This window comes from Kribbella sp. DT2 (assembly GCF_049844575.1).
Taxonomy (GTDB): Bacteria; Actinomycetota; Actinomycetes; order Propionibacteriales; family Kribbellaceae; genus Kribbella.
Map to the genome: position 1 here is coordinate 108,083 of NZ_JBNCLH010000005.1, position 54,106 is coordinate 162,188.

The window sequence follows — 54,106 nt, forward strand, 5'->3', positions numbered from 1 at the left end:
CGATGGGGATCGGGACCGAGTCGTTCATCCACCCCGAGCCGTTCCGCGGCGAGGCCGTGCTGCCGATCGCGGAGGCCGCCGTACAGGCTGTGCGGCGGGCCGGTACGGAGGTCGCCGCGACCGAGGTCGCCGGACGCGAGCGGGGTCCTCGAGGTCGTTGGGCCCAGCTCCGGCACCGGCGCCGGCACCCGAAGGCCGACATCGAACGCGTCGACGAGGACGGCACCGAGGAGCTCGGCCCGGAGGCCGGCAAGTCGATGGCCGGTTCGCCTTCCTGAGCTCGGCGCCCTGGAGGCCGAAAGCCCGGATCGGACCGCCTGGAAGGGCTGTCGCGCGATCGTGTGTCCGCTGAGCGGCGACATTCATCAAGAAACTCTTGCCTGCGCAGGCTTGGTGATGCACAGTCGATAACACGCACGACCCCGACGACGGGAGGCGAAGATGGGCCTGAACCACTCCGAGGAGACCCACAAACGTCTGGTGGAGAAGGTGCCCCAGTGCACCGGACGCGAGATGACCGAGTGGTTCGGCCTGATGAACGACGGACCGTCGTTCTCACGCTTCGACGACAGGGTGAGATGGCTTTCCAGCGAGTACGCCCTCGCGCACGGGCACGCCACAGCCATCGTTCACGAGTACGACCTGGTCAAAGCGCACCGGCGGATGGGCTGACGAGCCGAACAGGAGCCGTTTTCGCCGCGGGCCTGCCCTTTCAGGTGGAGGGGCAGGCCCGTCGCGCGTCCGGGGCCGGCCCGCTCAGGCCCGGAGCCGGGCGTTGTCGGCGGTGCCCTCGACCTCGACGATGAGACCGTCGACGATCCGGTACAGGTCGAACTCGTCGGTCTCCACCCGCGAACCGTCGCCGTCGGCCCCGAGGAACTCCCAGTGCCGCGTCCCGGTGTCGTACAGGTGGACCGCCAGCCACTCCCCTTCGTGGACCGCCCGGCGCAGCTCCCACCGGAAGTCGGGAAAGATCATCGTCGTCCGCCGTACGTCGGCGACGTACTCGGCGCGCGACCGGTCGACCCCGTTGACCAGTACCTGGTCCGCCACGAACGACCCCAACTCGTTCCAGTTCCGCCGGTTGCAGGCGTCCAGGTAGGCCTCGTACCGACGAACGATCTCGTCTCGACTCGTCATACCTCGATTGTGACTGCTGGAGGCGCAGAAGTCGTTGCCCTTCAGGGTCGAGGTCGAGCGTGATCGTCCGCCTGGTCGTCCTACGGGCAGTCCGACCGCCGCACCGGCGGTCCGGGAACACCAGAAGGGCCGACCCCCACCTGAGGGTCGGCCCTTCTGTAGTCAGTCACTCAGCCCGAGCGGGCTGAGCTGGTGCTAGTCGCCACCACGCAGGATCGCGAGGATGCGCAGCAGGTTCCAGTACAGCCAGACCAGGGTGACGGTCAGGCCGAACGCGGCCCGCCAGGCCTCGTTCTGCGGGGCGCCGTGCCGCACGCCCTGCTCGATCATGTCGAAGTCCAGGATCAGGTTGAACACGGCCAGGCCGGCGCCGATCGCGGCGAACAGCAGGCCCATCGGGCCCATGCCCGAGATCCCGGTGCCGATCCCGAACAGGCTCAGCACGAGGTTGATCAGCAGCACGCCCGCGAAGCCCATGGTCGCGACCATGACCATCCGGGTGAACCGCGCGGTGACCTTGATGTTGAAGTACTTGTACGTCGCCAGCGTCAGTCCGGCGGTGACCATCGTGGCCAGGATGGCCTGGACGACGATGCCGGGGTCACCGACCCAGTTGGCGATGAACTTGCTGCCGATGCCCAGGAACACGCCCTCGGCGGCGGCGTACAGCATCACCAGCACCGGGTTGATCTTGCGCGAGAACGACAGCACCATCGCCAGCGCGAACCCGACCAGCGCACCGGCCAGGAAGGCCGGGGTGACCAGGCTCGTGGGGATCGCGGTCCACGCCACCGCGGCGGCGGCCACGACCACACCGAGCGTGATCGCGGTCTTGACGATCACGTCGTCCAGCGTCATCGGCCGGCTGCCGGCGGTCTGGTACTCCTGCTGCGGCGGCATACCCGGCCCGCCGTACCCCTGGCCAGGCTGCTGGCCGTAGGGACCCGGCTGACCGTACGGAGCGGCCCCGGGGTAGGCCTGGCCCTGGCCAGGCGCGAACGCACTCGACCGGTTCAGAACCGGGTTACTGCTCTGCATGTCATCCTCCTGATGTACCCACTGTGGGTCGTACCGGAATAGTACGGTCCCACCCTTAACAACTGCTGAGGAACAACCCAGTGTTCCCCAACCGAAACCCCAGCCCCAGATGCGGTTGCAAACCCCAACCGGTTAGGCCGTCCGCACTCCCAGCTTCCGCAACCGGTCGGCGGGCGACGGCAGCGCGCCGTACCAGAGCCAGCGAAGGTTCTTCGGCCACGCCTGACACTCCGCCAGCCAGGTCAGCGCGCTGCTCACCTCGTCGGCGCCCAGGACGTCCACCACCAGCCGATCGGTCGTCCGCAGGTACGCCCGCCGCCGGACGCTCTCGACGGCACCGATTACCGGGGTGCAGACCAGGATCACCAAGGCGAAGCCCAACCAGGCCGGCCAGTCCGTGACGGTTCCGACGGCCAGCCCGAGGCCGAGGGGGATCACGTAGGCCCCCCACCAGTGCCGCCGGAGCACTCCTTTTCGCGCCTGGACGAGGTCCTGGGTCACCAGGAAGTCGAACACCTGCCCCGGCAACTCCTCCGTGTGGCACCTCAGCACCATCGTCGGCCCAACCGCCCCTTGCTTGAGCCGGACCGCCGGAACCTTGGGATCGGTGGTCCGCTCGATCGCCGGCATCGGATACCCCACCCGGGTCGCCAGCTGCCCGACCCGCACGTACATCTCCTGCTCGTTCACCAGCGGATGATCGCGTACGAAGGCCGCCGGCGCCAGCCCGGCTCCACCCCGGCGGGACGCGGCGCGGCGTCGTACGCGTAGGGGCGAGTACGACGCCGGCTTCCGCGGCCACCCAGGAGAGACGCTTCCCGCAGGCCAGTTCGGGGGTCAGCCGCTGGGCTGCTCCAGCTCGGCCGGGGAGGCGAGCGCGGCGCCGACCTGGGCGGCCAGCGCGACCGCGACCAGGCGTTGCTCGAGGTCGGGGCGGGTGATCCGGGTCGCCGCGGTGAGCAGGAACCGTCCGCGCGTGCGCCCGGCGTACTGGACCGGTAGCTCGATCTCGGCGTTCGTCGGCAGGCCGTCGCGCTCGACCTTCAGCTCGTGCGAGCCGCGGGTGACCGTGCCGTCGTGGCTGAGCAGCGGGCCGCGCGCGGTCGTCGAGCCGGGGACGAACCGGCAGCCGTCGATCCGCAGTACGGCGATCAGCTGCGCGCGGACCTGGTCGATCAGCTCGGCCGTCGACGATCCGGCCGCGACCGCGACCGAGGTCGTCAGGACGCCGTCCAGGTAGCCCTTCTGGCGGCTCGCCCGGGCTTGTTGCCGACGGCCCCAGATCGCGAGCTGGGTGACCGCGGCACCGATCAGCACCAGCAGGACGGTCATCTCCAAGTCGTCGCGCCGGTCGATCGTCAGCCGGAAGTACGGCGGCGCCAGGAACAGGTCGAACCAGACCGCGCTCGACAGCGCGGCGACGATCCCCGCCGACCGGAGCCCGGCGGTCGCGACGGCGACGGCGACGAGAACGAGCAGCAGCGCGGCGTTCGCGTTGGCGAACCCGTCCCGGAAGGGGATCAGGGCCGCGCAGACGACCAGCGGTCCGGTGACGGCCGCGGTCGTCACCCGGGCCCGGTAGTTGCTCACGACTCCATTGATGCGCGCCGATCGCCGCCGATCAACGCTTCTCACCGGACTCTGACAAGAATTCGCCTGGCGGCCGCCTGCCCGCCGTACGGGAAACTACTCCAGCCACTCCGTCTCGAACGTCGAGTTCGCATGGATGTGAACGGCCTCGTAACCACCCGGCCCGGTCCGGAACTTGTGCGGCGTGTCCGCCGGCACCACCAGGATCTGCCCGGCCCGCCCGACCACCTCGGTGGTGCCGACGGTGAACGTCGCCGACCCGCGCCGGACGATGAAGGTCTCGGCGTACGGGTGCTTGTGCAGCCGCGGGCCGACGCCTTCCTGCGTGGTCGCCTCGAGGATGATCGAGACGCCGGCGCCGCCGGGCAGCTCCGTGTAGTTCTCGGTCCAGTCCTCGCCGTCGTCGCGCCCGTCCGCGCGGTTGACGACGAGCTCGCTCACGTCGGTCATCTGTTGACCCCCTCCTGGTGCCGTTCTGGGCACGCTACTGCGCGGCCGGACCATCCGCGGAGCTTTTCCACCAGGCCTTCACTGTTCGATCGCTGCCTTCACGAAGTCCTCCCAGGTGCGGCCGGTCCCGCGGCCCGGGGACAGGTTCGCGCCGGCCCGGTACGCCGCGGCCGCCTTGCCCGGGGTGTGCATCGGCAGCATCGGCCGCCGCTTGCCGACCGCCTGCAGGTAGACCTTCACCATCTCCTTGAACGTGTAGACCCGCGGCCCGGCGATGTCCTCGACCTGGCCCTGCGGCGCTTCGGTGGCGAGCTCTACCAGCCGCTCCGCCACTGCCTGCGCGTCGACCGGCTGGATCTTGAACCCGCTCGGCGCGGGCACGACCGGCAGTTTGGCCAGCTGCTCGGCCACGGTGAACGTCAGCTCGTGGAACTGCGTCGCGCGCAGGTTGGTCCACGGGATCCCGGACTGCTCGATGATCAGCTCCGCGCCACGCTTGCCGGCGAAGTAGCCGAACATCTTCTGGTCCAGGCCGCTGACCACCGGGAGCGTGTTCGCGCCGACGACGGAGATGTTGACGATGTGCCGCACGCCGGCCGGAACCGCCGCCGCGACCAGGTGCTTCGCCTTCTCGTCGTCACCCTTCGCCGATCCCGCGCAGTGCACGACGATCTCGACGCCGTGCACAGCCTTGTCGACGCCGTCACCGGTCTCCAGGTCACCGACCACGACCTGCACGCCGTCGTACGGCGCCTTGGCGTTGCGGCTCAGCACGCGCACGTCGCGGCCCGCGTCCAGCAGCCCGCGGACCACCTTGCGCCCCAGCGTGCCCGTCCCGCCAGTCACCAGAATCATCTCGGTCTCCATCGCCTCGCCCCCGCTTCTCGGGGTCTCACAGGTGCGACGGATCCCGCTGGGGAAATGTGACTAGCGTCCGTCGAGGAACTTCAGGACGCGCTCGATCACGAGCTGGGCGGCTTGTTCGTCGTACGAGGGGAGGGAGCTGTCGGCGAAGAGGTGCTGGTCGCCGTCGTACAGGAAGAGCTCGGCGCCCTCCGCGACCAGAGCCTTCGCCGCGTCGGCGTCCTCGAGGTAGAACTCGTCCTTGTCCATCGCGTGGATCTGGACCGGGAGTCCTTGGGGCCAGCTCCCGAACTCCTCCACGGGCAACGCCGAGTCGAAGAACAGCGCGCCCCGCGCGCCCTTCCGGGTCTGCGCGAGCTGCTGCGCCGGTACGACGCCCAGCGAGAACCCGGCGTACACGAGCTCGTTCGGCAGCGTCTCGGCGGTTTTCACCCCCCGCGCGGCGATCTCCCCGAACCCGACACTCTTGACGTACGCCATCCCCTCCGGAACCGACCCGAACGTCCGCCCCTCGAACAGATCCGGCGTGTGCACCACGTGCCCCGCCGCGCTCAAGTGATTGGCGAACGCCTTCACGCCGTCCGTCAGCCCCTGCGAGTGATGAAACAACAGCACCTCAGCCATGACCGTCCTCTCGTCGCGCTCCGATAATCCGCAATACTAGAACGATCCACATATCTGGATCAATAGCCGGCCAGCATCCGGAGCCGATCCACGACTCCTTCGAGCGGCCCCGACGTGTCGATCTCCACATCCGCCGACGCCCGCAGCAGCGGCTCCACGACCTCGAGATGCATCAGCACCAGCGCCCGCTCCTCAGCGGACTTCCCGTACGGGTTGTCCTTACGCTGATCGATCCGCTGCAGCATCACCTCAACCGGCGCACTCAACAGCACGACCTTGTCGAACCTCGGGTAGAACTCGCCCTGATTGCTCTCGCACCCAGCAACAAACAGGTCCTCGTGCTGGTCAAGCAACTGGTTGATCGCCTCAGCCCGCCAACCCCACTCCCTGTTCCCCTGCTCGTCGGTCGTCCACTCGCACCACTCGCCGGCATCGGTGTCCACGACCTTGTGCCCCCGCCCCGCCAACACCCGCAGCACCGTCGACTTCCCGGTCCCCGACATCCCCGTCACCAAGATCCGCGCCACTCAACTGTCCAGCAGCCGGTTCAGCACGTCGCCCGCCTCGTCGTATCCGGCGTCGGCAATCCGCTGCAGCTCGACCAGGTCCTTCCGCTCAGCCGCCCGCCGAGTCAGCAACTCCCCCGCCCGCTCAGACCCCTCGTCGAGCAGCTCACTCAGCTCGACCAGATCCCCACCCTGGTCAGCCAACTCCGCCAGCCGATCCAGCGCCTTCTCGTTCCCCTCATCAGCCAACGCCCGCAGCGTCTCCCGGTCAGCATCAGTCATGCCGCCGATTCAACACCCGAACAGCCCCGAACCGCCGTACCAGCTTGTATCGTCAGTCCCTGCGCACCCCGGCCCGGGTGGCGGAACGGCAGACGCAGCGAGCTTAAACCTCGCAAACCGAAAGGTTGTACGGGTTCGAATCCCGTCCCGGGCACCCGATCCAGCCCACGCGTGCTCCGCACGCGGTTCCGCGCTACCGCGGGGGCTACCACCCGGCCTGACCGGCTCCGAACACCTCCCCAATCGAGTCCACACCCCACCTCCGCGAGGCCTAGGGGTTCGAGTCCCACCCGGCACCGGCCAAACCCACGCGCGCTCCCTGCGCGCTTCCTTCGTCGCTACGGTCGTCAGCGCGCTACTACGCCCGCTCCATCCACCCCGGCTTAGCGCCGCACCTTCCTCGGCCCAGCTACCGCCGGCAGCCGTGGGAGACGATCGAGGTCCCGGCAGACACGTCGACCGCGCGTATCCCCCGCAGGAGGACGAAAGGCCCTTCTTCCGGCGACTCGTCGGCGATCGGATAGTCCACATGCGCATCCTCGACGAGGAAGCTTGTGCCGTCCTGCCTCGTCAACTCGGCTGAGAATTCCACCACCAACGAGCCGGAGGGGGAGCCGACGGCCCGCTGACCAAGGTGCCGAACACAACGACGAACTCATCGGAGCGCCGTCCGGTCGGCTCGTAGGTCCGACCGTCGGTCAGAAACTCAATCGGTGGTGTTGCGCCATCCATGGCTCCCTTCTCCACGGGATGCACCGTTCCAGCACTGTGGTGCGCCTGACCAGCACTTGATCGGCCAGGTATCCGGCTGAGGCAACGCGGTTGCAGTTCTGGTTGCAGTTCGCTCGCGTTCGGTCGGGGCGCGTTGGCAGACGCCAGGGCGTCGAGCTCCGGATCCGCGAAGGGTACCGACCAACAGGACGTGTCCGGCCGAGGCGTCCTGGGTGCAGGGGATTCAGGCGTCATCGCCGGGTTGGCGGAGCACCCTGGAAGGAGACCTCCTGTCGCTAGGTACCGTCGTTGGCGCCCACAACCATCAGGTGGCGAGGGCATCAAGGTCGCGAACGGCGTACCGGTGGTGTTCCCACTCCTCCTCCAAGATCACCTGCAGGCAAGAGAGTGTGGTCTCCGGATACTGCGGCGCATGCGGGTTCTTGCGGGCGACCTGCAGGGACTCGGACGTCGCCGTGGCGATGTAGTCGCGGACCATCGCGACGTGGTCGGCGCGGGCCTTCAGGACTTCCTCGTACGCCGGAGTGCCTGCGACGAACAGGCTGAGGTCGAGCCCCTCCTCGGCGGCGCCGGTGTCTGCGAGGCCGAGGGGGTGGAACGGCTGCTCGACCCCGAGGATGCCTCGGCCGAGCCAGGTGTTGGTGGCGAGGATCAGGTGACGGAGGGTTTGAGCGAAGGACCACTCGCCGTCGATGGAGATGTCGACCGAGCCGGCGGGAAGGGCGGCGGCGCGGGTGAGGGTTGCTGACCAGGTGCGTTCGAGTGCGGTCCAGGCTTCGCGGAGGTCTTCGGGGGTTGAGGCTCGGCGGAGTTCGCGGCCGGGGAAGCGTTTGTCGAGTTCGGCTTCGACGTACGGTGCGACGTCGATGCCGTTGACGCGGAGTGTGCTCAGCCAGGGGGCGTCGATGTCGCCGTCGCGGATTTCCACGCCGCGCATCACCACCTCGGACAGGTCCGTTTCGACGAAACGCGCGCCCTGCAGGTCGGCGCCGGCGAAGCGCGCGCCCCGAAGATCGTCCGACCGGTTGAAAGTCGCCATGGCGAATCCTTACCCGGCGAGCAGGCTCAGCGGTAGACCTTTCGCGGATACACCGCATGCGCCCCGGCCACCCGATCGAGGAACAGCAGCCCGTTGCAGTGGTCCATCTCGTGCTGGATAGCCCGCGCCTCGAAAGCGTCGGTCGACAGAGTCACGACATCAGAGGTCCCCGGCAGCACCCCGGAAACCGTCAGCCGCGTAGCGCGTTTGACGTCGCCCGTGAGATCCGGCACCGACATGCAGCCCTCCCGTGCCTTCTCCCGGCGGCTCGACTCGACGACGACCGCGTTGCAGAGGACGAAAACCCCGTGGCACGTCCGCGTCTTCGCATGCCCGGTGACGTCCAGCGCGAACATCTGCGCCGCGACGCCGACCTGCGGCGCCGCAAGCCCCACACACCCAGGCGAAACCCGCATCGTCGCCACGAGGTCGGCGGCGAGGGCAACCATCACGGGATCGAGCGGATCGACGGGAGCCCCCTCCAGCGCCAGCACCGGGTGCGGCGCCCGGACGACCTCCAGAACGTCGCCCGCCAGGCCGAGCTGCGCCGGGGACCACGCCGCGAGGGTCTGGTTCAGGTGACCGATCACAGATCGTCGCTCTCGGCAGGGTGCAGCGTGACGCCGACGCCCAGCTCCTCGGCGGTGATCTCGAGCGCGCGCAGCAGCATCGGCAGCTCCGCGGTCGGCGGAATCTCGACCTCCGCCGTGAGCACGTACAGCTCCCCACTCAGCCGCGTCGTCAGATCCGTCACCGTTCCACCGACCGACGCGATCATCCGCGTCACCGCCGACACGATCCCCGGCCGGTCGGCGCCGTGCACACTCAGCAGGTACGGCGCGCCCAGCGGCGCGTGCGCCGTCTCCGGCCCCATCTCCCGCACCGTGATCACCAGCTCGCCCCGCAGCGGCTCGAGCGCCTCCTTGACCGGCGCGAACGGCCCAGTACAGACGATCATCATCGCGAAATGCCCGCGCAGCAGCGTCATCGTGGAGTCCTCGAGGTTGACCCCGACCTGCGCGAGCGCCTCGGTGACGTCGGCGATGATCCCGGGCCGGTCCGGACCGATGACGGTGACTGCGAGCTGGGTCATGGGGCCTCCCGGCCTGGACTGAGGAGCGGAGGGAGCGAAGCGACTGGAGCGACGAGGGAAGGCCGGGAGTTGAGCCCCATGGCCCCCGCGCCGGAGGCGCGGCATTGGTAGAGCATGCCGGAACCGTACCCAACCGAAAGTCTCGACCTTCCCCGACTTCGGTATCCGGACCGCCGATTCACCCCGTACGGCGGCGCGCCGCTCGCTATCGTCAGGACATGGACCGGTCGCTCACCCGCAAGCGCAGTGCCCGCGACTGGGTCGTGGACTCGGTCGCGTTCCTGATCGCCCTGCTGGTCGGCGCGATCTTCTACGACCAGAACTCCGCCGACCAGATCCCGGAGTGGATGTTCTTCGCGGACTTCGTGAGCGGGATCGTGCTCTGCCTGCTGCTGTGGTTCCGCCGGCGCTGGCCGATCCAGCTGGCGGTGCTGGCCGCCGCGGTGACGGTCTACTCCGAGACGGGCGGCGTCGCGGCACTGATCTTCGCCATGACCGTGGCCGTCTACTTCCAGCTCCGGGTGACGCTCCTGGTCGGCGCGGTGAGCGTCGTCAGCGTGATCCTCTACTCGATCGTCCGCGAGACCACGGATCCGCCCGTCCTGGTGTACGCCACGGCTGTCCCCCTCTACATCGCCGCCGTGGGCTGGGGCTCCTACATCCGCTCGCGCCGCCAGCTGCTGCAGACGCTCCGGGAGCGCGCCGAGCGAGCCGAGAGCGTTGCCCGCCTCGAAGCCGAGCAGGGGCAGCTGCGGGCCCGCGAGGAGATCGCGCGCGAGATGCACGACGTACTCGGGCATCGTCTGTCGCTGCTCAGCGTGCACGCCGGCGCGCTCGCGTACCGGCCGGACGCGTCGACCGAGGAAATCGCCGGCGCCGCGGAGATCATCCGGTCGAGCGCGCACCAGGCGTTGCAGGACTTGCGCGAGGTGATCGGCGTACTGCGGGCGCCCGTCGGCGAGCTTCCGCAGCCGACGTTCGGCGACCTCCCGGTCCTGGTCGAGGGCGCCCAGCGGGCCGGCGTACCGGTGGAACTGGAGCTGGACGCGCCGGGCTCGCTGCCCGAGCACGTCGGGCGTACGGCGTACCGGATCGTGCAGGAAGGGCTGACCAACGCGATGAAGCACGCCCCGGATCAAGCGGTCCGGATCCGGGTGACCGGGGCTCCAGGCAACGGTCTGACCGTTGACGTGAGCAACCCTGCACCGAAGGTCAGGCCCGGAGACCAGGGCCAAGGACTCAAGGGTCTGCGCGAACGAGCGGCCCTGGTCGAGGGCCGACTCGAGCACGGACACACGCCAGAGGGAGACTTCCGACTCTCTGCCTGGTTACCGTGGCCCTCATGACTGTGCTTTTGGCGTCGCCTCCGGCGCCGCGGGTCATGGGGCTTTAACTCCCGCCCTTCCCTCGTCGCTTCAGTCGCTTCGCTCCTCAGTCCAGGCCGGGAGGCCCCATGACCATCCGTGTGGTGATCGTCGACGACGATCCGTTGCTGCGTGCCGGGCTCAAGATGATGCTGGGCGGCGCGCCGGACATCCGGGTGGTCGCCGAGGCCGACGACGGCGCCGGCGTGCAGGCGCTGATCGACCGCGAGCACCCGGACGTCGTCCTGATGGACATCCGGATGCCCGGGATCGACGGCCTGACCGCGACCGAGTCGGTGCGGTCCCGGCCGGGGGCGCCGGAGATCGTCATCCTGACCACGTTCGACGCCGACGAGCACGTACTGCGCGCGCTCCGCGCGGGCGCGGCCGGGTTCATCCTCAAGGACACTCCCCCGGGCGAGATCGTCGAGTCCGTACGCCGGGTCGCGAACGGCCAGCCGGTGCTGTCGCCGGCGGTGACCAAACGGCTGATCAGCCGGGTCGCGGCGTCCGGCCAGGACCAGCGCAAGAACCGCGCGGCCACCCGGCTGGAAGGGCTGAATGACCGCGAGCGGGAGATCGCCGTCGCGGTCGGCGAGGGCAAGTCGAACGCCGAGATCAGCGCGACGCTCTACCTGAGCATCCCGACGGTCAAGACGCACGTGTCCCGGATCCTGACCAAGCTCGACCTGAACAACCGGGTGCAGATCGCGCTGCTCGTGCACGACGCCGGTTTCCTGGACGACAGCCGCTGATCACCCGTACGTCACTGTTCCGGTTTAGCCTGAGGAGGTCCGTCCGCCCCACGGAAGGTTCCCCATGCGCCGCGTCGTTGCCGCCGTCACCGGTCTGGCTCTGCTCCTGCCCGCACTCCCGGCCCAGGCCCGGCCGCCGATCGAGGCTCAGCCGTCCGCGGCGATCCCGCAGCCTGCCGTCGCGACCGGCCGCTTCGATCCCGCCGCGTCCGTCGACCCGCTGATCGGTTCGGCCCGCGACGGCAACACCTGGCCCGGCGCGGTCCGCCCGTTCGGCATGATCTCGTGGAGCCCGACCAGCACCCGCGGCGACCAGACCAGCACCGGCGCGGCGAACGGCTACCAGTACGACACGACGCGCGTTCGCGGCTTCAGCCTGACCCACGTCAACGGCGCCGGCTGCAACCCGGGCGCGGCCGGCGACGTACCGATCCTCCCGTACGCCGGTGCCGTCGACTCCTCGCCGACCGCGGACACGAAGGACGCCAAGTACGCGAGCAACTTCAGTCACGCCGACGAGGTCGCGAAGCCCGGCCGCTACTCGGTGAAGCTCGACAGCGGCGTACAGACCGATCTCGCAGTCACCACGCGCACCGGCCTCGGCGACTTCACCTTCCCGGCGGACCACCCCGCGAACCTGCTCTTCCGTACGTCGAACTCGCTCAACGGCAGCGAGGACGCCGAGATCACCATCGACGCCAAGCACCGCAAGGTCACCGGCTCGGTGCTCACCGGCGCGTTCTGCGGCCGCCGCGCGAACGGCGGGACCAACAACCGCAAGACCTACTACCGCCTGTACTTCACCGCGTCCTTCGACCAGCCGATCGTTGCCAATGGCACCTGGAAGGACGCGACCCTGACGCCGGGCAGCACCCACACCACCGGCGGCGAGGGCTACGCGACCGGCGCGGACCGGGCCGGCAAGGGCTCGGGCGGCTACGTCACCTTCCAGCCCGGCGCCAAGGTCCGGACGCGGATCGGCATCTCGTACGTGAGCCTGGCCGGTGCCGAGCGCAACCTTGCCACCGAGCTCCAGCCGCGAGCGACCGTCGACAAGGTCGCCGCCGACGGCTACCGGGCGTGGAACACGCAGCTCGAGGACGTCAAGATCACCGGCGGCACCGACGCCCAGCGGACCACCTTCTACACCGCGCTCTACCACGCGTACCTGCAGCCGAACATCTTCAACGATGTCGACGGCCGCTACCTCGGCACCGACCTGAAGATCCACCGGCTCGCCCGCGGCCAGAAGGCGCAGTACGGAACGTTCTCCGGCTGGGACCAGTACCGCGCGCACATCCAGCTCCTCGCGCTGCTGAAGCCGGACGTCGCGGGCGACTTCGCCCAGTCGATGTACCAGTTCGCCCAGCAGAACAACGGGATCTGGGACCGCTGGCTGCACAACAACGGCGCCACCCACGTGATGACCGGCGACCCGGCCGCGCCGACCCTGGCGACCTTCGCGGCGATGGGTGTTCGCAACTTCGATGCCCGCGGCGCCTACGACTCACTGTTGCACCAGGCAACCGTGCAGAACGCCGAGGCCGAGAACGACGGTGGTTGCCCCGGGCAATGCACCGGGCAACGACCAGCGCTGAACACGTATCTGGCCAAGCACTACGCGCCGCAGGACGCCTGCCACTGCTGGGGCGGCGCGGCCGAGACGCTGGAGAACTCGCTCGCGGACTTCTCGCTCGGCCAGTGGGCGCAGCGGCTCGGCAAGCCCGCCGCCGCGCTGAACGACCGTGGTACCTGGTGGAAGAACACCTTCGACCCGGCCGTCGGCTACCAGCGCGCCCGGCTGAGCGACGGCACTTGGCAGCCCGGCTTCACCCCGTCGACCGATGTCGGCTTCGCGCAGGGCTCCAGTGCGACGTACACGTGGATGGTCCCGCAGGGCGTCGCCGGCCTCGCCACCGCGATGAACGGGCAGGCGATCCCCAGGTTGGACGCCTTCTTCCACGACGAGGCCGGCAACTGGGCGGTCAAGGGCGGCAGCCCGCTGCGCTACGACCCGACGAACGAGCCCGGCCTGCACACGCCGTGGCTCTACAACGGACTCGGCGAGGCCTGGAAGACGCAGGCGACCACCCGCGAGATCGTCGACACCGTGTACGGCGTGGGCCCGTCGGGCCTACCCGGCAACGACGACCTGGGCACGCTCTCGGCCTGGTACGTGTTCACCGCGATCGGTCTCTTCCCGCAGACGCCCGGGCGCGCCGAGTTGCTGGTCGGCAGCCCGCTGTTCCCGAAGGTGGAGATCAAGCGCAGCAACGGCGTACGGCTGACTGTGAACGCGCCGCGGACCTCAGACACCAACCAGTACGTCGATTCGCTGTCCCTCAACGGGCGTCAGCGGGCCGAGTCCTGGCTGCCGGAGTCGTTCATCACGAAGGGCGGGCGGATCGACGTACGGATGGGAGCGGCTCCCACTTCCTGGGGAACCGCTCCCGTCGACCACTAGGAGTTCGTCGCCCGGCGGAACTCCTCGTTCGGCATCTGCAGGCTGCCGAGGCTGGTCACCTCGCGGCGGAAGAACAGCGCGAGGGTCCAGTCGAGGATGACGCGGGCCTTGCGGTTGAAGGTGGGGACGCGGGACACGTGGTAGGTCCGGTGCAGGAACCAGGCCGGCCAGCCCTTCACCTTCACGCCGTACAGCTGGGCGACGCCCTTGTGCAGGCCGAGGCTCGCGACCGATCCGACGTACTTGTGCTTGTAGTCCTGCGGCTCCTGCCCGTCGACGACGCGCAGGATGTTCGCCGCGAGGCGGTTCGCCTGCCGTACGGCGTGCTGCGCGTTCGGCGCGCAGTACGCACCGGTCTCCGACGTCAGGTCCGGTACGGCGGCGTTGTCGCCGGCCGACCAGGCGTCGTCCAGGCCCTCGATCCGCAGATCGGCCCGGCACTTGACCCGGCCCTTCTCGTCCAGCGGGAAGTCGGTCTTCGCGAGCTGCGGGTTGGCCTTCACGCCGGCGGTCCACACGATCGTGTCGGCGTCGAACTCCTCGCCGTCGCTCAGGATCACGCGGCCCTTCTCGCAGGACTCCAGCCGCGTCTCGAGCTTGATGTCCATGTTGCGCTTGCGCAGTACATCGACCGTGTACTGGCCGAGCTCCGGGCCGACCTCGGGCAGGATCCGGTTGGTCGCCTCGACCAGGACCCAGCGCATGTCCTCGGGCTCGATGTTGTCGTAGTACCGGGTGGCGTAGCGGGCCATGTCCTCCAGCTCCGCGAACGCCTCGACCCCGGCGTACCCGCCGCCGACGAACACGAAGGTCAGCGCGGCCTTGCGCAGCGCCGGGTCGGGCTGGGACGCGGCGACGTCGAGCCGGTCCAGCACCTTGTTGCGCAGCGCGATCGCCTCTTCGACGTTCTTGAACCCGGTCGCCTCCTCGGCCAGCCCCGGGATCGGCAGCGTGCGCGCGATCGAACCGAGCGCGACCACGATCTGGTCGTAGGCCAGCTCGTAGTCCGGGCCCTCCTCGGGCATCACCTTGGCGACCTTGTGCGCGTGGTCGATGGAGGTCACGCGGCCGGTGACGACCCGGCAGCCCTTGAGCGTCTTGCGCAGCGGCACGACGACGTGCCGCGGCTCCACCGAGCCGGCCGCCGCCTCGGGCAGGAACGGCTGGTAGGTCATCACCGACCGGGGGTCGACCACGGTGACCCGGATCTTGCCCCGCCGGGCGGCCTTGCGCAGGCCGTACGCGGTGTACATCCCGACGTAACCGCCTCCGACGACAAGGATGTGCGGTACCTGGGCTGTCATGTCGCTCACTCTCCCTGAGTGCGAACTCGACTTCATGTCCCCTTCAGGTTACGCGCTCGTGAAAACTTTCACAAACCCCCGAACGGGTGATCTCACCCACCGGAACTTCACTCCTGAGAGGGACCCATGAGCCTTATTGTGCGGCCTGCACACCCGACAGAGTCATCGCCCGCGCCAGGATCTCGTCCTGCATCTGTTCGGTCAGCCGCCCGGTGAAGGTGTTCTGCTGACTCGGATGAAAACTCCCCATCACCGTCACCTCGCGCCCTTGGACCGGTACGACGTACTCAACCCCGTGCCCGAACTTCGCTTTCGGCTTCGTGGCCCCCAGGCCCTGGAGCGCGTTGAGCAGCACGTCGAACCCGAACTTCCCCAAGCAAACGATCACCTTCGTCGTCGGCAGCACCAACTCCAGCTCCCGCCGGAACCAGGGGTTGCAGGTATCCCGCTCCTCCGGCGTCGGCTTGTTGGCCGGCGGCGCACACCGCACAGCCGCGATCATCCGCGCGTGCCTCAACTCCAGCCCGTCCCCAGCGTGCTCACTGGTCGGCTGATTCGCCAGCCCCACCCGGTAAAGCGAAGCAAACAACCAGTCCCCCGACCGATCCCCCGTGAACACCCGCCCCGTCCTGTTCCCTCCATTGGCCGCAGGCGCCAACCCAGCAATCACAATCTTCGGCTCAGTCGCTCCCCACCCAGCAATCGGCCGCCCCCAGTACGGCTGATCAGCAAACGACTTCCGCTTGACCCGAGCCACGTCCTCCCGCCACTCCACCAACCGAGGACAGGCCCCACACACCGAGACCCGAGCCTCCAGCTCCCCCAAGCTGTCCGTCCGAGCCAGCTCCACAACCTCACCCGGCCCGTGCGCCACCGGCGTCCGCCGTACAGCCGGATCCTCAGGCCACCCAGTCCCCGGCGGCACCGGACTCTCGAAGAGCTCACCGGTCAACGGATGCGGAAGCTTCATCCCCTCAGCCTAGATGCCCAGGGACAGGACTCCCGGACAGCTGCCCAATCAGCCCGGGCCGCCGGCGACTAACGCCTTGTTTCACCACTGGTGCCGTACATCGCGTCAGTGGTGAAACAAGGGACCGGTCAAGCACTGGGAGCTAGCGGACCAGCTCCTCCAGCAGCGGGTCTGGGGCCGCGGGCTGGGAGCGGTGGGCGGCGGGGATGGCGAGGGCCAGTAGGACAGCCACCGCGGAGAAGGCGGACAGGAGGATGAACGTGTCGGTGAAGCCTGCTTCGGCGGGGAGGCCTGAGGGTTGGACGTGGGCGGTGATGATGGAGCTCGCGACCGCCGTACCGATGCCGCCGCCGATGGTGCGGATGTTGGCGTTCATGCCGGTGGCCGCGCCGGTTTGTTCTCGGGGGACGTTTTGCACGATGAGGCTGGTCATCGACGCGTAGGCCAGGCCCAGCCCTAGGCCGAAGATGGCGGTGGAGAGGGCGATCTGCCAGGTCGCGTCGTGGAAGCTCGCGAAGAGGACCGAGGCGATCAGGCTGAGGAAGGAGCCCCAGATGACCTGGGCCTTGACGCTGAAGCGGGGAGCCATCGGGCCACTGAGGAAGCCGGCTACAGCCATCGTGACGAGCATCGGGAGCATCAGCAGGCCCGCCTGGGTGACCGTCGAGCCGAAGCCGAAGCCCGCCTCCTTGGGGATCTGCAGGAACTGCGGGACGAAGGCGTAGACCGCGAACATCGCGGCGCCGAAGAGCAGCGCGACCATGTTCGTCGTCCACACGGCGGGGATGCGCATCATGCGCATGTCGATCAGCGGGTTCTTCGAGCGCAGCTCGACGGCGATCCACGCACCAGCCAGTACGACGGCCGCAAGGAACAGCCCGATCGTCCGTACAGAGGCCCAGCCCCACGAGCGGCCCATGCTCAGCGGCAGCAGGAGCGCGATCAGCCAGGTCGACAGCAGCGCGGCGGCCAGCCAGTCGATCCGGCCGGGGACGCGATGGGGCGACTCCGGCACGAACCGGCGTACGAGAACCGCCGCGATCGAGACGACGATCAGCGGGATCCAGAACAGCCAGCGCCAGCCGAGCGCCTCGACGATCGGGCCGGCCAGGACGATGCCGAGCCCACCGCCGGCGGCGATGACGGCCGACACGATGCCGACCACGGACGGGACGCGCTCGGCGGGGAACTCGTCGCGGATGATGCCGAACGACAGCGGGAACACCGCGCCGCCGAGGCCCTGGATCACCCGGGCGGCGATCAGTACGCCGATGTTGGGCGCGAGCGCGGCGAGCAGACAACCGACCGCGAGGGCGACCAGGCCGATCAGCAGGGTGCGTTCCTTGCCGACCATGTCGCCGATCCGGCCGAGCAGCGGGGTCGCCACCGAGACCGAGAGGAGGAGGGCCGTGAACACCCAGGTGACCGTGCTCGCCGAGGTGTGCAGGTCGTGTTGCATCACAGGCAGCGCCGGGGTCACCAGCGACTGCAACATGGAGAACGCGGCCACGACGGTCGCCAGCACGGCCAGCGTCAGCCGTGGGGACGTCGTTTTCCGGTGGTAAAGTTGAGGCATGCCTCCACTATACCGGAGGCCTCCCTCCGGTTCTAGTCAATTAAGGTGATCGAGGTGACCCAGACTCCACGCAGCGGGCTGGCCGCCGCGGTGAAGCGCCCGCAGCGGGCCGACGCGCGCCGCAACTTCGACGCCCTGCTGACCGCCGCCCGCGACACCTTCGCCGAGCAGGGCACCGGCGCCTCCCTGGAGGAGATCGCCCGCCGCGCCGGCGTCGGCATCGGCACGCTCTACCGCAACTTCCCGACCCGCCAGGACCTCTTCGAGGCGGTCTACTTCGGCGAGGTCGAGGAGCTCTGCGCGGCCGCCGACGACGTCGCCGACCTGCCGCCGTGGGAGGCGCTGACCAGCTGGCTCGAACGCTTCGTCCAGTACGCCGCGACGAAGCGCGCGGTCATCGAGGCGCTCAACCGCGACTCCGCGATGTTCACGACGGCGCGCGAGGCGATGTACGCCGCCGGTACGCCGCTGTTCGAGCGCGCCCAGGCCGCGGGCGAGGCCCGGACCGACATCGCCTTCGACGACCTGCTCCGCATGGTCAGCGGCCTGACCGCGGCCGGTTTCGTCGACGACGCCCAACGCGAGCGGGTCCTGAAGATCGCCCTGGACGGCGTCCACACCTAAAAGGTGTATCCATCCACGAGGCCCCAGGGAATGATCGGGCGGGTGGACATCGACGTTGCGCGGAACAGGGCTGTTTGGGAGCAGGCGTCTCAGAAGCATGTGCGGGAGTACGACGAACTGCTGGCGCGGGCCTCGCGCCACGAGTCGCTGAACGCTGACGAGCTGAGGCTGCTCGAGCCGGTACTGCGGGAGCGGCCGGTCGTCGTGCACCTGCAGAGTGGACACGGGCTGGACGACATCGACCTGGTTGCTGCAGGAGCGAGCCGAGTGGTGGCGGTGGACTACAGCGTCACCGCGGCGTCGGCGGCTCAGCGGCGGGCGCGGGAGCTCGGCGTACCGGCGTACTACGTGGTGGCTGAAGTGCCTGGGGCGCCGTTGAAGCCGGGGGTGGCTGATCTCGTCTATACGGGCAAGGGGGCGCTGATCTGGATGCGGGACCTCGATGCCTGGGCGCGGGGTGTGGTCGAGCTGCTGAAGCCCGGCGGGCAGCTGTTCGTGTACGAGGCGCATCCGGCGGTCCCGCTCTGGGGGTGGGACGAGAACGAAATCAGCATTCGGCCGGATCGCAGCTACTTCGCCGATTCGCACATCAACGACACCTATCCCGCGAACGGCGCGCAGGAATGGCAGTGGACGCTCGGGCAGATCGTCACGGCGGTCGTCGCCGCCGGGCTGGAGCTCAGCGTGCTCGAGGAGTACCCGCAGCCGTTCTGGAAGCCGGTCGGCCAGGAAGCGGCTGCGTGGGAAGGGCGTCTGCCGAACTCGTTCGCGCTGCTTGCCCGCAAGCCCTAGCTGCGCTCGGCCCCAAGTTGGCGACATCGGGCGACAGCTCGCCCAAGAGGCGTCGCCGGCGCGTTGTGTCAGGCCGAAGAGGTACCGACCGACAGGATGTCTCACGCTCGCCGGATCACCATGCCCGCGGCCTGCGCCTGGATTTTGCCCGCCCGAGCGGCCCGAGCGGGAGACATCCTGTCGATCGGTCCCGCCCGATACGCCGCCGATCCGCCCAGACACGGGCGAAGCTCGGCATCAAGCCCGGGTACGTCGTCGTGCCGGACTGTGCCGCGCTTTCGGGTTCCTCAAAGTCCCACCTTGAGCACGGTTCAGCCATCGCGAAGCCCTCCGAGCGACTGAGCCGTGCTCAAGGTCGGGCGTTGAACACCGGGGGCTCGCGAGAGGCCGCGAGCCGAGGTCACCAAGGTCTTGGCCGAGCAGGCCTAGCGCGGGTCGTGGAGGCGGGTGCCGGCTTGTACTTCCAGCCAGGCGGGGCCTAGTAGTTCGCCGTCGATCGGGCCGTAGTGCTGGAGGGCGGCTCGGTGGAGGTCCGCGACCGCGGTGGTGATGGGGTGCGGGAGGTCGGCGAAGGCTGCGCTGTGTTCGACCGAGTCGAGCTCCTCGACGCAACGGTCGAGGCCGAAGTCGGGCAGGTAGTTGCCGGCCAGGAGGGCAGGAAGGTGGCGCTCGGCGAAGGCGCTGTCGCCTGCGCTGCCTTTGAGGAGTTCGGCGAAAACGGCCGGCGACTGGCCGTGGTGCTGGGCCAAGAGGAGCGCCTCGGTGGTGAGAGCGGCTTGGCCGAACCACAGGAGGTTGATGAGGAGTTTCGTGAGGTACCCGGTGCCGTGCGGGCCGGTGTGGTGGATCGTGATGGCGAAGGTTCGCAGGATCGGGGTGGCGGCCGCGAGGACCTCGGGGGCGCCGCCGGCGTACAGGGTGAGGGTGCCTGAGCGCATGCCCTCGACACCGCCGCCCAGCGGGGATTCCAGGTAGCGGATCCCTGCGGCTGCAGCGGTTTGAGCTGCGGCTTTGCCCAGCTCAGGGGATGCACTTGTGAGGTCGATCCAGAGCGTGCCGGGGTGCAGCTGGGTGAGAAACGGGCCGTGGACAAGGGCTTCCAGCTCAGGAGTTCCCGGCAGGACGGTCAGGACGACCTCGGCCGCGGAGAGGTCCGACGACCAGCGAGCACCGGCTTCCTCAACCGCAGTACGTCGTTCGGCCCGTACGTCGTACGCCGTCACCTCGTGGCCTGCGGCAACCAATCGCTCGATCAGCGGGGTGCCGATCCGGCCGGCACCGACGACGGCGACCAGCATCAGCGGCCGAGGGCCAGCGCGACGCCGTCGAGGATGTCGTGCTCGGAGACGACGACCTCGTCACGGGTCAGCGTAAGGCGGTCGTACAGGCGTTGCAGGATCAGCGCGCCGGCGCCGATGACGTCCACCCGGCCGGGGTGGATGGCCGGCTCGACCGTGCGCTGGACGCGCGTCGAGCCCATCAGCCACGACGTCGTGTCGAGCAGCAGCGGGCCTTCGATCCGGGCGTGGTGGATGACCGCCGGGTCGTACTCGGTGAGCTTCAGCGCAACGGCCGCGACCGTGGTGACGGTCCCGGCGACGCCGATCAGAGTGCGGGCCTGGTGCAACGGAACCGTGGTCGTGTCGAGCAGGTCGTCGACGTCCTTGGTCGCGGCGGCCATCTCGGGGATCGACGACGGGTCGGACGGGAGGTGGCGCTCGGTCATCCGGACCGAGCCCATGTCGAGGGACTGCGCGGCGATCACGCCGGTCTCGTCACCGAGGACCAGCTCGGTCGAGCCGCCGCCGATGTCCGCGACCAGGTACGGGCCCGGTACGTCGAGGTCGGCGAGCCCGGCGGTCGCGCCCTGGAAGCTGAGCGCCGCCTCCTCGTCGCCGGAGATGATGTCGGGGTCGACGCCGAAGCGCTCCCGGATCCCGGCGAAGAACTCGTCGCGGTTGCTCACGTCGCGCGCCGCCGAGGTCGCGACGAAACGGATCCGCTCGGCGCCGGCTCGTCGTACCAGTGCCGCGTACTCGTCGGAGGCCACGAAGGCCCGTTCGAGCGCCTCGGGCGCGAAGGCGCCGGTGGAGTCGACGCCCTGGCCGAGCCGGACGACGGTCATCCGCCGGTCGAGCTCGGTCAACTTGCCGTCGGCAACATCCGCGATCAGCAGGCGGATCGAGTTGGTGCCGCAGTCGATCGCGGCAACCCGTACGGCGCCAGCGGTCGGAGCCGGGAAGTCCACCTCCGACGACCGGCCCATGCTCTCGGCCGAGCCGATCACGTCAGGGTGGCCGGACAGGTCCTCCGGGCGGACCGGCGAGGTCGGAGCGCCGGACGCACTCGGCGGGGCAGCCGACGACGTGACGGCCGCTCCCCCGGCGAGCTCCGGGCCGTCGTCCGGGGTCTCGGTCGGCTCGGGGGTCTCGATCGACTCCCTGGCCTCTGGAACCTCAGCCGACCCAGCCGACTCCGGCCAGTCAGACACAGGGACCCCGACGGCCCCAGTCCTCCAGGGCCTTCAGCGCCTCGTCGCCCAGCGGGTTCACGCCCGGCCCCGCGGCCAGCGAGTGGCCGATCAGTACGTGCAGGCACTTGACCCGCGTCGGCATGCCGCCCGCGCTGATGCCGGCGATCTCTTCGACGTGCTCGATCGACTCGCGGTGGGCCAGGTACGACTCGTGAGCCGACCGGTACGACGCCGCCAGCTCCTCGTCCGTGCCCAGGCGCTCGGTCATCTCCTTCATCATGCCGCCGGCCTCGAGCGTGCCGATGGCCGAGGCGAGCCGCGGGCACGTCACGTAGTACGTCGTCGGGAACGGCGTACCGTCCGGCAGTCGCGGCTCGGTCTCGACCACGTCAGGGAGACCGCACGAGCAGCGGTGCGCGATGGAACGGATGCCACGCGCCTGACGCCCCAGCTGGGCGCTGACGGCGGCGGTGTCTTCGGGGGTGACGCTCAACGATTGGCCTTCGGGGTGAGGACGGGCTTCGGGGTCGGCTTCGCAGCCGGCGGTTTGGGCGGTACGGCGGGTTTGCCGGCGCCTTCGACGCTCCCCCAGAGCTTGGTGTACCAGGTCGGCTTCTGCTCGTCGGCCTCCGCGTCGGCCGGACCGGCCGGCTCCGGCGGAGCGCCGATCGGCTTGCCGTCCGCGCCGATCACCCTGTACCCCACCTCACCCGGCATGACCCAGCCGAGCCGCTGCCGGGCCTGCGCCCGGACGTACGCGTCGTCGTCCCACCGGGCGATCTCGTCGTTCAGCTGGTCGACGCGCTTCTCCCGGTCGTGGATCTCCTGCTGCAGCGCGGTGATCTGCTGGTGCTGGTCGAACCAGACCCGCAGGCTCTGCGCGTACGACACGATCAGCGCGCCGAGCACGAGCAGCACGACCGCCGCCCGGCCGGTCAGGTTGCGCGAACCGCGCGTCCTGGGCGGCGGGGGCGGCGCTCCCGCCGTACGGCGTTTGGGCTGGGTGCCGTCCCGCCGGACCGGTGGCCGCGACTGGGTCCGGCTCGACGGACGCGAGCCGGGTCGGGCACCGGAATCCCGGCGGGACGACATCAGATCAGCCCTGGAACCGCGGGAAGGCCGAGCGGCCGGCGTACCGGGCCGCGTCGTCCAGCTCCTCCTCGATCCGGAGCAGCTGGTTGTACTTCGCGGTCCGGTCCGAGCGCGCCGGGGCGCCGGACTTGATCTGGCCGCAGTTGGTCGCGACGGCGAGGTCGGCGATCGTGGTGTCCTCGGTCTCGCCGGAGCGGTGCGACATCATGCAGGTGAAGCCGTTGCGGTGCGCCAGGTCGACGGCGTCCAGGGTCTCGCTGAGCGAGCCGATCTGGTTGACCTTGACCAGCAGCGAGTTCGCCGACTTCTCGGTGATGCCGCGCTGCAGCCGCTCGACGTTGGTGACGAACAGGTCGTCGCCGACAATCTGGGTCTTGTCACCGAGCTGGGCGCTGAGGTTCTTCCAGCCCTCCCAGTCCTCCTCGTTCAGCGGGTCCTCGATCGACACGATCGGGTACGCCGCCACCAGTTCGGCGTAGTACGCGATCATCTCGTCGGCCGACTTCTTGCCGCCCTCGAAGGCGTACACGCCGTCGGTGTGGAACTCGCTCGCCGCGACGTCCATCGCCAGCGCGATGTCGGTGCCGAGCTTCAGGCCGGCCTTCTCCACCGCGACGGCGATCAGGTCGAGCGCCTCACGGTTGCTGGCCAGGTTCGGCGCGAAGCCGCCCTCGTCGCCGAGGCCGGTGGACAGGCCGCGCTCCTTCAGGACCGCCTTCAGCGCGTGGTAGACGCCGGCGCCCTGCATCAGTGCCTCGGCGTACGTCGCCGCGCCGATCGGGGCGATCATGAACTCCTGCACGTCGACGTTGCTGTCGGCGTGCGCACCGCCGTTCAGGATGTTCATCATCGGGACCGGCAGGACGTGCGCGTTCGGGCCGCCGACGTACCGGAACAGCGGCAGGCCGGCCGAGTCGGCCGCGGCCTTCGCGACCGCCAGGCTGACGCCGAGGATCGCGTTCGCGCCGAGCTTGGCCTTGTTCGGGGTGCCGTCCAGGTCGAGCAGGGCCTGGTCGATCAGGCGCTGCTCGTGGACGTCGTACCCGACGATCTCCTTGTCGATGTCCTCCAGGATGGCGGTGACGGCCTTCAGCACGCCCTTACCGCCGTACCGGGACTTGTCGCCGTCGCGCAGCTCGACGGCCTCGAACTGGCCGGTGGACGCGCCGGACGGGACTGCGGCCCGGGCGACGGTGTCGTCGTCGAGCAGTACCTCGACCTCGACAGTGGGGTTCCCGCGCGAGTCGAGGATCTCGCGGGCGCCGACGGCCTCGATGGTGGCCACATCTACTCCCAGGTTCTTGGATGACGGATCACAGGCGAGCCTAACGGTCAGACCAGCCGACAGGGTGGACCGCGTCACCTCCTACGATCCCACCCGAGCTTCCGCTGCCCCGTCAGCAACACACCTTCGTCTTCCCCCGCACGCTCCGCATCAACGGCGGCTTGTTCCTCATCGTCGTGCTGATCATCAGTGCCCTGGCTCCCTCGTTCAGGCCGGTGCTGGTGCGTCGGCGTTCGTCCTGGGTTCGTTGGTGATGAGCACTACGTTGCCGTCCGGGTCCTCGATCATCGTCGCGTAGGGGCCGAGGAGGCGCCCCGGCGCCGTACGTCCGCTGTAGCCGGCGGAGGTGAGTGTGTTCCACACGGCGTCGACGGCCGCGTCGTCGTCGACGAAGAACTCCACGACCTGCTGGTATCCACCCTCGGGGCGGGTCCACTGTGAGTCGAAACGCAGCGCGACTTCGTCGACGGTGATGATCATCGTGACGCCGTTGTCCAACTTGTTGATCGAGACCGGGCGCTGGGGATGCGGGTCGGGCACGTCGAGCCCGAGGAGGCGGTAGAACTCGATCGATTTCTGCAGATCGCGAGCGTAGAGGACGATCATTCCGAGCTGGATTCCCATGGTTCGACTCCTTTTGACGAGCGTTGTCCCGTTCGGCAGGTTCAGATTGCTCTGACCACGTAGATAATCTACCACGGTAGATGGATAGGAAGGGAGCCCCTTGACGAGTGATCTCGGCGCGGTACTCAGCCGACTGCTGGAAGTGATCGTCGAGCGCGAGGCGCCGATCCTGAGCGCCCGCGAACTGACGATGTGGGAGTACGTGGTCCTGGTCTCGATCGCCGACGAGCCGGGGCTGAGCCAGAACGAACTCGCACGCAAGAGCCGGCGCGATCCGACGCGCTTGATCCGCCACCTCGACGAACTGGCCGAACGCGGCCTGATCGTTCGTGACGTCGACCCCGCCGACCGCCGCCGCCGCGTCGTGAGCCTGACCGACAGCGGCTCCGCGCTGGTCCGCGCCACCCAGGACGACATCCGCGCGATGGAGACAACGCTGCTGCGAGCACTCCCCCCGGCGGAGCAGGACAGGCTTCGCCGCTCGCTCACGGAAGCACTTGGCAGCGCCTTGAAATCACCGACAGACCAGGACTGACGAGAGAACTGGTACGCCAGATGTCGGAGCTCTGAGAAGCCGTGGTGAGACTCGCAGTGAAGCTGCTCCTGCTCGATGAAGAGGAACGCCTTCTTCTCCTCCACGCCCAAGACCCTCAGACGCACGCGAAGTGCTGGTATCCCGTGGGCGGGGGCATCGAGCTCGGGGAGACCTTGCAGGAGGCCGCAGCTCGTGAGGCCTTCGAAGAGACCGGCCTGGTCAGGCTGCCGCCCGGCCGTCCCGTCTGGCAACGCGATCACACCTACGAGTTCAGTGGCCGGGTCATCGACGTGCACGAGAAGTGGCTGATGCACGCAGTTGAGCGCTTCGATCCCGAGCCGGCGAGTCTGTCCGAGTACGAAGCCGACAGCATCTTGGGCTTCCGGTGGTGGCACGCCGCGGAGCTGGTCGAAACAACTGAGACAGTCTTCCCGCCACGACTCGGTCGCCTACTTCAGGACCTACTCGCCAACGGTGCGCCTGACAGCCCTCTCGACATCGGCAGCCGAAGCCGGCAACAGCCTGCCGACTGATGCCGTGGCTCGGCGGTGGTACCGTGGCACCCGGTTATCGCCTGATGATCGAAAACACCTCGAGACGCATAGTTGCCGATGGCAAAAATGTGGAGGTGCTGCGCCCGAACACCACGAGTGAGGCAGGGAGACGAACTCATGCAACTGGCTACCGACACGATCCGAGCTGCCGTCCGTACCGCGCTGTCGGAGGATCACGCGGCTGACGACGTGACCACTCGGTGGAGCGTTCCTGAGCAGCTGGACGTCGAGGCAGTGATGATCGCGAAGCAGGCGGGCCGGGTGGCGGGCCTACCGCTGGTAGTAGGCGTGTACGACGCGGTCGACCCTTCCGTCGCGGTGCGACCGGCCGTGGCCGACGGCGACCTGGTGCGCGCCGGGCAGCCGCTCGCCTGGATCAGTGGACCGGCGCGCTCGATCATCACCGGCGAGCGGGCGGCGTTGAACTTCGTCCAGCGGATGTCGGGCATCGCCACGCTGACCTCCGCGTTCGTGGCCGCCATCGGGCAGCACGAGGTGAAGCTTCTCGACACCCGCAAGACAGCGCCCGGCCTCCGGGCCCTGGACAAGTACGCGGTGACCTGCGGCGGCGGAACCAACCACAGACTCGACCTGGCCGCAATGGTGCTTCTGAAGGAGAACCACCTGGCTGCCGCCGGTGGCGTCCGTTCGGCCGTCCGAAGGGTTCGCGACGGCATGGCCGCGACCCGCCGGTACCTGGCCGTCGAGGTCGAGGTCACCACCCTGGCCGAGGCCTACGAGGCACTGGACTGCCAGGTCGAGTGGATCATGCTCGACAACATGTCCATCGACGCCATCAGGTCAGTGGTCGAGCAGCGTGACGCATCCGGATCCGGCTGCCGGCTCGAGGCCTCCGGCACCATCAGTCTCGAGACTGTCGCCGGCATCGCCGCCAGCGGAGTCGACGCCTTGTCCGTCGGCGCACTGACGCACTCGGCACCGGCGCTCGACACCAGCCTGCTGATCAGTCCGTTCGAGCTTCAGGAGCAGACCGTGCGGCCGTGAGCCGGGTCATCGCGGTGGACGCAGTACGGCGAACGGGTCGGTCACCGTCAACTCCCGCGCCACGAACTTGTAGACCGCGGCGGGACGCCCACCGGACTGTCCGGGCCGGGCGGTCCGCTCGGTCGGGCCGATGACCTGTCGCCGGGTCAGGACCCGGGTCAGGTTGGTCGCGCCGAGCTCGTAGCCCAGGGCGGCACTGAACAGGTCGCGCAGCTCGGCGATGGTGAACTCGGTCGGAGCCAGAGCGAACCCGATGTTCGTGTACGAGAGCTTCGCCCGGAGCCGCCCCACGGCCGCGTCGATGAAGTAGTGGTGGTCGAACGCCGTCCGCGGCAACTCGTCCACCGGGTGCCAGGCCGTGTCGGCCGGCAGGTTCGGTTGCACGTCGGACGGAACGAGCCCGAGGTACGCGGTCGCGAGGACCCGCGCCCGCGGATCCCGATCGATCGCGCTGTGGGTGGCCAACTGCTCCAGATGCGCGACATCACGCACGTCGACCTTCGCCGCGAGGTGACCGGTGATCGCCTCCCGGAGCCGCTCCGTGGGCTGCACGCCACCCCCGGGCAGCGCCCAGCGATACCTGAACGGGCTCTGCCCGCGCCGCCACAGCAGGACGCACAGGTTGCCGTCACGGACGGAAAGCACCACGGCCAGCACCTCGTGCGGATAACTGGGGATGTTGACCGGATCACTTTTCTTGGCGACGGGCATGGTGCCGATGGTACCGTCACCTTAGTTATCGCCTTAAAGGCGAAAACCATGCGAGGGAGGGAACAGGCAATGTCCGTTGCCCAGAGCACCGCCACGACCTGGTCGGAAGAGGTACGACGCCTGGCCCGCGAGCGGGACGCGGTCGTCCTCGCCCACAACTACCAGGACCCCGCGATCCAGGACGTGGCCGATCACGTCGGCGACTCGCTCGAGCTGTCGCGGCTCGCCGCCAGTACCGACGCGTCGACCATCGTCTTCTGCGGCGTGCACTTCATGGCCGAGACCGCGAAGCTCCTCAGTCCGGACAAGACCGTGCTGATCCCCACGGCCCAGGCCGGGTGCTCACTGGCCGACACGATCGACGCCGATCAGCTGCGGAGCTGGAAGGCCGAGCATCCCGGCGCCGCGGTGGTTGCCTACGTCAACACGAGCGCAGCGGTCAAGGCGGAGGCCGACGTGTGCTGCACGTCGTCGAACGCTGTGGACGTGGTGGAGTCGATCCCGGCGGACCAGCCGATCCTGTTCCTGCCCGACCAGTTCCTCGGCAACCACGTACGACGGCAGACGGGGCGCGACAACATCCACGTCTGGATGGGTGAGTGCCACGTCCACGCCGGCATCACTGCGGCCGATCTGCGGGCCCAGGTGGCGGCCGATCCGGAGGCGGAGGTTCTGGTGCATCCGGAGTGCGGCTGCGCGTCCTCGGCGGTCTGGCTCGCCGGCGTCGGTGACCTGCCCGCGGACCGGACCCGGATCCTGTCCACCTCCGGGATGCTCGGCGCCGCGCGCGACATGACGGCGAAGACGGCGCTGGTCGCGACGGAGATCGGCATGCTCCACCAGCTGCGCAAGGTCAACCAGCGGACGACTTTCCGGCCGGTGAACCCGAAGGCGTCGTGCCGCTTCATGAAGATGATCACGCCCGAACTGCTGCTGCGGTGCCTTCGCGAGGGCCGCGACGAGGTGGAGGTGCCGTTGGACGTGGCCGAGCGTGCCCGGCAGTCGGTCGAGCGGATGGTTGCCATCGGCAAGCCCGGTGGTGCTCGGTGAGACGATCCGCCGACGTCGTCGTCATCGGCAGCGGTGCGGCAGGCCTGTCGGCCGCGCTGGGCCTCGCGGCGACCCGGGACGTACTCCTCGTCAGCGCCGGTTCCGGGAGTACGCCGTGGGCGCAGGGCGGGATCGCCGCCGCGTACGGCGACGACGACCCGTTCGACCACGCCCACGACACCGAGATCGCCGGTGCGGGATTCTGCGACCCGCGCACTGTTCGCGCGCTCGTCGAGGAAGGTCCACAGCGGCTGGCCGAACTGATCGCCCTGGGCGCTCGTTTCGACCGTGACGGGGACGGTTCACTGTCGAGGACCCTCGAAGGTGGCCACGGCCGCCACCGGGTTGTCCATGCCGGCGGCGATGCCAGCGGCGCCGAGGTTCATCGCGCGCTCCACCAGGCAGGGCGGCTCGCCGGCGTCCGGACGGTGACAGGACGGGCCGTCGGCCTGATCAAGTCGGGCTCCGGGCACATCGCCGGCGTACTCCTCGAGGAAGGCGCGGACGTCAGCCAGATCGACGCTCGCGCCGTCGTACTGGCCACCGGCGGGATCGGCAACGCCTACCTGGCCAGCACGAACCCGTCGACCGTCCGCGGCGACGGCATCGCCTTGGCGCTGCAGGCCGGGGCGTCGCTGGTCGACATGGAGTTCGTGCAGTTCCATCCGACCGCACTGTTCACCGGCGACAGCACTGGCCAGCTCCCCTTGGTCACCGAGGCCGTCCGCGGCGAGGGCGCCGTACTCCGTGACCTGCGCGGCCGCAGGATCATGACCGGCGTGCACCCGCGGGCCGACCTCGCGCCGCGGGACATCGTGGCGCGCGCCATCGAGTCGACGATGCGGCGCGACGGGTCCGAGCACGTGTGGCTGGACGCGCGGTCGATCCCGGAAGACACCATCCGCCGGCGGTTCCCGACCGTCCTGGCGTCCTGCCGGCGAATCGGCGTCGACATGCTGAGCGAGCCGATCCCGGTGGCCCCGGCCGAACACTTCCTGTGCGGCGGAATCCGGACGGACCGCGACGGCGCAACCGATGTGCCGGGGCTCTACGCCGTCGGCGAGGCCGCGGGCAGTGGCGTCCACGGAGCCAACAGACTGGCGTCCAACAGCCTGCTCGAAGGGCTCGTCTTCGGGCGTCGCGTCGCCACGGCTCTGACCCTCGACCTGCCCACGGCGTCGTACGGACAGCCCGGTCGGCTGACCTTGGGCGAGGACCGCGAACCGGACAGGATCCGGGCGATCCTGACTGAGCACGCCGGCATCCGCCGCGACGCCGTCGGGTTACAGACCGCCCTCGACGAGCTCGAGTCGGCGGGCGACGGCCCCCTGGCGACGGTGGCGCGAACGGTCGTCACGGCAGCGGTCACCCGGGAGGACAGCCGCGGGTGCCACTGGCGCTCCGACCACCCCCGTACCGACGAACAGTGGAACCGGCACCTTGTCCTCCGTCTCGACGAGGATGGTCGCCCGGCTGTGCGTCAGCTTCTCCACTCAGCCACAACCTGAACACCCATCCAACACTGGAGGTTTCCATGCCCAAGGGCTACTGGGTCAGCGCGTACCGCACCATTTCCGACCCTGAGAAACTGGCTGCTTACAACAAGCTGGCCGCTGAGGCCGTCAAGGCCGGGGGCGGCCGGACCCTCGTCCGCGGCGGTCGGGTCGTGGCGCACGGCGCCGGAATCGCCGAGCGCACCGTCCTGGTCGAGTTCGACAGCTTCGAGCAGGCCGTCGCGGCGCACGAGAGCGCGGCCTACCAGAAGGCGCTGGTCGCCCTCTCCGACGGCGTTGAGCGCGACTTCCGCATCGTCGAAGGCACGGACTAAACGCTCGAGGCTCGTCAGGACGTGGGTTTCGGCGGGCGCCGGATCGGTGCGCAGGCCAGCAGGGGCAGGCTTAGCTTCGCTAAGCTGACTCGATGGCCGGTACGAGTAAGCCGATCGACGCGCCGCCGCCCCGCGTTCTGGAGCGTGCCGCCCGCGACGAGCTCGGTGAGTTCGAGCGGCGGATGCAGCGCCGGCCCGGGTTCGGTGGGGCGTTGGCGTGCCTGGTGATTCTTGTCGTCGTCGCGAACTTCCTGGTCAACTCGTCGGACACGGTCTGGGGTCGCCCCGTCGTGGCGCTCGGTCTGGTGATCGTCGTCGCCTGGGGTTACGTCTGGATTCAGCGCGTGCGCGGTGGGCTCTACCTGTTCTCGGGAGGGTTCGTCGACGCCGCCGGCCGGCGGCTGATCAGCGTGGCGTGGCCGGAGGTCCGGTCGATCAAGGGGCAGAAGACCCAGTTCGCCGTCGGCTCGCTTCCGGCGGGCAGTGCCTTCGCCTACGACGTGGCGTTCACGGCGCGGGCAACCGGCAGCGACGCGGTCTGGACGTTCAACACCACGTACGACGACGTACAGGACCTCGCCAGACTGATCTCCCGGCGCACCGGCGTCCGGGTGACCGGCACCACCGACCCGTACGGGCTTTGACACACGCCGTCAACGAGAACTTTCTACTTGCGAAAGTGGAAAATGATCTCTAAGGTTGCCGGTATGGAAAGTGATCCGCAGCAGCAGCTCCGGGAGCTCGAGCGGGCCGAGGCGGCGCCGTACGTGAACTACCCGAAGAGTCCCTGGTGGTACGCGCCGGCGATCGGCCTGTGGGTGACGGCGATGATCGGGACGTTCACCTGGTGGCGGGAGAACGCGGTGCTGTTCTGCCTGTCGCTGGCGGTGCTGATCGTGGCCGAGATCGGGTTCATCAACTGGATGCAGCGGCGGCACGGCGCGATGCCGTTCCCGGGGCGCGGGCGGCCGCCGGTGGAGATCGGGGCGGTCTGGCGGAAGTACTTCGCCGGGGTGGCCGCGATCGTCGTCATGGTCGGACTCGTGTGGTGGCTGGTCGGCGTTCCGGTCGCGGCCGCCGTGGCGTTCGTCCAGGTGACGAGCGGGCTGTACCTGTACGAGCGGACGTACGCCAAGGCGGCGGCGCGGGTGCGGGAGCGACTGGCGTGATCCAGGGGCTCGACCCGATCATCCACGCGCCGAAGCGGCTGGCTGCGATGGCCGTGCTGGCGAACGCGACGACGGCGTCGTTCCGGTTCCTGAAGGACTTCCTGGAGATCAGCGACTCGGACCTGTCCAAGCACATGTCCGCGCTGGAGGCGGCCGGCTACGTCAGCTCGACCAAGGACGGGCGCGGCCGCGGCGCGACCACGACGTACAAGATGACCCGCGCGGGTCAGACGGCGTACAACGCCCACCGCGACGCGCTCCGGGCGCTGCTCGACGGGCCGCTGTAACTACTCGGCGGCCCGTACGTCGTCGGCCAGTTGCCGTACGGCGTTGCGAAGGGCCTGCTCAGGGTCGACGCCGACCGCACGGGCCTGGCGGACCAGGTCGAGCAACGCCCCACCAACCGCACTCTCGTCGATGACCGGCGTTTCCACAGCAGGAAGCACCTTGGAGGCCCGCGACACGACCTTGTCGGCCAGCGCCAGCGCCGGCAGCGCGACCGGGATCCCCTCCAGCACCGAGGAGCGCTGCTTCTCGGCGGCCTTGATGGTCTCCCAGTTCGCCTCGACGTCGGCGACCCCGTCGACGGCGACGCCCGCGAACACGTGCGGGTGCCGCCGGATCAGCTTCTCGACGATGCCGCCCGCGACGTCGTCGACGGAGAAGCCGTCCTCGGCCTCCTCGGCGATCCGCGCGTGGAAGGCGACCTGCAGCAGCAGGTCCCCCAGCTCCTCCCGCAGGTGCGCGTAGTCGCCGGTGTCGATCGCCTCGAGCGTCTCGTAGGTCTCCTCGAGCAGGTACTTGGCCAGCGACTCGTGCGTCTGCTCCTGGTCCCACGGGCAGTTGCGGCGCAGCCGGTCCATCACCTGGACCAGGTCGATCAGCCGAGCCCCCGGTACGTCGTACGAGCCGTGCAAAATCTCCACCTCGTACGCCGGACGCGGCTCGCGCGCGAGCTGGTCCGCGACCAGCCGCAGCAACGCCGGCTCACCGTCCTCGCCGACCAGCCAGGCGACAGCCCGGCCTTCGGCAGCGGCGGCCACGAGCCACGACCACTGCGCGTCCGCGCCACCCTCGACCGACGTCACGACAAGCCCCGACCCGACCACGGCCTGCACCGACGGGCTCTCGACCCCGGCCGCGGCCCCGATCACGTCAGCCTGCTCGAACGCCTGCCAGGCCGCGCGGGTCAGCAGACCCGGCGCGACCCGCGGGCTGGTCAGGACGACCTTGATCAAAACGTCAGCCCTGCGGCTGCTCTGGCTGCGGCTGCTCTGGCTGCTGCTGCGGCTGCTCTGGCTGCTGCGGTTGCTGCTGCTGTTGTTGCTGCTGCTCGGCCGCCTCGCGCTTGGCCTTGGCCTGCGCGGACTCCTCCGACAGCGAGCCGGACACCTTGCCGTCGATCGCGCCGTCGGTCCACTTGCCGAACCGCGGCGAGACGCTGACGTCGATGTTCTTCGAGGCGTCCTTGACCGCGACCAGGCCGGCCTGCTGGGCCTGCTGCACGTTCGGGTCGGTGATCCCGGTGCCGCCGCCGAGCTTGATCGTGCCGACCGCTGCCTTCGCGACGCCGCGCAGGAACTCCGCGGCCACCGGGTCGGAGACGAACTTGTCGTACGCCGCCTGGTCGCCCACGACCGCCTTCATCGCCGGCGCGAGCTCGGCGTCGGTGACCGTGACCGCCCGCTGGTCGGCGACCTGCTGGACCAGCGCGCTGTTCACCAGCTCGCTGAGCGCCAGCGAAGCCGTGAACGGCTGGCCGAGCGCGGTGGTCACCGAGCGGGAGGTGTCGTCGACGTCGCCGACGGTGATCTCGGTCCCGCCCACCACGGCCGCCGCACCCGGGTGCGTCCCCGCGGCACAACCACCCAGCAGCAGCACCGAAGCCAGCGCGACACCCGCCACGTGTGCGAGGTTTCTGCTCAACGGACTCTCCTCCAGCTGGAACTCATCAGGCCTTCGCCCCCACGGGCTCGGCAATCACATCGTCGATCAGTCTGGCGCACCACTGCAGCAACTCCTGGTCGCGCAGCGGCTCACCGGCGACCGGCCGGGTGGCAGGTCTCGGCACCAGGATCGTACGCAGTTGCGCCTTGACCAGACTCTTCGGGTACAGCCTGTTCAGCCGCATGACCTTCGAATCGGGCAGCTCGACCGGTCCGAACCGGATCAGATTGCCCTGCAGCGTGACGTCGTGCAGCCCCGCCACTCGGGCGTGGTTGCGGAACTTCGCGACCTCGATCAGGTTCAGCACGGGCTGCGGGATGTCGCCGTACCGGTCGTGCAGCTCCTCGACCAGCTCCGCGATCCCCGCCTCGTCCCGTACGGCGGCCAGCCGCTGGTACATCTCCAGCCGCAGCCGCTGCGACGGCACGTAGTCGTGCGGCAGGTGGGCGTCGATCGGCAGCTCGATCTTGACCTCGGGCTCGTCGGCCTGGGTGTCGCCGCGGTACTCCGCGACCGCCTCGCCGACCAGCCGGACGTACAGGTCGAAGCCGACGTCGGCGATGTGCCCGGACTGCTCGCCGCCGAGCAGGTTGCCGGCGCCGCGGATCTCCAGGTCCTTCATCGCCACTGCCATACCGCCGCCCAGATCGGCGTGCTGCGCGATCGTGGCCAGCCGGTCGTGCGCGGTCTCGGTGAGCGGCTTCTCCGGCGGGAAGAAGAAGTACGCGTACGCCCGCTCGCGACCCCGGCCGACCCGGCCGCGGAGCTGGTGCAGCTGGGACAGGCCGAGCAGGTCGGCGCGCTCGATGATCATCGTGTTCGCGTTCGAGATGTCGATGCCGGACTCGACGATCGTCGTACAGACGATCACGTCGGACTGCTTCTCCCAGAAGCCCTGGATCACGTTCTCCAGGGTGTGCTCGTTCATCTGGCCGTGCGCGACCGACACCCGCGCCTCGGGCACCAGCTGACGGATCCGGGCGGCGGCCTTCTCGATCGTGTTGACCCGGTTGTGCACGACGAAGACCTGGCCCTCGCGCAGCAGCTCGCGCCGGATCGCGGCGGTCACCTGGCCCTCCTCGTACGCGCCGACGAAGGTCAGCACCGGGTGCCGCTCCTCCGGCGGGGTGGCGATGGTGGACATCTCCCGGATGCCGGTGATCGACATCTCCAGCGTCCGCGGGATCGGCGTCGCCGACATCGTCAGTACGTCGACCGCCGTGCGGAGCCGCTTCAGCTGCTCCTTGTGCTCGACGCCGAAGCGCTGCTCCTCGTCGACGACGACCAGGCCGAGGTCCTTGAACGCGACCTCGCCGCTGAACAGGCGGTGCGTCCCGATCACCACGTCGACCGACCCGTCGGCCAGCCCGTCGATCGTGGCCTTCGACTCCTTGTCGGTCTGGAACCGCGACAGCGGCGCGACGTTCACCGGGAACGCGGCGTACCGCTCGGCGAAGGTCGCGTAGTGCTGCTGGACGAGCAGCGTGGTCGGCACCAGGATGGCAACCTGCTTGCCGTCCTGGACCGCCTTGAAGGCAGCCCGGACGGCGATCTCGGTCTTGCCGTAGCCGACGTCGCCGCAGACGATCCGGTCCATCGGCATGACACGTTCCATGTCGTGCTTGACGTCGTCGATCGTGGCCAGCTGGTCCGGCGTCTCCACGAACGGGAACGCGTCCTCGAGCTCGCGCTGCCACGGCGTGTCCTTGGAGAACGCGTGGCCCTTGGTCGCCTGGCGGGCGGCGTACAGCTTGATCAGCTCGCCGGCGATCTGCTTGACCGCCTTGCGCGCGCGGCCCTTGCGCTTGGCCCAGTCGCCGCCGCCCATCTTGTCCAGCGTGGGCTGCTCGCCGCCGACGTACCGGGTGACCTGGTCGAGCTGGTCGGTCGGCACGAACAGCCGGTCGCCCGGTTGGCCGCGTTTGCTCGGCGCGAACTCGATCACGACGTACTCGCGGGTGGTCCGCTGGGTGCCGGTGCCGACCGTGCGCTGCATCATCTCGACGTACCGGCCGACGCCGTGCTGCTCGTGCACGACGAAGTCGCCGGGAGCGAGCTCCAGCGGGTCGACGGCCTTCTTCCGGCGGCTCGGCATCCGTTGCTGGGAACGGCGTTCGGCCGCCGAGCGCTGGCCGGCCAGGTCGTTCTCGGTGAGCACCGCGAACTTGATGCCTTCAGCAATGAACCCGTGCTCGAGCGCGCCCTGGGAGATCAGCACGACGCCCGGCTCCGGGATGCCGTCGATCGAGTCGACGGTCCGGGCCGGCAGCTCCGCCTCGGAGAACACCTCGGCCAGCCGCTGGGCCGGGCCGTGGCCCTCGGTGACGCAGACGACGCGCCAGCCGTCGCGCAGCCAGCCGCGGACGTCCTCGACGGCGGCCGCGGTCTCACCACGGTAGGCGTCGACCTCGTGCGCCTTGATCTGCCGGCTGCGGACCGCGCCGCTGTCGGTGTCGATGTCGAACGAGACCCGCGTACCCATCGAGTCGCGCAGCTCGGGCTCGTCGGTCGGCGCGGCCGCGAACGGCGACAGGCTCCACCAGGCCAGCCCACGGTCCAGCGCCTGGGTCCGGACGTCGGCGAGCGACATGTACGCCGCGGCGCCCAGGTCGATCGGCGCCTCGCCTCCCCCGGCGGCCGCGGCCCAGGAGGCCTCCAGGAACTCCTGGCTGGTCGCGACCAGGTCGTGCGCCCGGGCGCGGACCCGCTCGGGGTCGCTGACCACGACGTGGGTGCCTTCCGGCATCAGGTCGACCAGCAGCTCCATGTGGTCGACCAGGACGGGCGCGAGCGACTCCATCCCCTCGACCGCGTGCCCCTCGGCGAGCTTCTCGAACAGCTCGGCCAGCTCGGGGTGCTCCTTGGCCAGTACGCCGGCGCGAGCGCGCACCTCGTCGGTGAGCAGCAGTTCGCGACACGGCGGCGCCCACAGGCCGTGCTCGGCGATCTCCAGCGACCGCTGGTCGGCGACCGCGAAGTACCGGATCTCCTCCACGTCGTCGCCGAAGAAGTCGACCCGCAGCGGGTGCTCCTCGGTCGGCGGGAAGACATCGATGATGCCGCCACGGACCGCGAACTCACCGCGCCGCTCGACCAGGTCCACCCGGCTGTACGCCGCCCCCGCGAGCCGGGCGACGACGTCCTCGAGCTCCATGCTGTCGCCGACGTGCAGCTGGACCGGGCGCAGGTCGGCCAGCCCGGCGACCTGCGGCTGCAGCACGGACCGGACCGGCGCGACCAGGATCTTGATCGGCCCGGTCGTCTCGTCCGAGGGGTCCGGGTGCACCAGGCGTCGCAGTACGGCGAGCCGGCGGCCGACCGTGTCCGACCGGGGCGACAGCCGCTCGTGCGGCAGGGTCTCCCAGGCCGGGTAGTAGGCGACCGAGCCAGGCTCGACCAGGCACTGCAGGGCCTCGGTCAGCTCCTCGGCCTCGCGGAAGGTTGCGGTGACCGCGAGCACCGGTCGGTCGGCGCCGAGCCGCTCGGAGGCGAGCGCGGCCAGCAGGACGGGACGGATCGAGCCGGGCGCGCTCAGGTCGAGCGTGGCGACGCCGCTGCCGCGAATGTCCTTGCGGGCGTCACTGATCGCGTCGGCGACCACCGGATCGGTGACGAGGGTGTCGACCAGGCCGGCGAGTTTCACGAGTTGTCCTGCTTCACGAGTTGTACCGCCCTTGGGTCACTTCGAGGCCGTCAGCGAGCAAAGACTCGATGGCGTCGGCGGTGCGGTCGAGCTCGAACGGGAGGTCCTTGCGCTCGGTGCTGGAGAACTCGTTCAGCACGAAGTCCGCCGGGCTCTGCCGGCCGGGCGGACGCCCGACCCCGAACCGCACTCGATGGTAGTCACCGGTGCCAACCGACTTGCGGATCGACTTCAGGCCGTTGTGCCCGTTGTCGCCGCCGCCGAACTTGAGCCGCAGCGCGGCGAAGTCGATGTCCAGCTCGTCGTGCACGGCCACCAGGTGGACCGGCTCGACCTTGAAGAACTTGAGCAGCCCGGAGACCGGTCCGCCCGACTCGTTCATGAACGAGCGCGGCTTGGCCAGGATCGTCCGGTAGCCGCTGAGCCGGGTCTCGATCACCTCGGCCTTGGCCTGCTTGTGCTGCTTCCAGCCACCGCCGACCCGGCCGGCCAGCTCGTCGACCACCATCTGGCCGACGTTGTGCCGGGTCTTGGCATAGGAAGGGCCGGGATTCCCCAGCCCGACGACCAACCACACGTCGTCCGCCACGGATCTCCCGGCCCTCTCCTGTTCGTTGCCTGTACGGCGTACTGCCTCTGTGCCGGTACGGCGCGGTGCTTACTCCGCCGCGGCGGCGACCGGCTCCTCGGAGGGAGCGTCCGCCTCGTCCTTCTCGATGCCGGCCTCGGCCTCGGCCTCGGACAGCTCCGCGTCCAGCTGCTCGGCGGTCGTGGCGGCGGTGATGTTGACGATCAGCGTGTCCGGCTCGACGGCCAGCGTGGTGCCCGCGGGCAGCTTCAGGTCGGAGGCGTGGATCTGCGCGCCGGCGTCCAGGCCCTCGATCGACACGGTGACGCCGTCCGGGATGTGGGTCGCCTCGGCCTCGACCAGGATGCTCGCGTTCTCCAGCACGACCAGGGTCTCGCTGACGGCCTCGCCCTCGAGGTGCACGGCGATGTCGACCTGCACCTTCTCACCGCGCTTCACGATGACCAGGTCGACGTGCTCGATGAAGCCCTTGATCGGGTCGCGCTGGACCTGCTTCGGCAGGGCCAGCAGGCTGTCGCTGCCCTCGACCTCGATCAGCAGCAGGGCGTTGGCGGTCTTCAGCGCCAGCATGGTGTCGTGACCGGGCAGCGTGATGTGCACCGGGTCCGTGCCATGACCGTACAGAACGGCGGGGACCTTGCTTTCCCTGCGGATTCGGCGGGCAGCACCCTTGCCGAACTCAGTGCGCGACTCGGCTTGGATCTTGACCTCGGCCACGAGATGAACTCCCTCAAGCTTGTTGCGGTGATCTGTTGACTGGTGGTGGAACCGGTTGCAGAGCCTCAGCGGGCACGTCTTGACTCCGGAAAGGCGTCAGGCAACGAACCACCGCGTCGATCACGGAGCCGCGCCCGCCTAGCACTTTCTCACCGAGTCGAGCACTTCGACATCAAGCGCAGTCGGGGGGCGTCCCTCGCCGAGGCAACCAAAACAGTCTACCCAACACTCCCCCCAGACGAGAAATCCACCCCTTCCCCCACTTTGAGCACCGGTCAGGCACCGGAAGCCGTCGGAAACGGCTGAGCCGTGCTCAAGGACGCGTCGGGGCAGACGCCCTAAGGTCGGGGCATGAGAATCGTCTCGCTGTTGCCGTCGGCGACCGAGATCTGCTTCGCACTCGGCGCCGGCGACGAGGTCCACGGCGTGACGTTCGAGTGCGACTACCCCGCGGCCGCCCGCGAGCGCCGGATCGTCTCCACCACCAGCCTTCCCACCGGGCTCACGCCCGCCGAGATCGACGCTGCCGTCCGGGAACGAGCCGCCGCCGGCGAGGACCTCTACAAACTCGACCGCGACGCCCTCCGCGCCGTCGACCCGGACCTCGTCATCACCCAGGACCTCTGCGCGGTCTGCGCCATCGACGTCGACGACGTCGAGGAAGCCCTCTCCTACCTCGGCTGCCAGGCCAAGGTCGTCACGACGGACCCGCACGACCTGAACGAGGTCCTGGAGTCGATCGAACAAATAGCCCAAGCAATCGGCCGGCAGGCCGAGCCGCTCGTCTCCACCCTCCGCGGGCGCCTCGACGCACTCCACGCTCTTCCTCCGGCAAGCGCTCCCGCGCCCCGCTCCGCGGGGCGCGGGAGCGCGAGGAGGGAAGGGGCACCGGCCCACGGCGCAGCTTCACCCACCTCCGATGGGCTCGGCTCGGCGTCTGTTGCCAGCTCGCCAACGCGCTTGCCCGTCGAGAACACCGGGCCGGTCGAGCTGCCTCGGGTGCTGGTTCTGGAGTGGACTGATCCGCCGTTCGCGCCGGGGCACTGGATTCCGGAGATGGTGGAGGTGGCGGGCGGGGTCAGTGTGCTGGGGTCGGCCGGGTTGCGGTCCGGGCGGACGACCTGGCCTGCGATTGCCGCCGCGAAGCCTGAGGTGGTTGTGGTCGCGCCGTGCGGGTTCGGGCTGGACGAGGCGGCTCGGCTGGGTGAGGAGCTGCTCGACCAGCTGCCCGCCGTACCGGTGTGGGCTGTTGATGCGAACGGGTACTTCGCCCGCCCCGGCCCCCGCCTGGTGGACGGTGTGGAGGCACTGGCCGGGATCCTTCGAGGGACAGCCGTCGACCCCGAGGTGGCCCGGCAGATCCGTTAGTTCTGACGTGTGCTGATCAAACCAGCGCTACGCCTCGGCCGTCGTCCACCCGCAACTGATGGATTGAGGCCGGCTACCGGCTCAGCTGAGTCCACACCTCGCGCAGCGCCCGCGCCGCGTCGCCTTCCAGCCCGGCCGCATCCAGCGTCTCCGCCAGCTCGTCGAACTCAGGCCCCCATCGCCACGCGACAGCCCGCAGCTGCTCCGGCAGCCCCGGATCCTTCAGCGACCCGCCGTCGGCCCGCGTGTGCTGCGCCGTCAGCGCCTCGGTCACGCCGTGCTCAGCCGCCAGCTGAAACGCCAGCACAGCCAGTGCCGCTTTGCCCTTGTTGTACAGCGCGTACGACGACTTGGCCGCGCTCGCGGCCCCCGGCTCGGCCCCGACCACCATCGGCGTCACCAGGGTCCCCGCCCACAACTCCGCCGCCTGATCAGCCGCGCTCCCCGACAGCATCAGGTGCGTAGGACTCGGCCCACCGGTCGGCGGCGGCCCGATCACTCCACCGTCCACGAAGGTTGCCTTGGGCAACGCCTCGCGGGCCCGCTGCAGGGACTGCGGCGACAGCGGGTTCGCCTCGACGTAGATCCCGGCGAACCCCGACCGCCCGACCTGCTCGGCGATCGCCACCGCGCCCTGCGGCGCGCACGAGCACAGCACCACCTCGGCCGCACCGACCGCTTCGTCGTACGACGAACCGATCAGCCCGGCCGCTTCAGCGCGCGCGGCCGACGCCGTACTGCGTCCTGCCGGCACCCAGTGCACCTCGTGCCCCGCCGCGACCAGTTGCGCGGCGAGCTGCGAACCCATGGCTCCGGGGTGGAAGACGGCGATCCGCATCGGCGGTCAGGCCCGGCCCTCGAACAGGCTGGTCACCGATCCGTCCTCGAACACCTCGCGGATCGCGCGGCTGATCAGCGGCGCGATCGACAGCTCGGTCAGCTTGTCGAACTTGCGGTCCTCGGAGATCGGCAGCGTGTTGGTGACGATCACCTCGCTGGCCTGGCAGTTCTTCAGCCGGTCCACCGCCGGGCCGGACAGGATCGCGTGGGTGGCGGCGATCACGACGCCCGCGGCGCCCTCGGCGTACAGGGCGTCGGCGGCCTTGGTGATCGTGCCGCCGGTGTCGATCATGTCGTCGACCAGGATGCAGACCCGGCCGGCGACCTCACCGACGACGCGGTTCGCGACGGTCTCGTTCGGGCGGTCGATGTCGCGGGTCTTGTGGATGAAGGCCAGCGGCGCGTTGTTCAGCCGGGCCGACCACTGCTCGGCGACCTTGATCCGGCCGGCGTCCGGCGACACGACGGCCAGTTGCTGGTCGCCGTACTTCTCCCGGACGTAGTCGGACAGGATCGGCAGCGCCATCAGGTGGTCGACGGGGCCGTCGAAGAAGCCCTGGATCTGCGAGGTGTGCAGGTCCACGCAGATCAGCCGGTTCGCGCCCGCGGTCTTGAACAGGTCGGCCATCAGCCGGGCCGAGATCGGCTCCCGGCCGCGGTGCTTCTTGTCCTGCCGGGCGTACCCGTAGAACGGCAGCACCACGGTGATCCGCTTGGCCGACGCCCGCTTCAGCGCGTCGACCATGATCAGCTGCTCCATGATCCACTCGTTGATCGGCGAGGTGTGGCTCTGGATCACGAACGCGTCGCTGCCCCGGACCGACTCCTCGAACCGGACGTAGATCTCGCCGTTGGCGAAGTCGTACGCCGAGGTCGGCACCAGGCCGGAGCCGAGCTGCTCGGACACCTCCTCGGCCAGACCGGGATGGGCCCGGCCGGAGAAAACCATCAGGTTCTTCTCGGTGGTTCGCTTCATCCCGCTCATCGCCACTGCCTCCCGTTACGCCTGGTCGCCGGAGTCGCCCGCTGCGCCCGGTTTCGGCTCCACCTCGGCGGACGGTTCGCCCGGCCCCGCCGTTGCCGCGTCGGCCGGCGCACGTTCCGCCGCCTTCGCCGTCTTCGTCCCGGCCCGCTTGCGCGCGACCCAGCCCTTGATGTTGCGTTGCCGCCCGCGCGCGACGGCGATCTCGCCGGCGTTCACCGGCTGGTCGATGGCCGACCCGGCCGCGATGTACGCGCCGTCGGCGATGGTGCCCGGCGCGACCAGCACCGAGTTGCTGCCGACGAAGGAGTAGCGCCCGACGGTGGTGTGGTGCTTGTTCACACCGTCGTAGTTGGCGAAGATCGTGCCGGCGCCGATGTTCGCGCCCTCGCCGATCGTCGCGTCGCCGGCGTACGACAGGTGCGGGACCTTCGCGCCGTCGGCGATCGCCGCGTTCTTGGTCTCCACGAAGGTGCCGATCTTGCCCTTCACGCCGAGCGACGTCCCGGGCCGCAGGTACGCGAACGGGCCGACCGAGGCGCCGGCGCCGATCAGCGCGCCGGAGCCGTGCGTACGAATGATCGAGGCGCCTTCACCGACCTGTACGTCGGTCAGCGTGGTGTCCGGGCCGATCACGGCGCCGGTCGCGACCGTGGTCGCGCCGTGGAGCTGCGTGTTCGGCAGGAGGGTGACGTCCTGCTCGAGCTCGACGGTCTGGTCGACCCACGTCGTACTCGGGTCGACGATCGTGACGCCAGAGCGCATCAGGGTGTCCAGCGTGCGCCGGTTCAGCTCGGCGCGCAGCGTGGCCAGCTGGACGCGGTCGTTCACGCCCTCGGTCTGCATCGCGTCCTCGATCACCCACGCGCCGACCCGCTTGCCGTCGCCGCGGGCGATCGCCAGGACGTCGGTCAGGTACAGCTCGCCCTGCGCGTTGTCCGTGGTCAGCCGGCTCAGCCCGTCGCGCAGCGTGGCCGCGTCGAAGGCGTAGATCCCGGCGTTGATCTCGTCGATCTGGCGCTGCTCGGGGGTCGCGTCCTTGTGCTCGACGATGCCCGCGACCGTGCCGTCGGGACCCGGCAGGATCCGCCCGTACCCGGTCGGGTCGGGGACGCGCGCGGTGAGCACTGTCACAGCGTTGCCCTGCTTGTCGTGCTCGGCGATCAGCTCCAGCAGCGTGCCGGCGGCCAGCAGCGGGACGTCGCCGGAGGTGACCACGACGGTCCCGTCGAAGTCGGCCGGTACGGCGGTCAGTCCGGCCCGGACGGCGTCGCCGGTCCCGAGCTGCTGCTCCTGGACGGCGGTCCGGACGGCGTCGTCGACCTTGGCGAGGTGGGCCTCGACCTGCTCACGGCCGGTACCGACCACGACGACGAGGTGCTCCGGCGCGAGTGCACGCGCGGTGACGACCGCGTGCCCGACGAGGCTGCGCCCGCCGATCTCGTGCAGGACCTTGGGGGTCGCGGATTTCATCCGGGTCCCCTGACCGGCGGCCATCACGATGACCGCCGCAGGACGGTGGGAAGTCACGCGGTCTTCTCCTCGGGTTCCCTACGAGTTCTGGGCGAGTTCGGTGCGTGAGCGCCCGGAACCGAGCGCCCGCGTCAGCCTACTTCCTCACTGTGCGAGGGTTCGCAGCGCATCCACAAGCTTCTGCTCTGTGAAGCCGGTGTACTCCAGCAGCAGCCGGTCCTGAGCGGGCTCGTTGTACCCGCGGCGGGCGACCTGCAGGTAGAAGTCGGTGACCGCTTTCAGGCCGACCTGCTTGATCAGCTGCTCGACGGCCAGCCAGCTGATGTCGTCACTGTCCGTAGTGTCGTACTCGTCGTCGGCGGGGAGCCTGGCCAGGTCGCCGAGGGCTCGTCTGCGGATGTCGTCGCGAGCGGCCGTGACCTGCTTGCCCCGGCCGGTGGCGATCAGCTGCAGGCTCTCGGCGTACTGGGCTATGCCCTCGGCGAGCCAGCGCGGGGCCTCCTCGCCGAGGCGGACGGGCAGCAGGTGCATCAGCGCATGGTTCAGCTGAGCCGAGTCGAAGCGCTCCTGCGACTCAGGCCGTACGACGATCCAGCCGCCGACCGGGCGACCGTCCTCCGCCGGGCTCGGGATCGGCTGGACGCGGGCCGGCTCGTTGCCTTTGAGGGTCGCGGGCAGGTCGGTCAGGACACCCGGTTCGCGCATCGCGACGATCATCGGGACGATCTGCAGGTGGCCCTTCCACAGGGTGCGGATCTTGCGGGCCATCGCGACCGTCTCGTCGGCCTGGCGGTCGGCGTACGCGAGCCGCCCCTGGTCGACCACGACCAGCACGTTGCGCCGCTTCAGCACGTCGATCGGGCCGTAGTCCCACGGCTGCCGCCCGGACCCGATCGCGCGGTCCAGGTCGTTGTCGTCGACCAGGTACAGCCGGCCGTCGCGGACCGTGTAGGTGTAGCCGACGTCCGTCGCCGCCCGCGCCAGGCGGCTCCCGGAGATCTGGTACCGCATGCTCACCCGGAAGGTGCCGGTCGCCAGGCCGTACCGGCGTACGGCCTCGTAGTTGGTCCAGACCTCGGCACGCCGGTAGATCACCGACATCCCCAGCTCGCGCATGTTCTGGAAGACCTGCTTCTGCTCGACCCGCAGCTCGGGCGCCACGTCGCGCAGGAACAGCTGCAGGTTGTTCTGCTTCACCGCGATCCCCCGCCGAGCCAGGATCGCATCCACCGCGGCCCCCAGCCGCGGGTCGACCTCACCACTCGCACTGGGCCGCACCTGCTGCAGTGTCGCCCCACCCATCGCCTCAGCAGTCAGCGCCACCCCACGCCCCGCCGAAGGCACCCCGGCCCACAGGCCGCCCCCGACCACCACCATCGCCACCACCACCGGCCACACCGCAGGCCCCTCGGCCACGACCCACCGCCGCACCGCCGCCCACAACCCCGGCATCACAACCCTCTCCCAACCACCGACCCCGCGCGCCCCCATCGTCGCCCACCCCAAGGCCACCGACCAACTTTCCGGCCTGACTGGGTCTTCTGGTTTGGGGGTGGGGTCGAAGGTTTCGGGGTGGAGGGGGTGGGGGCGGAGGTTTTGGGGCGGTTGGGGGGCGGAGGGGTGGGGCGGAGGTTTTGGGGCGGGGTGGAGGGGGTCGGGGCGGAGGTATTGGGGCGGTTGGGGGCGGGGCGGAGGTTTGGGGGCGGGGTGGAGGTTTCGGGGTGGAAGGGGTCGGGGCGGAGGTATTGGGCGGTTGGGGGCGGGGTGGAGGTTTCGGGGTGGAGGGGGTGGGGGCGGAGGTTTTGGGGGCGGTCGGGGGTGGGGACGGATCGGGGCGGCGGTCCGCGGCCACACCCGGGGGTGGGGATGATGCAGCTACTGACTTACAACTCTTTTCCGGCCGCCGCGACCTCAGCCACCGCGACCTCTCCGGCCGCATGCCCGCCGGCCTCAGCGCCGTACAAGTCAGCCGTGCGCCTTCACCAACCCGGTCTCGTACCCCAGCACCACCAGAGCCACCCGATCACGCAACCCCGTCTTCGCCAGGATCCGTCCGATGTGCGTCTTCACCGTCGCCTCCGACAGCGTGAACAACCGCGCGATCTCAGTGTTGGACAACCCCCGAGCGACCTCCACCAAAACCTCCCGCTCACGCGCGGTCAGCTCCGCAAGATCCGGCACCTCACGATCCTCGTCCGGCAGCGCGCCGGCAAAATGCTCGAGCAACCGCCGCGTCGTACTGGGCGAGACAACAGCATCCCCCGAGTGCACCTGCCGAACCGCCGACAGCAGATCCGCCGGCGGCGTGTTCTTCAGCAGGAACCCGGCAGCCCCCGCCTTGATCGCCGCGAACGCGTACTCGTCGAGGTCGAACGTCGTCAGCACGATCACCCTCGGTGCCGTAGGCAACGACTGCAGCTGGCGGGTCGCCTCGACGCCGTCCAGCCGTGGCATCCGCACGTCCATCAGGACGACGTCGGAAGCGGTCACCCGCAGCTTCTCCAAGGCCTCACCGCCGTCACCCGCCTGGCCCACCACCCGCATGTCGGGCTGGGAGTCCACCAGCATGGTGAACCCGGCCCGGACCAGCTCCTGGTCGTCCACCAGGAAGACCCGGATCACGCCGTCGTCGGTCTCGCTCACGCTGCTGTTCCTCCGATTTGCTTACTGGTCAGGCGGTCCGGCGTACGGGAGCCTCGCGACCACCTCGTACCCGCCGCCCACCTTGGGCCCGGCGTTCACCGTACCGCCGGAGATCGAGGCGCGTTGCCGCATCCCGACCAGTCCGTGCCCTGGGTCGCTGCTCGGCGCGACCCCGCCGCCGCGGCCGTCGTCGGTGACCACCACGGTCAGCATCTCGCGCCCGAAGTCCAGAGTGACGGAGGTCCGCGCGCCCGGCCCGGCGTGTTTCAGCGTGTTGGTCAGGCCTTCCTGCACGATCCTGTACGCCGTGAGGCCGAGCAGCGCGGGCAGGTCGCGCGGCGTCCCGGTGACCTCGTAGTCGACGGTCAACCCGGCTTCGCGGACGTTCTCCACCAGCTCGGGCAGCGACTGGACGCCGGGCTGCGGCCGCGGCTGGTTCGGGTCGAGCTCGTTCTGCTCGTCCTGCTTGAGCAGCCCGAGCATCTTGCGCATCTCGGTCAGCGACGCGCGTCCGGTGTCGCCGATCGTGGCCAGCGCCTTCTTCGCCTGCTCCGGCGACGCGTCGGCGGCGTACAGGCCGCCGTCGGCCTGGACGATCATGATCGACAGCCCGTGCGCGACCACGTCGTGGATCTCGCGGGCGATCCGGGTCCGTTCGTTGGTGACCGCGAGCATCGCCTCGCGGTCGCGGTCCCGCTCGGCCTGGACGGCGCGTTCCTCCAGTTGGGCGACGTACAGGCCGCGGGTGCGGCGGCGTTCCCCGAAGGCCCAGACCCCGAACACGACGGCGCCGAGGGCAACCATCATGGTGACCTGCTGGCGCCAGTCGGTGCCGGCCCAGTAGCGAGCCGTCGCCATCAGGACGCCGAGGCCGCCGATGCCGAGCGCGAGCCGGCTGTACTTCACCTCGCCGTACACGGAGACCGTGTAGAGCGCGACGAGGAGCCCGACGTTGCCAGGCTGCAGGTCGATCCCGGCCAGCCACTGCAGCACCGCGATCGCGGAGAGACCGAAGAAGACCAGCTCGGGATAGCTGCGCCGCCAGATCAGCGGCACCAGCAACGCCACGCCGACCACGCCGGCGAACTGGGCCTGCGCCAGCGACAGGAACCCGAAGAACAGCGTCAGTCCACCCGCCAGCAGCAGGTCGAACGCCTTGGACTGCGGCGAGACCCGCCGAGCCGTGAAGAACCCCGTCATGCCGGCCAGCGTACGGCGATCGCCCGGCGAAAAGGTCATGCCACGGACGTATCTCCCCGTCCTACCGGGGACCGACTCCTACTTGTGCGGCCGGGTCGACAGCGTCGGTTTGGCTTCCAGCCCGGCCAGGCCGTTCCAGGCCAGGTTGACCAGGTGCGCGGCGACGTCCTGCTTCTTCGGGCGGCGCGCGTCGAGCCACCACTGACCGGTCAGCGCGACCATGCCGACCAGCATCTGCGCGTACATCGGCGCGTTCTTCGGGTCCAGCCCGCGCCGCTTGAACTCCTCGGCCAGGATGTGCTCGACCCGCCTCCCTATGTCGCTGAGGATCGAGATGAACGACCCGCTCGACGACCCGACCGGCGAGTCCCGGACCAGGATCCGGAAGCCGTCCGACGAGCTCTCGATGTAGTCCAGCAGCGCGAGCGCCGCCTGCTCCACGAGCTCGTGCGCCCGGCCCGCCGTCAGCGACGCGGTCACGGTGTCGAGCAGGCTGCGGACCTCGCGGTCCACCACTACGGCGTACAGGCCTTCCTTGCCGCCGAAGTGTTCGTACACGACCGGCTTGGAGACCTCGGCCCGGGCCGCGATCTCCTCGACCGACGAGCCTTCGTAACCCTTCTGGGCGAACAGCGCCCGGGCGATCACGATGAGTTGCTCGCGACGATCCGCACTCGTCATCCGGACCCGGGTGGAACGTCGCGGTTTGGGTTCCGTCACGTCGAGATCACGTCTGCATCATGCCGTACGACGGTGCCGCGCGCCGGGAGATTTCCGGGCGCGGACCGTTTTGTGACCGGGCGGGAGTCCCGCTCAGGCCGCGACCTTGGTGCGGCGGGTGCGTGCCGCTTTCTCGGCGGCCTTCTCGGCCGCCTGCTCCTCCGCGCTCACCCGGCGCGCCTCGAGCCGCTCCGGCACCGGCCAGCGCACGTCGCTGACCCAGCCGCGCTTCTCGAAGAACCAGATGCACCGCGCCGACGTGTCGAGCTGACCCTTCAGTACGCCGTGCCGCGCGCAGGTCGGGTCGGAGTGATGCAGGTTGTGCCAGGACTCGCCCTGGCTGAGAATCGCCAGCCACCAGACGTTGCCCGACTTGTCCCGGCTCTTGAACGGCCGGTCGCCGATCGTGTGGCAGATCGAGTTGATCGACCAGGTGACGTGGTGCAGCAGCGCGATCCGGACCAGGCTGGCCCAGAAGAACGCGGTCAGCGCGCCCTCGATCGACCACGACCACAGCCCGCCGATCAGCGCCGGCAGCAGCAGCGAGACGAGGACGAGGAACGGGAACAACCGCGACACCTTGACGATGTCCTTGTCCTTCAGCAGATCCGGCGCGTACTGCCGCTGCGGGGTCTGCTCGGTGTCGAACAGCCAGCCGATGTGGGCGTGCAGGAACCCCTTGGTCAACGCGCCGAGGGTGTTGCCGTACTTCCACGGGCTGTGCGGGTCGCCGTCGCGGTCGGAGAACTTGTGGTGCTTGCGGTGGTCGGCCACCCAGCGCACCACGGGCCCCTCGATCGCCAGCGAACCGGCGATCGCCAGGGCGTACTTCATCGGCCGGTTCGGCTTGAACGACTTGTGCGTGAACAACCGGTGGAACCCGATCGAGATGCCGTGCCCCGCGACCGTGTAGAACACCACCGCGATGACGATGTCACGCCACCCCAGGAAGCCGCCCCAGGCGATCGGTACGGCGGCCAGCACCGCCAGGAAGGGGATCCCGATGAACAGCGCCAGCGCGACCTGTTCCCAGACGTGCTTCCGCTCACCCCCGAGAGTTCCGGTGTCGACGTCGAGCTCGTCGGCCTGATCGGCGCGGGTGGGCGCCTCCGGTGCTGCCACGGCGGGTGGAGTCATGTCGTGTTCCCTCAGGTGGAGGACGGCTTACCTACGCAACCGTAACCTACGGAGCCGTAGGTAAGGAACCCCTACGCGTGTCGTGCGCCCCACCCATGGCAAACTGTCCGAACGCACCAGCGGTCCCCCGTGGGGTAATCGGCAGCCCGCGAGACTTTGAATCTCGAAGACCAGGATCGAAACCTGGCGGGGGAGCAGCGCAAAACCCCGGCTCGGGATACTCAGAGCCGGGGTTTTGCTAACGCTTTTGCTAACAGGGTCCTACTCCCCCGCATCAGCGTCGCCCTCCGAACGCTCGGACTGGTCGTCACCGTCCACAGCGGTCGCGAAGGTGTTAGCAGCCTCGTCTGCATGCTGGCGGATCACGTGCGCGTAAACCCGGAGGGTGATCGCGGGGTCATCGTGGCCGAGACGTTCCGCGACGACGTGGACCGGGACGCCGGCGATCAAGAGCAGGGTGGCGTGCACATGCCGCAGGTCATGGAGCCGAGCGGGCGGGAGCGGATGCGCGGGCCGAGGAAGCTCCTGCCGTGGGGTCCGCCGAGTACCTGGGACTGCCGGTTCGTTGTATTGCCGAATCAGTACGGCGATGAGGTTCGTGACTGTGTCTATGTCTGGTGGCACAGGCCGCCCAAGGCCAGTGGTGAACACGTAGTCCTCGCCGAACCAGGCATCCCCCGCCATCTCTTGTTCGGCCTCCTGACGCGCAAGGTGCTCGCGCAGAATCGTCAGCGTTCGCTTGTCAAGGCGCGCCTTCGGCGCGCGGCGCGGCGTGCGCATGCGGCCTCCGGCCCTTCACCGCCGCGCCCGCTCTCGGTTGTCTTTCCTGAATGCCAACGACATCGCCTCCGGCGGGGGCATCACGACTCCGGGATGACGGGACCGATTTGGCCGGCTATGTCGGAGTGGGGTCGGGGTGCGTCTTCCCGTCTGCCGTTCAGCCCAGTCAGGACCTATCAGGACGCGAGCCAAGGTGACCGTGCCGTGTGCCACCATCGCCGGATGGCAGAGGAGGACAAGCTTGACCGTGTTCAACGGCTCGGTGCCTACGCAGCATGTGTGAACGAGGACGGCGCCATTTTGCTATCCCGGTTCGAGGCGCCAGATCTGCGGTGGGGACCGCCTGGTGGTGGGGTCGACCACGGCGAGCACCCGGCAGATGGAGTTGTTCGCGAAGTCTCCGAGGAGACCGGGTATGACGTCAGGGTCGTTCGATTGCTCGGTGTCTACTCGAATGTCTGGCGTAGCCCGGACGCCGAGATCCATGCAACGAGCCTCGTCTACGAGGTAGCCCTAGTGGGCGGAACCCTGCGCCACGAGATCGGCGGCAGCTCTGACCAAGCAGCATGGCTATCCCTCAGCTCGGTGCCGGACCTGCATCACACCCCTCTCTTGGATGTCACGCTCGATCTGCTCGGGCGTCGTCCTCCCGAGGGCCGCAGCGCGCTCGGCTAGCCAGAGAAGTTGATCCGAGTCAGGGCCGGAGTTGCTAACGGGCTTGCTAACAGCATCCTCGGATCGGCCCGGACGATCCTGGACAATCCGTTGGATCGGTATCCGCGTCCAAGCGCGGAGTGGTCAGCGGTGGACGGGTTGAACTCGGTCACGGATCAGAAGGCTCACCGCCGTTGTCACGTGCGTTTCGTCCGTGGCGGCCAGGCGGCCCGGCTGAGAAATGCCGACGCAGGGATCCAACCACCGTGCTGGTGGTGCCTTCGACGGTCCATCCCCTCCGGTCGGGTAAACGAACTCGCTGACCAGGAACACGAGTACACAAGGAATCGCCAGCCAGTCGGACTCCAGACCGATCCCGCCGACCAGGCCACGACACCGCGATCAGCCACCCGACGTGACGATGTAGGACGGCAGACGCCCACAGCGCGCGCAATGTCAAGCCGACTGTGATCACGACCAACAGCAGCAGCTCGTAGTTCATCCCAGCCCTCCTGCCTTGGCCTGAGCGTACCGACGCCACCGCTCTTGCTAACGGATTTGCTAACAAACGGTGTGGATCGGAGTGGACGACCAGGTGCGAGCCGGGCCGGGATCACGCTCAGGCCGGGGTGGGCAGATGCCTCGCGTGGACCGGTGCGGACGGGTCTGCGGCAACTTTGAATCTCGAAGACCAGGATCGAAACCTGGCGGGGGAGCAAGTTCAGGTTCTTTGGGTGGAGGTTCTCATCCCACGCGGTGCTACGCCCCTCCTTCGTCGCGCGCTACGCGCCGCTCCCGCCCGCCCTGAGTGTGGGTGCGCGTGCTTGCGCGCGCTTCCTATGCGCTGCCGCGCTGAGGTGCCGCGCTACCGCGCGGAGTACGCGCTTGTCGCGCGAGTGCACTGCTGGGGTGCCGTCCTCGCCGGTGGCCAGCAGCAGAACGCTTCCGGGGCGGGTGTGGTGACTGCGAACGACCTGCCACCAGGACAGAATCAGCAAAGTGACCACGCCGCCGACCTATGTCAGATTCCAGAGCCCCGTTCCCGACCGCTTGGGCCGCCGGATCGGAATCTTCGGACTTGTCAACATGCTCGGCAACCGGCAACTTCTCACAGCGGACGAAGAGCACTTCCGCCGCACGACCAACGCCTGGTACGACTCGACCTACGTGAATCCGGCGAGCGTCGATTCCACCGTGTATGACCCGGACATCAACCCGCACGCCACTGCCTGGTTCATCCCGACAGCCCAACATCTGATGGACCCAATCCCCGGCTACCTGGCCATCCTCGCCGCGCACAACCTGCCTTGTGAGCGCTACGTCTCGTCGGACCCTGGCCGGATCATCTCCAAAGATGCCCACCAAGTCGTCGTAATACCCCACGAATCCGAGACGCCCGATCAACCAACAACAACGATGTGGTTGCCTCCAGTCCCGGCAAGCTGACTTCGGGGCCTGTGATATCGCCGCTCGCCTGGTCCACGTCTCCGATGAGGACGGCGGCGGCGTCTCGACCAGTGCGACAACGGCCGGTGGCCGCCATCGATTGTTGTCGTACGACTGACGTCAATTGTCACCGCTGACGCCGTACAACGCGTCAGTCGTGACAATCGGCGTCATCGGACATCTACTCCTTCGGGGAACCCGCGAACACCCGGAGCACATGTCCGTCCGGGTCGGCGACGCGGAACTCGCCGTCGCCGCCCGCGTGGGGCATCAGGACCTCGGCTCCATGCGCGACGAGTCGGTCGTACAGCGCAGCAGGCTCGCTCATGAACAGCGCGAGCCAGGTGCCGGACTGCCCCTGGCCGTTCACGCAGAGGTAGATCTCGTGCTCGTCCCAGCGGATGATGCCGAAGTCAGCCGGCTCTCCGAAGGTGCCCAGGAGCTCGAAGTCGAGGACCTCTGTGGAGAACCTGATGCTGGCCTGCAGATCGGAGACGTTCAGGATCGGGTTGATGTGGACGAGGGCACCGCCTGTCGGACCCGGCATGATCTGGCTCCTTCAGAGTCGAGCTTGCTGAACATCGGAACGCGCTACTTCGGATACGGCGGATCAGCGAGTGTCGGCTTCGGTGGAACCGCCTGTACGACGTACAGCCCAAGGATCACGAGGGCCGCGGGAAGAAGCTCGATCGCGATGAGCGTGAGGTGCGACGAGCCCGGCAACAGCCCCTCGCCCAGGTAAGCCACTCCTGCGCAGCATGCCGCGCCCAGGTTGGCCGGCCAGAGCCATCGGGTGGTCATCCGGCGGACTCGAGGTTCGATTGGTGGGGGCCGGCGAGCCACTCCTGGGCCAGGCGGGCGTCGACCGGGTCCTCGCCTCGGCGGAGTGCGTCGACGTACGCACGGTCGGCGGTGAGGCGGGCTGTGATCTCGGGGCCCTGGGCAACGGTTCCGTGGCCGGGGATCAGGACGTCGGCGTGCTGGGCCGCCTCGACGAGCTGGTCGAGGGCGGTGTCGTACGCGCTCAGCTGACCAGGGCGGCGAGGGTCGAGGAGAGGGATCAGTACGTCGGACAGCATGTCGCCCGCGATCAGGACGCCGCGGTCGGCGAGGAGGAGCGCGGCGTGGCCGATGGCGTGCGCGTCGTGCTCGATGAGTTCGCCAGGCACCGGTCCCCCGTCGGCGGGCAGCGGGGTGAGGAGCCCGATCAGTTCGAGCGGGATGTCCGCCGCGCTCTCCGCCGCCATCGCCTGCGCCCGCTCCCGGGCTCCGCCGGCGACTTCGGCGCAGCCGGCGGTCGCGTAGCGCGGCACGTCGCCGTACCGGGAATGCCACAGCAGGTGATCCCAGTGCGGATGCGTCGAGAACCCGGCAACCACCGGAACGCCCAGCCGATCCACCTCATCGGCAAGCTCGTTCAGGTCGGCGCCGGAAATGCCCGGATCGACCAGGACGAGCCCGTTCTCCCCGCGTACGACGACGGCGTTGCTCCAGACCCACTCGCTCTGCCGGACCCAGACACCGTCAGCCACCTCGTTCAGCATCTGCTCACTGTGGCAGGAGCCGGCGCGAGGTTCGACAGGTCAGCTGGGTTCAGGCGTGGCGTCCCACTCGATGTAGTCGGGCTCCGGGTCGACGGGGAAGCGGACGGCGTTGATGGTTGGTGAGCCGTCGAGCCAGGCCCGGGAGATTCGGTGGCCGCCGTCCATCAGGCGGCCGTCGGACGAGAGAATCACCGGGTGCCGGAGGTCGGCCTTCTCGATGCGGCCGGCGTGCTGGGCGACCATGCGGCAGGTGACCGGGCCGTCGCCGAACCAGCAGTTCTCGTCGAACTCGCGGATGTCGTCGATCGGCACGGACTCGACCGGCAGGCCTTCCGCGAGCTTCCAGAGGCGTTCGGTCAGGAAGACGGCGCGGCCGCCGGGCACGGGGCGTGAGTGGGTTTCGGGCATCGCACCATCGTCACCGACGCCGGTGGGCCGGTCGAAGGCTTTTCGTGGAGGACGCGCGAGCTAACGGTTGTCGCCGCTGCCGCCGAGCACCGCGCGCTGCTGCCGGTCCGCGAGCTTCGCGATGTTGAGTTGCGCGACGTCGTCCAGCGGGATGTCGAAGTGGTCGGCGATCACCGCGACGTACCAGAGCGTGTCCCCGAGCTCCTTCGCGAGATCCTCGACGTCCCACTGCGAGAAGTCGCTGCCCTTGTCCCGCACGATCTTCTTCGCCTTCTCGGCGATCTCACCCGTCTCCCCTACCAGCCCGAGCAGCAGGTGAAACAGCTCGTTGAACTTGTCCTTCGGCGCAGCAGTACGAAGTGCGGCCAGCTGATACTCGTTCATCTCCACGGCGTCACCCTAAGCCGCCTTCAGCAGGTCGGTCAGCTGTGGTTTGACGTCAGCCGGGTACAGGCCGAGCTCGTCGAACTCGGCGGGCTCTG

At 69.2% G+C, this 54,106-nt stretch carries 61 protein-coding genes and 2 tRNA genes (2 of these 63 cut by a window edge); 21 read left to right on the top strand and 42 right to left on the bottom strand.

Annotated elements, in window-relative coordinates; translation table 11 throughout:
* A protein-coding gene (locus ACLQ2O_RS21925; protein WP_425834248.1) for an SGNH/GDSL hydrolase family protein crosses the window boundary here: on the top strand, positions 1–278 show its final stretch. The gene continues 784 nt to the left of window position 1, outside the view; only the last 278 of its 1,062 coding nucleotides appear in the window; its start codon lies off the left edge, out of view; the stop codon is at positions 276–278.
* A 163-nt stretch (positions 279–441) separates the two neighbouring features.
* A complete protein-coding gene (locus ACLQ2O_RS21930; protein WP_184797718.1) occupies positions 442–672 on the top strand; it encodes a DUF4287 domain-containing protein in 231 nt (76 codons plus the stop codon).
* A gap of 84 nt (positions 673–756) precedes the next feature.
* Here ACLQ2O_RS21930 and ACLQ2O_RS21935 read toward each other — a convergent pair whose 3' ends face one another.
* The 9 genes from ACLQ2O_RS21935 to ACLQ2O_RS21975 form a co-directional block, all read right to left on the bottom strand.
* Positions 757–1,140, bottom strand: coding sequence for an ester cyclase (locus ACLQ2O_RS21935; RefSeq protein WP_425834251.1), 384 nt, complete (start codon positions 1,138–1,140; stop codon positions 757–759).
* 195 nt (positions 1,141–1,335) lie between these two features.
* A complete protein-coding gene (locus ACLQ2O_RS21940) occupies positions 1,336–2,178 on the bottom strand; it encodes a Bax inhibitor-1/YccA family protein (RefSeq protein ID WP_425834253.1) in 843 nt (280 codons plus the stop codon).
* Between the two features lie 132 nt (positions 2,179–2,310).
* Entirely contained in the window at positions 2,311–2,868 is a 558-nt protein-coding gene (locus ACLQ2O_RS21945; RefSeq protein ID WP_425834255.1) for a hypothetical protein, read from the bottom strand.
* A 147-nt stretch (positions 2,869–3,015) separates the two neighbouring features.
* Complete coding sequence (locus ACLQ2O_RS21950) at positions 3,016–3,768, bottom strand: DUF4118 domain-containing protein (protein WP_425834257.1); 753 nt, start codon at positions 3,766–3,768, stop codon at positions 3,016–3,018.
* Positions 3,769–3,864: 96 nt separating this feature from the next.
* On the bottom strand, positions 3,865–4,218 hold the full coding sequence (locus ACLQ2O_RS21955) for a cupin domain-containing protein (protein ID WP_425834259.1): 354 nt from the start codon (positions 4,216–4,218) through the stop codon (positions 3,865–3,867).
* A gap of 78 nt (positions 4,219–4,296) precedes the next feature.
* Positions 4,297–5,073 (bottom strand): SDR family oxidoreductase, encoded by a 777-nt coding sequence (locus tag ACLQ2O_RS21960; RefSeq protein ID WP_425834262.1) that lies wholly within the window; start codon positions 5,071–5,073, stop codon positions 4,297–4,299.
* A gap of 72 nt (positions 5,074–5,145) precedes the next feature.
* Entirely contained in the window at positions 5,146–5,706 is a 561-nt protein-coding gene (locus ACLQ2O_RS21965) for a dienelactone hydrolase family protein (RefSeq protein WP_425834264.1), read from the bottom strand.
* Between the two features lie 59 nt (positions 5,707–5,765).
* On the bottom strand, positions 5,766–6,233 hold the full coding sequence (locus ACLQ2O_RS21970) for an AAA family ATPase (RefSeq protein ID WP_425834266.1): 468 nt from the start codon (positions 6,231–6,233) through the stop codon (positions 5,766–5,768).
* Positions 6,234–6,494, bottom strand: coding sequence for a hypothetical protein (locus ACLQ2O_RS21975; protein ID WP_425834268.1), 261 nt, complete (start codon positions 6,492–6,494; stop codon positions 6,234–6,236).
* A 71-nt stretch (positions 6,495–6,565) separates the two neighbouring features.
* On the opposite strand from ACLQ2O_RS21975, the gene ACLQ2O_RS21980 reads away from it, so the two are divergent.
* Positions 6,566–6,648 (top strand) — tRNA-Leu (locus tag ACLQ2O_RS21980).
* Between the two features lie 882 nt (positions 6,649–7,530).
* On the opposite strand, the gene ACLQ2O_RS21985 is transcribed toward ACLQ2O_RS21980, so the two are convergent.
* Genes ACLQ2O_RS21985 through ACLQ2O_RS21995 form a run of 3 tightly spaced genes read right to left on the bottom strand, consistent with a single transcriptional unit; the run spans position 7,531 to position 9,358 of the window.
* Positions 7,531–8,265 carry a DinB family protein gene (locus ACLQ2O_RS21985; RefSeq protein WP_425834270.1) on the bottom strand — a complete coding sequence of 245 codons (735 nt, stop codon included), beginning with the start codon at positions 8,263–8,265 and terminating at the stop codon, positions 7,531–7,533.
* A gap of 26 nt (positions 8,266–8,291) precedes the next feature.
* Positions 8,292–8,855 (bottom strand): peptide deformylase, encoded by a 564-nt coding sequence (locus ACLQ2O_RS21990; RefSeq protein ID WP_425834272.1) that lies wholly within the window; start codon positions 8,853–8,855, stop codon positions 8,292–8,294.
* Positions 8,852–9,358 (bottom strand): glycine cleavage system protein R, encoded by a 507-nt coding sequence (locus ACLQ2O_RS21995; RefSeq protein ID WP_425834274.1) that lies wholly within the window; start codon positions 9,356–9,358, stop codon positions 8,852–8,854. The genes ACLQ2O_RS21990 and ACLQ2O_RS21995 overlap by 4 nt, the downstream gene beginning before the upstream one ends.
* A gap of 218 nt (positions 9,359–9,576) precedes the next feature.
* Between ACLQ2O_RS21995 and ACLQ2O_RS22000 the strand changes: the two genes are divergently transcribed.
* From ACLQ2O_RS22000 to ACLQ2O_RS22010, 3 genes are all read left to right on the top strand, one after another.
* The gene (locus ACLQ2O_RS22000; protein WP_425834276.1) at positions 9,577–10,704 is read left to right on the top strand and encodes a sensor histidine kinase; all 1,128 of its coding nucleotides are present in this window, start codon (positions 9,577–9,579) and stop codon (positions 10,702–10,704) included.
* A gap of 107 nt (positions 10,705–10,811) precedes the next feature.
* The gene (locus tag ACLQ2O_RS22005; protein WP_425834278.1) at positions 10,812–11,477 is read left to right on the top strand and encodes a response regulator; all 666 of its coding nucleotides are present in this window, start codon (positions 10,812–10,814) and stop codon (positions 11,475–11,477) included.
* Positions 11,478–11,541: 64 nt separating this feature from the next.
* Positions 11,542–13,941 (top strand): GH92 family glycosyl hydrolase, encoded by a 2,400-nt coding sequence (locus ACLQ2O_RS22010; protein ID WP_425834280.1) that lies wholly within the window; start codon positions 11,542–11,544, stop codon positions 13,939–13,941.
* Here ACLQ2O_RS22010 and ACLQ2O_RS22015 read toward each other — a convergent pair.
* From ACLQ2O_RS22015 to ACLQ2O_RS22025, 3 genes are all read right to left on the bottom strand, one after another.
* Complete coding sequence (locus ACLQ2O_RS22015; RefSeq protein WP_425834282.1) at positions 13,938–15,245, bottom strand: NAD(P)/FAD-dependent oxidoreductase; 1,308 nt, start codon at positions 15,243–15,245, stop codon at positions 13,938–13,940. The two genes, ACLQ2O_RS22010 and ACLQ2O_RS22015, sit on opposite strands and share 4 nt — an antisense overlap.
* Positions 15,246–15,378: 133 nt before the next feature.
* The gene (locus tag ACLQ2O_RS22020; RefSeq protein ID WP_425834284.1) at positions 15,379–16,215 is read right to left on the bottom strand and encodes a uracil-DNA glycosylase; all 837 of its coding nucleotides are present in this window, start codon (positions 16,213–16,215) and stop codon (positions 15,379–15,381) included.
* Between the two features lie 142 nt (positions 16,216–16,357).
* A complete protein-coding gene (locus tag ACLQ2O_RS22025; protein ID WP_425834286.1) occupies positions 16,358–17,791 on the bottom strand; it encodes an MFS transporter in 1,434 nt (477 codons plus the stop codon).
* 54 nt (positions 17,792–17,845) lie between these two features.
* Between ACLQ2O_RS22025 and ACLQ2O_RS22030 the strand changes: the two genes are divergently transcribed.
* Entirely contained in the window at positions 17,846–18,415 is a 570-nt protein-coding gene (locus tag ACLQ2O_RS22030; protein WP_425834288.1) for a TetR/AcrR family transcriptional regulator, read from the top strand.
* 42 nt (positions 18,416–18,457) lie between these two features.
* A complete protein-coding gene (locus ACLQ2O_RS22035; protein ID WP_425834290.1) occupies positions 18,458–19,207 on the top strand; it encodes a class I SAM-dependent methyltransferase in 750 nt (249 codons plus the stop codon).
* A gap of 425 nt (positions 19,208–19,632) precedes the next feature.
* On the opposite strand, the gene ACLQ2O_RS22040 is transcribed toward ACLQ2O_RS22035, so the two are convergent.
* From ACLQ2O_RS22040 to ACLQ2O_RS22065, 6 genes are all read right to left on the bottom strand, one after another.
* Positions 19,633–20,505 carry an NAD(P)-dependent oxidoreductase gene (locus ACLQ2O_RS22040; protein ID WP_425834292.1) on the bottom strand — a complete coding sequence of 291 codons (873 nt, stop codon included), beginning with the start codon at positions 20,503–20,505 and terminating at the stop codon, positions 19,633–19,635.
* Positions 20,505–21,698 carry an exopolyphosphatase gene (locus tag ACLQ2O_RS22045; RefSeq protein WP_425834294.1) on the bottom strand — a complete coding sequence of 398 codons (1,194 nt, stop codon included), beginning with the start codon at positions 21,696–21,698 and terminating at the stop codon, positions 20,505–20,507. The genes ACLQ2O_RS22040 and ACLQ2O_RS22045 overlap by 1 nt, the downstream gene beginning before the upstream one ends.
* Positions 21,691–22,173 carry a DUF501 domain-containing protein gene (locus tag ACLQ2O_RS22050; RefSeq protein ID WP_425834296.1) on the bottom strand — a complete coding sequence of 161 codons (483 nt, stop codon included), beginning with the start codon at positions 22,171–22,173 and terminating at the stop codon, positions 21,691–21,693. The genes ACLQ2O_RS22045 and ACLQ2O_RS22050 overlap by 8 nt, the downstream gene beginning before the upstream one ends.
* Positions 22,170–22,772, bottom strand: a complete 603-nt coding sequence (locus ACLQ2O_RS22055) for an FtsB family cell division protein (RefSeq protein WP_425834298.1) — start codon at positions 22,770–22,772, stop codon at positions 22,170–22,172. Before ACLQ2O_RS22055 ends, ACLQ2O_RS22050 begins: the two co-directional genes overlap by 4 nt.
* Before the next feature lie 4 nt (positions 22,773–22,776).
* Positions 22,777–24,057 (bottom strand): phosphopyruvate hydratase, encoded by a 1,281-nt coding sequence (gene eno / locus ACLQ2O_RS22060; RefSeq protein ID WP_425834300.1) that lies wholly within the window; start codon positions 24,055–24,057, stop codon positions 22,777–22,779.
* Between the two features lie 207 nt (positions 24,058–24,264).
* Entirely contained in the window at positions 24,265–24,681 is a 417-nt protein-coding gene (locus ACLQ2O_RS22065) for a VOC family protein (protein WP_425834302.1), read from the bottom strand.
* Between the two features lie 100 nt (positions 24,682–24,781).
* Between ACLQ2O_RS22065 and ACLQ2O_RS22070 the strand changes: the two genes are divergently transcribed.
* From ACLQ2O_RS22070 to nadC, 3 genes are all read left to right on the top strand, one after another.
* Positions 24,782–25,216, top strand: a complete 435-nt coding sequence (locus ACLQ2O_RS22070; protein ID WP_425834304.1) for a MarR family winged helix-turn-helix transcriptional regulator — start codon at positions 24,782–24,784, stop codon at positions 25,214–25,216.
* A gap of 56 nt (positions 25,217–25,272) precedes the next feature.
* Complete coding sequence (locus ACLQ2O_RS22075) at positions 25,273–25,749, top strand: NUDIX domain-containing protein (protein WP_425834306.1); 477 nt, start codon at positions 25,273–25,275, stop codon at positions 25,747–25,749.
* A 138-nt stretch (positions 25,750–25,887) separates the two neighbouring features.
* Entirely contained in the window at positions 25,888–26,775 is an 888-nt protein-coding gene (nadC, locus tag ACLQ2O_RS22080) for a carboxylating nicotinate-nucleotide diphosphorylase (RefSeq protein ID WP_425834308.1), read from the top strand.
* A 6-nt stretch (positions 26,776–26,781) separates the two neighbouring features.
* Here the strand turns inward: nadC and ACLQ2O_RS22085 are convergent, their stop codons facing one another.
* Positions 26,782–27,486: an NUDIX hydrolase gene (locus ACLQ2O_RS22085; protein ID WP_425834310.1), complete on the bottom strand. Its 705-nt coding sequence runs from the start codon at positions 27,484–27,486 to the stop codon at positions 26,782–26,784.
* A 69-nt stretch (positions 27,487–27,555) separates the two neighbouring features.
* On the opposite strand from ACLQ2O_RS22085, the gene nadA reads away from it, so the two are divergent.
* The 6 genes from nadA (at position 27,556) to ACLQ2O_RS22115 (ending at position 31,820) form a co-directional block, all read left to right on the top strand.
* Positions 27,556–28,536, top strand: a complete 981-nt coding sequence (gene nadA / locus ACLQ2O_RS22090; RefSeq protein WP_425834312.1) for a quinolinate synthase NadA — start codon at positions 27,556–27,558, stop codon at positions 28,534–28,536.
* Positions 28,533–30,044, top strand: coding sequence for an L-aspartate oxidase (nadB, locus tag ACLQ2O_RS22095; RefSeq protein ID WP_425834314.1), 1,512 nt, complete (start codon positions 28,533–28,535; stop codon positions 30,042–30,044). Before nadA ends, nadB begins: the two co-directional genes overlap by 4 nt.
* A 26-nt stretch (positions 30,045–30,070) precedes the next feature.
* The gene (locus tag ACLQ2O_RS22100; RefSeq protein ID WP_425834316.1) at positions 30,071–30,364 is read left to right on the top strand and encodes a DUF1330 domain-containing protein; all 294 of its coding nucleotides are present in this window, start codon (positions 30,071–30,073) and stop codon (positions 30,362–30,364) included.
* Between the two features lie 92 nt (positions 30,365–30,456).
* On the top strand, positions 30,457–31,008 hold the full coding sequence (locus tag ACLQ2O_RS22105) for a hypothetical protein (RefSeq protein WP_425834318.1): 552 nt from the start codon (positions 30,457–30,459) through the stop codon (positions 31,006–31,008).
* A 63-nt stretch (positions 31,009–31,071) separates the two neighbouring features.
* A complete protein-coding gene (locus ACLQ2O_RS22110) occupies positions 31,072–31,533 on the top strand; it encodes a hypothetical protein (protein ID WP_425834320.1) in 462 nt (153 codons plus the stop codon).
* Positions 31,530–31,820 (top strand): transcriptional regulator, encoded by a 291-nt coding sequence (locus ACLQ2O_RS22115; protein WP_425834322.1) that lies wholly within the window; start codon positions 31,530–31,532, stop codon positions 31,818–31,820. Before ACLQ2O_RS22110 ends, ACLQ2O_RS22115 begins: the two co-directional genes overlap by 4 nt.
* On the opposite strand, the gene ACLQ2O_RS22120 is transcribed toward ACLQ2O_RS22115, so the two are convergent.
* The 5 genes from ACLQ2O_RS22120 to ACLQ2O_RS22140 form a co-directional block, all read right to left on the bottom strand.
* Positions 31,821–32,771, bottom strand: coding sequence for a MazG family protein (locus tag ACLQ2O_RS22120; protein ID WP_425834324.1), 951 nt, complete (start codon positions 32,769–32,771; stop codon positions 31,821–31,823).
* 4 nt (positions 32,772–32,775) lie between these two features.
* Positions 32,776–33,459, bottom strand: a complete 684-nt coding sequence (locus ACLQ2O_RS22125) for a hypothetical protein (protein ID WP_425834326.1) — start codon at positions 33,457–33,459, stop codon at positions 32,776–32,778.
* A gap of 25 nt (positions 33,460–33,484) precedes the next feature.
* Positions 33,485–37,123 carry a transcription-repair coupling factor gene (mfd, locus tag ACLQ2O_RS22130; protein WP_425834328.1) on the bottom strand — a complete coding sequence of 1,213 codons (3,639 nt, stop codon included), beginning with the start codon at positions 37,121–37,123 and terminating at the stop codon, positions 33,485–33,487.
* 13 nt (positions 37,124–37,136) lie between these two features.
* A complete protein-coding gene (gene pth, locus ACLQ2O_RS22135) occupies positions 37,137–37,712 on the bottom strand; it encodes an aminoacyl-tRNA hydrolase (protein WP_425834330.1) in 576 nt (191 codons plus the stop codon).
* Positions 37,713–37,781: 69 nt separating this feature from the next.
* Positions 37,782–38,429 carry a 50S ribosomal protein L25/general stress protein Ctc gene (locus tag ACLQ2O_RS22140; protein WP_425834332.1) on the bottom strand — a complete coding sequence of 216 codons (648 nt, stop codon included), beginning with the start codon at positions 38,427–38,429 and terminating at the stop codon, positions 37,782–37,784.
* 351 nt (positions 38,430–38,780) lie between these two features.
* Here ACLQ2O_RS22140 and ACLQ2O_RS22145 point away from each other — a divergent pair, with 351 nt between their 5' ends.
* Positions 38,781–39,797 (top strand): cobalamin-binding protein, encoded by a 1,017-nt coding sequence (locus ACLQ2O_RS22145; protein WP_425834334.1) that lies wholly within the window; start codon positions 38,781–38,783, stop codon positions 39,795–39,797.
* 73 nt (positions 39,798–39,870) lie between these two features.
* Here ACLQ2O_RS22145 and ACLQ2O_RS22150 read toward each other — a convergent pair whose 3' ends face one another.
* From ACLQ2O_RS22150 to ACLQ2O_RS22185, 8 genes are all read right to left on the bottom strand, one after another.
* A complete protein-coding gene (locus tag ACLQ2O_RS22150) occupies positions 39,871–40,635 on the bottom strand; it encodes an NAD(P)-binding domain-containing protein (RefSeq protein WP_425834336.1) in 765 nt (254 codons plus the stop codon).
* 6 nt (positions 40,636–40,641) lie between these two features.
* Entirely contained in the window at positions 40,642–41,622 is a 981-nt protein-coding gene (locus ACLQ2O_RS22155) for a ribose-phosphate diphosphokinase (protein WP_425834338.1), read from the bottom strand.
* Between the two features lie 15 nt (positions 41,623–41,637).
* Positions 41,638–43,149 (bottom strand): bifunctional UDP-N-acetylglucosamine diphosphorylase/glucosamine-1-phosphate N-acetyltransferase GlmU, encoded by a 1,512-nt coding sequence (gene glmU, locus ACLQ2O_RS22160; protein WP_425834340.1) that lies wholly within the window; start codon positions 43,147–43,149, stop codon positions 41,638–41,640.
* A gap of 87 nt (positions 43,150–43,236) precedes the next feature.
* Entirely contained in the window at positions 43,237–44,544 is a 1,308-nt protein-coding gene (locus ACLQ2O_RS22165; RefSeq protein ID WP_425834342.1) for a hypothetical protein, read from the bottom strand.
* A 513-nt stretch (positions 44,545–45,057) separates the two neighbouring features.
* Positions 45,058–45,735, bottom strand: a complete 678-nt coding sequence (locus ACLQ2O_RS22170) for a response regulator (protein WP_425834344.1) — start codon at positions 45,733–45,735, stop codon at positions 45,058–45,060.
* 21 nt (positions 45,736–45,756) lie between these two features.
* Positions 45,757–46,935 carry a sensor histidine kinase gene (locus ACLQ2O_RS22175; protein WP_425834346.1) on the bottom strand — a complete coding sequence of 393 codons (1,179 nt, stop codon included), beginning with the start codon at positions 46,933–46,935 and terminating at the stop codon, positions 45,757–45,759.
* 78 nt (positions 46,936–47,013) lie between these two features.
* The gene (locus ACLQ2O_RS22180; protein WP_425834347.1) at positions 47,014–47,616 is read right to left on the bottom strand and encodes a TetR/AcrR family transcriptional regulator; all 603 of its coding nucleotides are present in this window, start codon (positions 47,614–47,616) and stop codon (positions 47,014–47,016) included.
* Positions 47,617–47,748: 132 nt separating this feature from the next.
* A complete protein-coding gene (locus tag ACLQ2O_RS22185) occupies positions 47,749–48,792 on the bottom strand; it encodes an acyl-CoA desaturase (protein ID WP_425834349.1) in 1,044 nt (347 codons plus the stop codon).
* 123 nt (positions 48,793–48,915) lie between these two features.
* Here ACLQ2O_RS22185 and ACLQ2O_RS22190 point away from each other — a divergent pair.
* Positions 48,916–48,987, top strand: a tRNA-Gln gene (locus tag ACLQ2O_RS22190).
* 66 nt (positions 48,988–49,053) lie between these two features.
* On the opposite strand, the gene ACLQ2O_RS22195 is transcribed toward ACLQ2O_RS22190, so the two are convergent.
* Entirely contained in the window at positions 49,054–49,572 is a 519-nt protein-coding gene (locus ACLQ2O_RS22195; protein WP_425834351.1) for a tyrosine-type recombinase/integrase, read from the bottom strand.
* Between the two features lie 222 nt (positions 49,573–49,794).
* Here ACLQ2O_RS22195 and ACLQ2O_RS22200 point away from each other — a divergent pair, with 222 nt between their 5' ends.
* Entirely contained in the window at positions 49,795–50,247 is a 453-nt protein-coding gene (locus tag ACLQ2O_RS22200; protein ID WP_425834353.1) for an NUDIX hydrolase, read from the top strand.
* Between the two features lie 978 nt (positions 50,248–51,225).
* Entirely contained in the window at positions 51,226–51,672 is a 447-nt protein-coding gene (locus ACLQ2O_RS22205; protein WP_425834355.1) for a hypothetical protein, read from the top strand.
* A 181-nt stretch (positions 51,673–51,853) separates the two neighbouring features.
* Here the strand turns inward: ACLQ2O_RS22205 and ACLQ2O_RS22210 are convergent, their stop codons facing one another.
* The 6 genes in view from ACLQ2O_RS22210 to ACLQ2O_RS22235 are tightly spaced (at most 60 nt apart) and all read right to left on the bottom strand, a layout consistent with a single transcriptional unit that may run on beyond the window.
* The gene (locus ACLQ2O_RS22210) at positions 51,854–52,219 is read right to left on the bottom strand and encodes a VOC family protein (RefSeq protein WP_425834357.1); all 366 of its coding nucleotides are present in this window, start codon (positions 52,217–52,219) and stop codon (positions 51,854–51,856) included.
* Between the two features lie 44 nt (positions 52,220–52,263).
* Positions 52,264–52,473 (bottom strand): hypothetical protein, encoded by a 210-nt coding sequence (locus ACLQ2O_RS22215; RefSeq protein ID WP_425834359.1) that lies wholly within the window; start codon positions 52,471–52,473, stop codon positions 52,264–52,266.
* The gene (locus ACLQ2O_RS22220; RefSeq protein WP_425834361.1) at positions 52,470–53,216 is read right to left on the bottom strand and encodes an MBL fold metallo-hydrolase; all 747 of its coding nucleotides are present in this window, start codon (positions 53,214–53,216) and stop codon (positions 52,470–52,472) included. The genes ACLQ2O_RS22215 and ACLQ2O_RS22220 overlap by 4 nt, the downstream gene beginning before the upstream one ends.
* 39 nt (positions 53,217–53,255) lie before the next feature.
* Positions 53,256–53,624 carry a hypothetical protein gene (locus tag ACLQ2O_RS22225; RefSeq protein ID WP_425834363.1) on the bottom strand — a complete coding sequence of 123 codons (369 nt, stop codon included), beginning with the start codon at positions 53,622–53,624 and terminating at the stop codon, positions 53,256–53,258.
* Positions 53,625–53,684: 60 nt separating this feature from the next.
* Positions 53,685–54,008 (bottom strand): nucleoside triphosphate pyrophosphohydrolase family protein, encoded by a 324-nt coding sequence (locus ACLQ2O_RS22230; protein WP_425835264.1) that lies wholly within the window; start codon positions 54,006–54,008, stop codon positions 53,685–53,687.
* 15 nt (positions 54,009–54,023) lie between these two features.
* On the bottom strand, positions 54,024–54,106 hold the end of the coding sequence (locus ACLQ2O_RS22235; protein ID WP_425834365.1) for an NUDIX domain-containing protein. The gene runs 382 nt beyond the window's last position; only the last 83 of its 465 coding nucleotides appear in the window; its start codon lies off the right edge, out of view; its stop codon occupies positions 54,024–54,026.

Excerpts from the sequence above, each read along its gene's own strand:
- nadA (WP_425834312.1), top strand. The coding sequence starts at position 27,556 with ATGTCCGTTGCCCAGAGCACCGCCACGACCTGGTCGGAAGAGGTACGA.
- ACLQ2O_RS21965 (WP_425834264.1), bottom strand. The coding sequence starts at position 5,706 with ATGGCTGAGGTGCTGTTGTTTCATCACTCGCAGGGGCTGACGGACGGC.
- ACLQ2O_RS22010 (WP_425834280.1), top strand. The coding sequence starts at position 11,542 with ATGCGCCGCGTCGTTGCCGCCGTCACCGGTCTGGCTCTGCTCCTGCCC.
- ACLQ2O_RS22230 (WP_425835264.1), bottom strand. The coding sequence starts at position 54,008 with ATGAACGAGTATCAGCTGGCCGCACTTCGTACTGCTGCGCCGAAGGAC.
- ACLQ2O_RS22000 (WP_425834276.1), top strand. The coding sequence starts at position 9,577 with ATGGACCGGTCGCTCACCCGCAAGCGCAGTGCCCGCGACTGGGTCGTG.
- ACLQ2O_RS22110 (WP_425834320.1), top strand. The coding sequence starts at position 31,072 with ATGGAAAGTGATCCGCAGCAGCAGCTCCGGGAGCTCGAGCGGGCCGAG.
- ACLQ2O_RS21995 (WP_425834274.1), bottom strand. The coding sequence starts at position 9,358 with ATGACCCAGCTCGCAGTCACCGTCATCGGTCCGGACCGGCCCGGGATC.
- ACLQ2O_RS22105 (WP_425834318.1), top strand. The coding sequence starts at position 30,457 with ATGGCCGGTACGAGTAAGCCGATCGACGCGCCGCCGCCCCGCGTTCTG.
- ACLQ2O_RS22180 (WP_425834347.1), bottom strand. The coding sequence starts at position 47,616 with ATGACGAGTGCGGATCGTCGCGAGCAACTCATCGTGATCGCCCGGGCG.
- ACLQ2O_RS22175 (WP_425834346.1), bottom strand. The coding sequence starts at position 46,935 with ATGACGGGGTTCTTCACGGCTCGGCGGGTCTCGCCGCAGTCCAAGGCG.
- nadC (WP_425834308.1), top strand. The coding sequence starts at position 25,888 with ATGCAACTGGCTACCGACACGATCCGAGCTGCCGTCCGTACCGCGCTG.
- ACLQ2O_RS21975 (WP_425834268.1), bottom strand. The coding sequence starts at position 6,494 with ATGACTGATGCTGACCGGGAGACGCTGCGGGCGTTGGCTGATGAGGGG.
- ACLQ2O_RS21985 (WP_425834270.1), bottom strand. The coding sequence starts at position 8,265 with ATGGCGACTTTCAACCGGTCGGACGATCTTCGGGGCGCGCGCTTCGCC.
- ACLQ2O_RS21935 (WP_425834251.1), bottom strand. The coding sequence starts at position 1,140 with ATGACGAGTCGAGACGAGATCGTTCGTCGGTACGAGGCCTACCTGGAC.
- ACLQ2O_RS21960 (WP_425834262.1), bottom strand. The coding sequence starts at position 5,073 with ATGATTCTGGTGACTGGCGGGACGGGCACGCTGGGGCGCAAGGTGGTC.
- ACLQ2O_RS22100 (WP_425834316.1), top strand. The coding sequence starts at position 30,071 with ATGCCCAAGGGCTACTGGGTCAGCGCGTACCGCACCATTTCCGACCCT.
- ACLQ2O_RS22085 (WP_425834310.1), bottom strand. The coding sequence starts at position 27,486 with ATGCCCGTCGCCAAGAAAAGTGATCCGGTCAACATCCCCAGTTATCCG.
- ACLQ2O_RS22200 (WP_425834353.1), top strand. The coding sequence starts at position 49,795 with ATGGCAGAGGAGGACAAGCTTGACCGTGTTCAACGGCTCGGTGCCTAC.
- ACLQ2O_RS22195 (WP_425834351.1), bottom strand. The coding sequence starts at position 49,572 with ATGCGCACGCCGCGCCGCGCGCCGAAGGCGCGCCTTGACAAGCGAACG.
- ACLQ2O_RS22015 (WP_425834282.1), bottom strand. The coding sequence starts at position 15,245 with ATGACAGCCCAGGTACCGCACATCCTTGTCGTCGGAGGCGGTTACGTC.
- ACLQ2O_RS22215 (WP_425834359.1), bottom strand. The coding sequence starts at position 52,473 with ATGACCACCCGATGGCTCTGGCCGGCCAACCTGGGCGCGGCATGCTGC.
- ACLQ2O_RS22025 (WP_425834286.1), bottom strand. The coding sequence starts at position 17,791 with ATGCCTCAACTTTACCACCGGAAAACGACGTCCCCACGGCTGACGCTG.
- ACLQ2O_RS22185 (WP_425834349.1), bottom strand. The coding sequence starts at position 48,792 with ATGACTCCACCCGCCGTGGCAGCACCGGAGGCGCCCACCCGCGCCGAT.
- ACLQ2O_RS22220 (WP_425834361.1), bottom strand. The coding sequence starts at position 53,216 with ATGCTGAACGAGGTGGCTGACGGTGTCTGGGTCCGGCAGAGCGAGTGG.
- ACLQ2O_RS22225 (WP_425834363.1), bottom strand. The coding sequence starts at position 53,624 with ATGCCCGAAACCCACTCACGCCCCGTGCCCGGCGGCCGCGCCGTCTTC.
- ACLQ2O_RS21955 (WP_425834259.1), bottom strand. The coding sequence starts at position 4,218 with ATGACCGACGTGAGCGAGCTCGTCGTCAACCGCGCGGACGGGCGCGAC.
- ACLQ2O_RS22055 (WP_425834298.1), bottom strand. The coding sequence starts at position 22,772 with ATGTCGTCCCGCCGGGATTCCGGTGCCCGACCCGGCTCGCGTCCGTCG.
- ACLQ2O_RS21930 (WP_184797718.1), top strand. The coding sequence starts at position 442 with ATGGGCCTGAACCACTCCGAGGAGACCCACAAACGTCTGGTGGAGAAG.
- ACLQ2O_RS22065 (WP_425834302.1), bottom strand. The coding sequence starts at position 24,681 with ATGGGAATCCAGCTCGGAATGATCGTCCTCTACGCTCGCGATCTGCAG.
- ACLQ2O_RS22005 (WP_425834278.1), top strand. The coding sequence starts at position 10,812 with ATGACCATCCGTGTGGTGATCGTCGACGACGATCCGTTGCTGCGTGCC.
- ACLQ2O_RS22155 (WP_425834338.1), bottom strand. The coding sequence starts at position 41,622 with ATGAGCGGGATGAAGCGAACCACCGAGAAGAACCTGATGGTTTTCTCC.
- ACLQ2O_RS22040 (WP_425834292.1), bottom strand. The coding sequence starts at position 20,505 with ATGCTGGTCGCCGTCGTCGGTGCCGGCCGGATCGGCACCCCGCTGATC.
- ACLQ2O_RS22020 (WP_425834284.1), bottom strand. The coding sequence starts at position 16,215 with ATGAAGCTTCCGCATCCGTTGACCGGTGAGCTCTTCGAGAGTCCGGTG.
- ACLQ2O_RS22150 (WP_425834336.1), bottom strand. The coding sequence starts at position 40,635 with ATGCGGATCGCCGTCTTCCACCCCGGAGCCATGGGTTCGCAGCTCGCC.
- ACLQ2O_RS22210 (WP_425834357.1), bottom strand. The coding sequence starts at position 52,219 with ATGCCGGGTCCGACAGGCGGTGCCCTCGTCCACATCAACCCGATCCTG.
- ACLQ2O_RS22165 (WP_425834342.1), bottom strand. The coding sequence starts at position 44,544 with ATGCCGGGGTTGTGGGCGGCGGTGCGGCGGTGGGTCGTGGCCGAGGGG.
- ACLQ2O_RS22145 (WP_425834334.1), top strand. The coding sequence starts at position 38,781 with ATGAGAATCGTCTCGCTGTTGCCGTCGGCGACCGAGATCTGCTTCGCA.
- ACLQ2O_RS21940 (WP_425834253.1), bottom strand. The coding sequence starts at position 2,178 with ATGCAGAGCAGTAACCCGGTTCTGAACCGGTCGAGTGCGTTCGCGCCT.